This window comes from Streptomyces sp. LN549, from assembly GCF_043203805.1.
GTDB lineage: Bacteria > Actinomycetota > Actinomycetes > Streptomycetales > Streptomycetaceae > Streptomyces.
In genome coordinates, this window is record NZ_JAZHRI010000002.1 from 8,070,206 (window position 1) to 8,127,876 (window position 57,671).

Here is a 57,671-nt window from a genome sequence, read left to right on the forward strand (position 1 = left end):
CCCCGAGCGCGTACTCGATGGTGTTGACGCCCGACCCGGTGTCGGACGCGGTGACGGTGACCGTCGCCATGCCCAGGTACTGCCCTTGGTCGTCCTTCTCCCCGGACACGGTCGCCGAGGTCTCCGGCGCCGTCGTGTCGTCCGTCGGCGGAGCGGCGACCGCGAACTCCGCCGTCTTCTCCGCGGCCGCGTTGCCGGACTTGTCGGTCGCGCGGTAGCGGATGGTGTGCGCGCCGACCTCGTTCACCACGACCGGCACGGTGTACGGCTGCCAGGCGCCGTCGGCCCCGACCGCGTACTCGACGGTGTCGACGCCCGAACCCTCGTCGGTGGCGGAGAGGGTGACGGTGGCCTGACCGATGTACGCGCCGTCGGCGTTCTTGTCGCCGTCGACCTTCGCCGAGGTCTCGGGTGCGGTGGTGTCCTCGCCGCCACCCCCGTCGGTCACGGTCAGGATGCCCTGCATAGCCTCGTGCCCCGGCATCGTGCAGTGGTAGAAGTACCGGCCGGCGGTCAGCGTGACCTCCGCCGTCTGCTTGCCGCCCTGGTCGTCGCCCGGGTTGGCCAGCAGGTTCAGCGGAACGTCGTTGTTGAACTCGGGGTCCGACACGCTGAAGGTCAGCGTGTGCGGCATGCCCGTGGTGTTCCCGGTCGCCTCACTGTTCTCGAAGACGATGGTCGCCTTGCCGGCCACCGCCGTCTTCGGTGCGGAGAGGTAGTGGTCGATGGGGTTGCCGGCCGTCCAGGTGAGTACCTGGTCGGCCGCCGCGTCCACCGGGGCCGCCGAACGGCCGTACGCCGCCGTCGACGTCAGCCCCAGCACCATCAGGAACGATCCCAGCAGCGCGAGCCACAGCCGCGCGGGCCGCGACCGCCTTCGGAAGAAGATCGAACGGTGTCTCACTGCACTGCCGCCTTCCTGGCCAGGTCCTTGACGGCCGGGGTCGCTGCGCCGCCCTTGTACGTCACGCGCCACAGCGCTGACTTGGAGTCGGAGGTGAAGAAGCCGCGCCCGTAGTCCAGGACGTACAGCGAACCGTCCGGCGCGAACTTCCAGTCCATCAGATTGCGGATGCCGTCCGCGCCCACCGGGATGATCTCCTTGAGCGACTCGGCGTGCGTGGGCAGACCGCCCTTGCCGACCGTCTTCGGGTCGGTGAGCACGGCGTGCCGCGGCTGGGTGTCGTCGTAGAAGTCACCGACGAACCACTTGCCGTCCCAGTAGGAGGGCCACTTGTCGGCGCTGGTGCTCGCAGCGTCGTACCGGTAGACCGGGCCGTTCATCGTGGCCTGGCCGCCGCCCTTGAGCCAGGGCAGGAGCTCCTTCTGGTCCTCCACCTTGTAGCTGGGGATGCCGTTGGCGTCACGCGGGTAGTCCACGCCACCGCCCTGCGGCGAGTACCAGATGGTGTTGGAGGTGATCGGCGGCAGGTTCACCAGGCCGTCGTTGTTGGGCGACTCGTTCTTGGGGTGGTCGCAGTCGTACCAGCCGAGCGGCTTGCTCGGATCGGGCAGATTGCGGTCCCGGTAGGGCTGCTTGTTGCCCATGCAGTACGGCCAGCCGTGGTTGCCCGCCTTGGTGATCGCGGCGAACGTGTCGTACTTCGCCGGGCCCCAGGTGGTGCTCGGGGCGCCCGCGTCGGGTCCGACCCAGCCCGCGTACAGCGTGTCGGTCGACTTGTCGACGGAGATCCGGGCCGGGTTGCGCACGCCCATCACATAGATCTCGCCGCGGGTCTTGCCACCGCCCTCGTCCGGCTCCTGGCCGGTGAAGAGGTTGCCCGCGGGCAGCGTGTAGGTGCCGTCGTCCTCGGGATGGATCCGCAGGATCTTCCCGTTGAGGTTGTTCGTGTTGCCCGCGGTGCGGCGGGCGTCGGAGAACGAGACGCCCTTGTAGTTCGGCTGCGGGTTGTTGCCGGAGTAACCGTCGCTGAAACCGGAGGAGTTGTTGTCACCGGTCGCGATGTACAGGTTGCCCTTGGAGTCCCACGCCATGCCGCCGCCGGCGTGGCAGCAGCTGTGGACCTGGACCGGCCAGTGCAGCAGCACCTTCTCGGAGGAGAGATCCAGTTTGTTCGTCGCCAGGTCGAGGGTGAAACGGGATACCTGACGGACCGCCATCTGCTTGTCGCGGTCGAGCTTGTCGTGAGGTGTGTAGTGCAGGTACACCCAGCCGTTCTTCTCGAAGTCCGGGTCGAGCTCGATACCGAGCAGGCCCTCCTCGACCTTGATCAGCTCGTCGCCTCCGCCCTTGTTGCCGAAGATCGTCAGCTCACCGGCGAGGGTGACCTTCTTCGTCTTCGGGTCGTAGACGTGGATCTGGCCCAGGCCCTTGCCGACGTTCGGGTCGCTCCAGTCGGTGACGACCGGCACGCTGCTGTCGGCGCCGCCGCGACCGATGTACAGGACGCGCCCGTCGGGGGCGGTCACCAGGCCGTGCGGCTCGCCGATCTGGTCGTTCTTGCCGGGCTGGTTGGGCTGAGTGACCCGCTCCGCGGTGTAGTTGGAGGTGATCGTCGCCTTGCAGTCGGCCTGCGAGATCCGGGTCGTCCAGTCGATCGCCCCGCGCAGGTGGTCCCGGAAGTCGGCCTCGGCGAAGCTGTCGACCGTGCCGCCCATCGCGGTGTAGAAGGACCGGCCACCGTCGTAGTCACGGCACCAGGAGACCGGGTGGTCCCAGCCGTTGGCGCTCGTTCCCGGCTTGTACGTGATCTCCCGGACCCGCGCCACGGTGTGCACGTCGCCGGACGGATTGTCCTTCCAGTTCAGCCACTTGTCCGGGCGTTTCCACTCCAACGGCAGGTTCTTCGTCGCCGGGTGCTGCCGGTCGCCGATCTCCACCGTCGCACGCTGTACGGACGTGGGACTGCCGGCCGCCGGACGCGCACCGACAAGACCGGTGAACCAGTCCGAGTACGGCTCGGTGCGTGCCGCGTCATGGATGCCGAGGAAGCCGCCGCCGGCCTCCATGTACGCCTCCAGACCGGCCTCCTGCTCCGGGTCGAGGACGTCACCGCCACCCGTCAGGAAGACCACGGCGTTGTAAGTGCCGAGCTTCCTGCCGTTGGTGAAGACGGCCGGGTCGTCGGACGCCACGGTCTTGAACCGGCCTGCCTCCGGCCCGGTGAGCCCGATCCGCTCGATCGCCGCGATCCCGGCGTCGACCGTCGGCGACTCGTCGGTGGCGGAGGCGTGGAAGACGAGCACCTTGACGTTGGCGCCGCCCGGTGGCGACGGCAGGGACAACGTTGTCGCCAGGGATTCCGGAGCCCGGGGATCCGTTCTGGCGCTGGCGGCATTGCCACCGAGCAGGGATGCGGTCAGAGCGCCGGCCGCAACGGCCGCCGCGAGCCCGCGTCGTGATCTGGACCTGTGATGTGGTGTGCGCTGCATGTGGTCACCCACCCCTCTTTGGTCACTGCAACAGCTTTGGCACTGCAACAGCGCATGAAGCTAGACCTCTTTTCGCGACTCGCCAATAGCTATGGCAGCAATCGCACGAACTTTGTCCTTAGTGTGGATAAACGAAGATCCCCGGGCTACGGTATGGCCCGATCTCCGCAACATCCATCCCATAGTGGGGAGTTCGACATGGACCGAAGGAGCTTCAACCGGCGGGTTCTGATGGGCGGCGGGGTGGCGGCGGCGACCGGCGTGACATCGTTGTCCCTCGGCACGATCGAGGCAACCTCCGCGGAGAACCCGCCCCCGACGGCGCCCGCGGGAGGGGTGGTGCGCCATCTCAAGCTGTACGCGGAGAAGTTGGCGGACGGCTCGATGGGGTACGGGTTCGAGAAGGGCAAGGCGTCGATTCCCGGGCCGCTGATCGAGATCAACGAGGGCGACACCCTGCACATCGAGTTCGAGAACACGATGGACGTGGCGGCCAGCCTCCATGCGCACGGCGTCGACTACGACATCGCGAGCGACGGCACCCGGATGAACAAGAGCATCGTCGAACCGGGGGAGACCCGCACGTACACCTGGCGCACCCACGCCCCGGGCCGGCGCAACGACGGCACCTGGCAGCCGGGCAGCGCGGGTTACTGGCACTACCACGACCACGTCGTCGGAACGGACCACGGCACGGGCGGTATCCGCAAGGGGCTGTACGGGCCGGTGGTCGTGCGGCGCAAGGGTGACATCCTGCCCGACAAGACGATCACGATCGTCTTCAATGACATGACGATCAACAACAAACCTGCCGACAAGAGCCCCAACTTCGAGGCGACGGTGGGAGACCGGCTCGAAGTCGTCATGATCACGCACGGCGAGTACTACCACACGTTCCACATCCACGGTCACCGCTGGGCGGACAACCGTACGGGACTGCTGACCGGACCCGACGACCCGAGCCGGGTCATCGACACGAAGATCGTCGGGCCTGCGGACTCCTTCGGATTCCAGGTCATCGCGGGCGAACACGTGGGCGCGGGTGCCTGGATGTACCACTGCCACGTCCAGAGCCACTCCGACATGGGTATGGCCGGAATGCTGCTGGTCGCCAAGGCGGACGGGACGGTGCCGGGGCACGAGGGACACGTCATGGGGTCATCGCCGGAGGCGAACCCCTCCGAGAAGGCGTCGGCGCACGAGGGCCACCAGGTGCATTGATCACGAGCGATGCTGACACTCGCCGCGCTCGATCGTGGCGAGGACATCCGGTGTGGTGCGGTTGTCCAGGGCTGCACCACACCGGAGGTCTTCATGTCCCACCGAAATGCCCGACTGACCGTTTTCGGAACGAGGCTGGTCGAACGGGTCTGCTCGGGCCGCAGGGCTCCCGGCCATCGGCCGTTGCCCGGACGCACGCCCCCGAACATACTGGCCGGACCGATTCCGTACGGGGGACTTTTCATGACAGAGAGCATCAGCGCGCACGCCGGCACCACCTTCGCAGCGGGCAGCGACGGGGAACCCATGGTGCGGGTGGAGAACCTGCATCGTTCCTACGGCTCCGGGGCGGCCGCCGTCCACGCCCTGCGCGGCGTCTCCTTCGATGTGGCGCACGGTGAGCTGGTCGCACTCAAGGGCAGATCGGGCTCCGGCAAGACGACACTCCTCAACCTGGTCGGCGGGTTCGACTCCCCCGACGAGGGCCGCGTCACCGTGGGCGGCACCGATCTGGCGGACCTCGGTGAGGACGGCCTGCTGGAGCTGCGCCGCGACCGGATCGGCTTCATCTTCCAGTCCTTCGGTCTGATCCCGATCCTGACGGCCGCCGAGAACGTCGGTGTGCCGATGCGCCTGCGCAGAACCGATCCGAAGGAGCGCGACGAGAGGGTCGGGCTGCTCCTCGCGCTGGTCGGACTCGCCGAACACGCGGAGCAGCGGCCCGGTGAGCTCTCCGGTGGCCAGCAGCAACGTGTCGCCATCGCCCGCGCACTCGCCAACCGGCCCGCCCTGCTGATCGCCGACGAACCGACGGGCCAGCTGGACGCGGAGACCGGGCTGGCGGTGATGGAGCTGCTGCGTGCCGTGGTGCGGGCCGAGGGCGTGACGGCGCTGGTCGCCACGCACGACGCCCAGCTGCTGGGCCTGGCCGACCGGGTGCTCGAACTCAACGACGGCCACATCGTCGAGCACGTCTGACCCACGGCTGGAGCGCCGCATTCCGGTGTTCATGCACCGAAATCCGGTCACAATTCGATCAAGTCGTGAGTGAGGGCGGTGTTCTCCGGGCGCTGTCTCTGTAAACATTCCCTTCGAAAGAATTTTCGGGGGATGTGTGCAAGGCGTTTCGGGGGAGACCGGTGACGGGATTTGTGTTTCTGCGCGTCCGCGCACACCGGTTGCTGGTCACGGCGGCGCTGCTGGCCGTCCTGCTGACCACCGCCGTTCTGGCCACCCTCGCCGCGTTCTCGGGTTCGGTCGGGGACGCCGGGCTGCGTCACGCCCTGCAGACCAGGGACGCGGCCGCCGCCTCGCTGATCATCAAGGCGGAGAGTCCCGAGGCGGACCGTGCCGAGGCCGTACAGGTCCGGAGCGGGGCCCGGCAGTCCTTCGACGGGCTCCCGGTGACCCTGCGGGAGTTCCACCGCTCGGGGCCGTACGCGCTGCCACGGGGTCTGCAGCCGCCGGCCGCCCGCGAGGGCGAGCCCGACCTCACCACGTTCGCCCTGGCGGACCGCTCGCGGGTCCGCCTGTCGAAGGGCGCCTGGCCGTCGGCGGGGCAGGGCGACGTGATCGGCGTCGCCGTGCCCGAGGTCGCCGCGACGCAGCTGAAACTGTTGCCGGGGCCGCGGGTACTGACCCTCGCCGACCGGCTCGGTGGTCCCGCGGTGCGCATACGCGTCACCGGCGTCTACCGTCCCGTCGACCGGAACGATCCGTACTGGCAGCTGGACGAGCTGGGCGGGCGCGGTGTGCACAGGGACTCGTTCCTGACGTACGGGCCGATGCTGACCGACGCCGCGGCCTTCGGGTCCGGCCGGATCACACACGGTGGCGTGTCCTGGCTGGCCACGGCAGACTTCACCACCTTGGGCGCCGACCGGATCGACTCCCTGCGTACGGCCGCGAAGAACAGCCAGAAGCTCGTCGCCGCCCGGCCGGGGCTGGAGAGCGGCGTCACCACGCGTACCTCGCTGCCCGACGTTCTCGGCTCATTGGAGCGGGCGCTGCTCGTGTCCAGGGCGACCCTGCTGATCATCTCGTTGCAGCTGGTGCTGCTCGCCGCGTACACGCTGCTGCTGGTGGCCCGGCTGCTGAGCACGGAACGCGCGGGCGAAACCCAGGTGCTGCTGGCCCGTGGCGCCTCGCGCGGCCGTCTCGCCGCGCTCTCCGCCCTGGAGGCACTGCTGCTCGCGCTGCCCGCCGCCGCTCTCGCGCCGCTGCTCGCAGGTCCGCTCACCCGGCTGCTCGCAGGCCAGGGGCTGCTGGCCAGGATCGGGCTGCGCGTCGACACCGGTCCGACCGCGGAGGTCTGGCTGGTCGGCGTGGTGGCGGCGCTGGCCTGTGCCGCGGCCGTGGTGGCCCCGGCGCTCACCGCGGCAGTGGCGGCACGCGGGCGCGGCCGCACGCTGCCCGCCCCGCTGCGCACGGGCGCGGACATCGCGCTCGTGGCCGTCGCCGCCGTCGCGTTCTGGCAGCTGGACCGGAGCACCTCGGGTGGCGGCGCCCTCAGCGGTGACCGCGAGGGCGAGTTGGGCATCGACCCGCTGCTCGTCGTGGCGCCGGCACTGGCGCTGCTGGCCGGGACCGTCCTCACCCTGCGGCTGCTGCCGCCGACGGCGAAGCTCGCCGAGCGGCGGGCGACAGCGGGCCGGGGCCTGACCGTCCCGCTGGCGGGCTGGCAGATCAGCCGCAGACCGCTGCGCGGCGCGGGACCGGTGCTGCTGCTGGTGCTCGCTGTCGCGATGGGCATGCTGGCGATCGGCCAGGGCGCATCCTGGGACCGCTCGCAGGACGACCAGGCGGACTTCCGGGCCGGCGCCCCGGTACGCGTACTGGGCAGCGGCACCTCCCGGTTCGGCCAGGGCGGTGTGTACGACGGGATGCCGGGCGTACGGGCAGCCGTGCCGGCCGCCCGTACCGGTCTCAGTCTCTCGGGCGGACGCCAGGCCACCGTACTCGCGCTCGACACCGGGCTCGCGGGCACGGAACTACGGCTGCGGGACGACCTGGCCGACACCGACCCGGGCAAGCTGCTGAGGTCCCTGCGCCCGGGGAAGACCGCACGCACGGGTGTGCTGCTGCCCGATGACACGGTGCGCCTCGTCCTCGACGTCACCCTGAGCGCCGCCGAGGACGGCCCGCACGCGAGAGAGGGCACGACCATCACTCTCACCTTCGAGGACCGCTTCGGAGTGCCCTACCGGCTGCAGTCGGACACACTCGCGCCGGACGGCAAGCCGCACCCGATGACCGTCGACCTCGCCAAGGCGGCAGACGCCCCGGCGGGAAGGCCGGCGGGTCCGCTGGCGCTGACCGGGGTGGAGTTCGACGAGGCGGGTTATCCGGACCGGATCGCCGCCAAGCGGCTCACGATCGGCGGGATGCGCTCGGTCACCGCGGACGGCGCCACCCGCGGGGTCACCGTGCCGAAGGAACTGGCGTGGAGGGCCAAGGCCACGGTGAGCGTCGAGCCCGACTCGTCCAGGAACGAGCGCGGCCCCGTGATCACCGCCGTGGGCTCGTCGCCCCGGACCCCACTCGACGTCTCCTACCACACGGGCAGAGTGGTGTTCGAGGACCAATGGGGCCCGAAGCGCACGGTCACCGTCCGGGTCACGGCCAAGCGCGGAGAACCGGCCCTGCCGGCCGCACTCGCCACCGACCGTTTCCTCGAGTCCAGTGGTGCGAAGGCCGGATCAGTGATCGACATCCCGATGCCCCAAGGCCCCGTGAAGGTGAAGATCGTGGGCGCTCTCCGCGGTGTTCCGACCACCGGACCCGGTGCGGGCGCCCTCGAACCGGCCGCCACACCCGCGACCGACGGCGGCGCGCTGCTGATCGATCTGCGAGCCGTCAACCGGGTGCTCGCCACCCGTCCCGACGCGGCGTTCCCGCCCACCGAGTGGTGGCTGTTCCCCGAGCGCGGGGCGGCGCCGCAGGTCGCGGCGGCCCTGCGCGACAGGGCCGAGATCGACCCGACCCAGATCCAGGTGCGTGACGAGATCGCCGAGGACCTGCACGACGATCCGCTCGGCGCGGGCCCGCAGTCGGCCCTGCTCGCGGTGGCTCTCGTCGCCGCGGCGCTGGCCGCGGTCGGCTTCGCGGTGGGCGCGGTGGGAACGCTGCGGGAACGATCGGCGGAGTTCGCGGTACTGCGGGCGCTCGGCGCACCGCGGCGCCAACTGGCCCGGCTGCTCGCCGTCGAACAGTCACTGCTGATCGGGCTCGGGCTGCTGATCGGGCTGGCCCTCGGCGCGGTGCTCACCCGTGCCGTCGTACCGCTGATCGTGCTCACCGGACAGGCCACACAGCCTGCTCCGGGTGTGCTGGTGGAACTGCCGCTCGGGCGCGTGGCGCTGCTGGTCGCGGGAGTCGCCGCCGCACCCGTGTTCATCGTGGCGGCGCTGGCGATGCGTCGGGGCGATACCGCCGCGGCGATGCGTGTCCAGGGAGGCGAGTGATATGAAGGCCACTGCCCCCTGGGTCCGCACCCGGCTGCGTACGGCACCGGGGTCCGCCGCCGCCCTGCTTCTCCTCGTCCTGGTCACCTCGTTCCTCGCCGCGGCGTTCCCGGGCGCGGTGGCCGCGTACGAGAGCCGGGGCCTGCGCCACGAGGTGAGCGTCACCTCGCCGGATGGAAGCGTCATCCAGCTGAGCAGCGATCCGTGGCAGGACGTGGACGGTGAACCGGAAAAGATCTTCGATGCGCTAGAGGCCCGTCGGCTGACCGAGAACTACCAGCAGATCCTGGCCGCCCTGCCGAAGTCCCTGCGAGTCGACACCGGCCAGTCCGCCTACGGAGCACGCACCCGCAAGCCCGTGGCAGCCACCGACACGTGGCTGCCCGAGCTGAACGGCGGATGGCCGGTATTCACCCTCTCCGCCCAGACCGCGGTCGCCGAGCACTCCAAGCCGGCCTCGGGACGGCTGCCCAGGGCGACCGCGGGGTCCGTCAACCCGGCCACCGAAACCGTCGAGGCGGCGGTCACCTCCGCCACTGCCAGGGCGCTGCGCATCAAGGTCGGCTCGACCATCCATGTGCCGCGGGCCAACGGTGCGCCCCTCGCCGTGCGCGTCACCGGCATCGTCGAACCGCTGCGGCCGCAGCAGAGCTACTGGTCCGTCGAACCCGTGCTGCGCACGCCGACGTACCTCCACACGCCGGATCAGCCCCCTCTGCCGTACTGGCACGGCGCACTGCTGCTGGCCCCCGAAGCGGCACCCGTCCTGCTGTCCATGGGCGGCGAGGCCTACTGGCGTGTCGCTCCCGACCCGGCCGGGATGGACGTCGCTGACCTGTCCCGGATCACACAGACGATCGCCTCCCTCGAACAAGGCCCGCTGCTGAGCGCGCTGCGCACCGAGGTCGCGCCGCAGCTGGAGACCAGCACCGGCCTGGACGACGTCCTCATCGAGTTCGACGGCATCCGCGCCGCCATCAACCCGGTGGTCGCCGTCGCAGCCTTCGGCGTCGGCAGCGTCGCGGGCGTCGTCCTGCTGATGACCGGCGGCCTGGCCGCCTCGCGCAGGCACCACGAGCTGTCGCTGCTCCGCTCGCGGGGCGGTTCGGTCCGCGGGATCGCGGGACGACTGCTCGCCGAGGTCGCCGTTCCCGTGCTGGCCGGCGCGGCACTCGGCTGCGCGCTCGCGCTCGTCGTCGTTCCCGGGGGCCGGACGCCGCCGGCGCTGCTCGCATCGGCCGCGGTCGCGCTGTTCGCCTGCGCCACGCTGCCCCTGAGAGCGGCGTTCCTGCACCGGCGGCCGCGTCTGCACGGTGACCGGAACGATCTCGTACGGGCCAGACCGTCGCGCCGCCGGACCGTGGCGGAACTGACGCTGCTGGTGCTGACCGTGGCAGCTGTCACCGCACTGCGGCGCCGGGGCACCTCGGACGGCGACGCGGACGCACTGATCAGCGCCGCCCCGGTACTGCTCGGTGTGATCGCCGCGCTGCTTCTCGTACGGCTGTATCCGCTGCCCCTGCGGCTCGCGGCGCTGCCGGTGGCGCGACGGCGCGGTGCGGTCGGCTTTCTTTCACTCGCCCGTGCGGGCCGCTCCTCCGCCACCGTGCTTCCGCTGCTGGCGTTGCTCGTGGCCCTGACGACGGTGGCGTTCGGCGGCTCGGTACTCTCCGGTGTCGCCGATGCCCGGGACCGGGCGTCCCTGGCAGCGATCGGCGCCGATGCCCGGATCGATGCGGACCAGGGGCTGCCGGACAAGCTGGCCGGGACGGTACGGAACATGGCCGGGGTGAACGATGTCGCGCCCGTCTACCGGGACTTCGACCTGGACCTGCGGGACGGCCGGCTCGACCGCGTCACGCTGCTCGCCGTCGCCCCCGATTCGTACGCGCGTCTCGCCGGCCGCACCGGCCTCGGTCCGTTCCGGGCCGCCGAACTGCGGAAGTCCTCCGGAGTGCTGCCCGCGCTCGCCTCCCCCGCCGTCGCCGAGCGGCTGCGCGGCCGGGCGACGGAGATCGGCCCGGCGGACGGCCCGTTCTCGGTCCGCGTGGACAAGGTGCTCAGCACCACGCCCGCAGTCTCCGACGGCGATTTCCTGGTGGTCGACGCAGCAGGTCTGCCGGGCAGGCACCTTGCCTCCACACTGCTGATATCCGGCCCCTCCGTAGCCGGCGCCGACCTCGAGCCGGCGGCCCGCGCCGCGGGCTCGGCCATCGTGAAGCTGCGTTCCGCCGAACGGGACAGGTTCACGACGTCGCCCGTGCAGAGCGGTGCCGAACGGATCTACGCGGTGGCCGCGGCGGCGGGAGTCGGGTACGCAGTACTCGCGCTGGTGCTCTCCCTGCTCCAGACCTCCGCCGAGCGGACCGCGCTGCATGGCCGGCTGCGCACCATGGGCATGACCCGCCGGCAGGGGCGCCGTCTGCTGATTCTGGAGAACCTGCCGCAGACTCTGCTGACTGCCGCGGGTGGTGCGCTGGTCGGCTGGGTGGCGATCCTCCTGCTGGCTCCTGGAATCGATCTCGGCCGGCTCGCCCTGGCCGATCAGGCGGCGTCGCTCGGCCAGGTACGGCTGCGCGCCGATCCGGTGAGTCTGCTGCTGCCCGCGCTCGGCGTGGTGGCGATCGCGTCGGCGGTGGCCGCCGCGCAGGCCTGGCTGATCACCCGGCGTACGACAACGACCGAACTCAGGGTAGGAGACACGCGATGACCGAGGCCTCCACAGGCATCACCCTCGGCGAGCTGGAGCGCCGGGCGGCGGCCCGGCGCGACCGGCCCGAGTACGGCCACGACGCGCTGATCACCTGCGACCGGCTGGTCCGCATCTTCTCCACGGACGGAGTCGAGGTGCAGGCGCTGCAAGGGCTCGACCTGCTGGTCCGCGAGGGTGAGCTGATAGCCCTGGTCGGAGCGTCCGGCAGCGGCAAGTCGACGCTGATGAACGTCCTGGCGGGTCTGGACGAGCCCACGGCGGGCGCCGCGAAGGTGGCCGGGTGCGATCTGCTGACCATGAGCGCGAAGGACCGGCTGCGCTACCGGCGCGAGGTGGTGGGCTTCGTCTGGCAGCAGACGGCACGCAACCTCCTGCCGTATCTGAGCGCCGTGCAGAACGTGACGTTGCCGATGCAGCTGGCCGGCCGTACGCGGAAGAAGGCCGAACGGGCCGCACGCGCCGAATCGCTGCTCTCCCTGCTGGAGGTGGCCGACTGCCGCGACCGCCGTCCGCACCAGATGTCCGGTGGCCAGCAGCAACGCGTCTCCATCGCGGTGGCACTGGCGAACGAACCGTCGGTGCTGCTCGCCGACGAGCCGACGGGAGAGCTCGACTCCCGGACGGCCGAGCAGGTCTTCGTCGCGCTGCGCATGGCGAACCAGGAGCTCGGCACGACGATCCTGATCGTCACCCACGACCAGTCGGTGGCCTCCGAGGTCAGCCGCACGGTGGCCATTCGCGACGGCCGCACCTCCACGGAGACCCTGCGGCGCACGGAGGTCGACGCGACGACGGGCCAGGAATCGGTGGTGGCCAGGGAGTACGCGATGCTGGACCGCGCGGGTCGCCTTCAGCTGCCCGCCGATCACACCGAAGCCCTGGGCATGCGTGACCGGGTGATGCTGGAGCTGGAAGCCGATCACATAGGCATCTGGCCCGACGACACGGCCGGGCACTAAGGGCTGTCCCGCCAGGAATTGCGGGACAGCCCTTGGGGACCCTCGTTCGGATCAGACCGGGCTCGCGGGGTCCGGCACCGCACCTCGGGGCGTTGTCGTCGGTCGGCATGTTCCCCGAGCTCTCGGCCGCGCTCGAGCAGGGGGCCCCGTCTCCATGACTCGTTCCTGCCGTGCGACACACCGCATCCGACGCCGCGCCGATCCACCAGGGATCACGGGACGGCCCTCAGCCGGCCGCGTCCGCCACCGCGGCGAGGCGCTGCTGTTCCTCCTCGACGATACGGCGGGCAAGCGACCCGTCCGACACGTCCACGGCGTCCGGCGTCGTCTCGGCGACGTCGCTGCGCCGTGCGTACGTGTCGAAAAGCCGCTCCTTGCGGGCCAGGATGTCCAGCATCCGCTGGTCGACGCTGTCCGGCGCGAGAAGCCGGTGCACCTGCACCGTCCGTATCTGGCCCATCCGGTGTGCGCGGGCGACGGCCTGGTGCTCCATCGTCGGCTTGATCTGCGGCTCGCAGAGGATGACGACCGACGCGGCCTGCATGTTCAGCCCGACCCCGCCCGCCTGGATCTGGCTGAGCAGCACCGCGTGGCCGTCCGCCGCGGAGAAGTCGTCGATCAGCTGCTGACGCCGGGCGGCCGGCACACTTCCGGACAGCGGGCCGAACACGTCATCCCCCAGGGCGTGGTGGACCGTTTCCAGCACTTCGCGGAAGTAGGAGAACACGACGACCTTCAAGCCGTTGCCCGCGGCCTCCGCGGCCAGCTCGCGCAGCCGGTTCAGCTTGGCGGACGAAGCCGGGTGGGCGTAGGCGGCCCGGCGCATCCGCATGAAGTGCCCGGCGGACACCGCCTCGTGGTAGGCACGCTGATCGGCCGCGCTGAACTCCTCCCACTCGTCGACCTGCACGAGCGTGGGGAGTTCGCTGAGCACGTCCTGCTGGTTGCGGCGCAGATAGGCGGGGGCGACTGCCCGGCGGAACGCCTGCGAACCGGCGGCGCCGTGCGTGGTGTTGACCGACGGGCCCAGTTCGGGCTGGAGATGGCGGACGAGGCTGCGGAACTCCTCCACCCGGTTCTCCATCGGGGTGCCGGTCAGGAAGAGCACGTGCTCGGTCGCTTCCGACCAGCCGGAAACCGCGCGGGAGCGACGGGTGGCCGGATTCTTGACGTAGTGGGCCTCGTCGACGACGAGCATGCCGGGCCGCACACCGCTGTCGCCGGCGAGAGGGAGGGTGTGCAGGGCGTCGAAGGTCGTCAGCGCGACCCCGCCGCTCTCGCGCCACTCGGCGAACGCCTCCTGCCGCTCCGGACCGTGCACCGGCAGGGCGCGCAGCGTGGAGCGGGAGCGGACCTCCCGCGTCCAGTTGATCAGCACACTCGCGGGGCACACCACCAGGAAGTGCGTCTCCCCGCGCGCCGCGAGATGGGCCAGCGCGGCAATGGCCTGCACCGTCTTGCCGAGCCCCATCTCGTCACCGAGGATCACCCGCTTCTGCGCGAGCGCGAAGCGGGCGCCGAACGACTGGTAGCCGCGCAGCGAGACCCGCAGCCGGGCGTCGTCCAGCCGCAGGCCGCGCACCCGGTCGGCGATCCCGGACGGCAGGAACCCCTCGGCCGCGTCCCGGTCCGGGCCGGTACCGGACATCTCCGCCAGCAGGCTGTAGTACTCCGCGGAGCGCAGCTCGAAGTCGACCCAGGCCGCGATGTCGGACTCCGGGTCCCGCAGCAGATCGACCGACACCTGGCCGAACAGCAGAGGGAGTTCGCGCTCCACCGCGTCGGCGACGGCCGCCCGCACGGAGGCGACCGCCGCCAGCGCCCGCGCCCGGACCTGCCGCCGGGTGAAGACCATCCGCAGCCGCCCCCGGGCCGGCCCGGCGACGGCCAGCAGCGGCTCCAGGCGGCCGGTCAGGCGGCGGGCCCCGTCCACGGCCCGCCGCACGTCCGGCCCGGCCTCGACCAGCCGGTACAACGCGGTGACCAGGGCGGTCGTGGCGTCGTCGGGGGTGTCCACATCTATCCGCAGGGCGACCGTGTCCCGCACCGCATGCGCGATCTGGCCCGCCGCCGCCAGGGTCTGGTCGGCCGTCTGCGCGCCGACGCCGGGGATCTGGCGGAGCTCGTAGCGGCTGGCCCCGTACACCTGCCCCACCGTCGTGAACCCGGCCTGCTCGACCGCGGCGAGGCGAAGCCGTCCCTCGGTGACGTCCTTCAGCCGGGACACGGGGATGGACGACAGATCCTTGCGTACGAGGGAGTCGAGCAGCGGGTCCAGGGCGGTGCGGACGGCGGTGACGGCGCGGGTGTGGTCCGCCAGGACCCCGCGCGCGGCGTCCAGCAGCCCGTCGGCCCGCGCGAGAAGCTCCCGGGCCGCCCGCCCGGTCGGCGCCCCGCCCTCCGTGGACCCGGCCTCAGTCATGTATGTCCTTCTGTCCCCGCAGCCTTGCCGTCGCTCCGCCCCGCATCCGCCCGGAGCGACTCATATCGTCCCATGCGGGACCGACAGCCGGTTCCGGCGGAGGGCTCAGGGGGCGGGCGGCCGCCGCTCCGCCGGTGACAGCAGGAGCACCTCCAGAGCCCGTGCGCAGGAGCGCGCCTGCGCCAGGAACCCCTCGGTGCGGGCCTCGGTGATGACGGACGGGGTGGCCCGTACCGCCAGGGCGAAACGGGCGTACCCGGCGCCGTCCAGCACCGGCACCGCCAGGGTCCGTACCCCGTGGGCCGACTCGCCGTCGTTGACGGCGTAGGCGGCGGACCGCACCCGTGCCAGCTCCGCCTCCAGGGCCGCCGGTTCGACGATCGTCCGGTCGGTGAAGGCGGGCAGCGGCGGCAGCGAGGAGGGTCCGCCCTCGCCGGGCCTCGCCCAGGCCAGCAGCACCTTGCCCAGCGCGGTGGAGTGCAGCGGCCGGCGCAGACCCACCTTGGGGGTCACCGAACCACCTGCGACGATCACCGCGTGCGGTCCGCTGCGCAGGGCCAGGTCTGCGGTGGCGCCCGTGCGATCGGCGAGATCGGCCAGCTCGGGGGCGGCCAGATGCAGACCGCGCTGATGGTAGGAGAGCCTGCCCAGTTCGGTCACGGCCGGGCCGAGCCGGTAGCGGGACGTCCGGGCGTCCTGTTCGAGGAATCCGGCGCCGAGCAGGGTGCGGGCCAGCCGGTGGGCCGTGGAGACCGACAGGGTCAGGCGGCGGGCGAGATCGGAGGCGCTCAGGTCGGGGCCGTTGTCGTGGAAACAGTGCAGGACGTCCAGGGCGCGCTGTACCGCCTGGGCCCCGGCGGGAGCGCGTACTGCGGCGGCCTGGGTCATGTGGGTTCACTCTCCGCTCGTGGGGATGCGGGGTCCGACGTTGCCACATTGCGGGAGTGCCACCGGGTGGAAACCACCTGGTGAAACACTGCGTTCATACGCAATCCCACATCATGGGAAGCGAGTTGTGGGCGGGCGTCGCCCCGTGGCAGGCTGCAGCCGTCACCAACGACGAGCTGAAGGGAGCAGTGCCATGGCCGGCCGCCGAACCGCGACCCCCGCCCACGCCGCTCCGGTCCAGCTCGCCCTCACGCTGCGCCGTCACATCGACCTGGCCCGCGTGTCCAGCGCCGCCTGTCGCTGACCCTCCCCGCACTTCCCGCTTCCTCTTACACCTGACGCGTCGCACCGACGCGCCACGGGCCCCTGCCGTACGCGCCGCCCTGACCCGGGACGTACGTGCCGCGCCCGCCGGTTCCCCCTGCCTCGCCGATCCTCGGGAAGACTCCATGACGCCTGCCGTCCTGCCCCGGACCCTCTGGTTCACCCGCTGTCCCGTACCCACCGCCACCGGCATCGCCGCCGACCGGCAGTGGCTCACCGACGAGTTCGCCGCCGACGGCATCTCCGTACGTTCCCTCCAGGACGCCTCCCCGGACGCCGACCGCGCCGCGCACTACACCCACGCCCTGCCCGGCCTCTTCCGGGAGGGCGGCAACGTCCCCGCCCTGTGGGCCCGTTCACGGGGCGAGCGCACCCGGCTGATCGGTCTCACCTGGATCGAGGAGCGGCAGACCGTCCTCGTCGCGCCCGGCTCCGGCATCCGAGGTGCCGGCGCGCTGCGCGGGCTGCGGCTCGCCGTGCCGAAGCACGACATCGCCATCGACTTCTGGCGTGCCATGGCCCTGCGCGGCTTCGAGGGGGCGCTCGCCTCCGTCGGACTCGCGCTGGAGGACGCCTCGCTCGTCGACGTACCCGCCGACGGGCACGAGGGCCAGTGGGCGGCCGAACTGGCGGCGCTGCGGCGCGGTGACGTCGACGCGGTGTACGTGAAGGGCGCACTGGCCGTCGAGGCGGCCCGCCGCGCCGGCGCCGAAGTGGCGGTCGAACTCGACGACCTGCCTGACCGCCGCTTCCGCGTCAACAACGGCACACCGCGCCCCATCACCGTCCATCAGCAGCTCCTCGACGAGCACCCCGGGCTCGTCGACCGCTTCCTCGCCGTCCTGCTGAGGGCGGCCGACTGGGCCGCGGGACAGCCCGACGAGGTCGCCCGCATTCTCGGCACCGAGACCGGGGCGGGCGCCGACGGAGTCGCCGGCGCCTACCGGCCCGGCACCCACCTGACCCTGCACCCCGACCTGTCCGCCGAACGCCTCGGCCTGCTCGCCGCGCAGGAGGCCGGGCTGCGCGCCCACGGCTTCCTGCCCGAGCCCGTCGACGTCGCGGCCTGGGCCGACCCCGAGCCGCTGCGCCGCGCAGCCGCACTGGTACGCCGCACCTCCGCACCCCTGAGCCCAGAGGAACCCTCATCATGAATCTCACCCGGCCACTGCGCACCACAGCCGTTCCGGCGCTCCTCACGGCCTCCGCGCTCGTCGCCCTCACCGCCTGCGGCACATCCGAGGCCGACAGCGCGGCGAAGGGCTCCGGCAGCAAGGCAACCGTGACCGTCCGCATCCCCGACCCCGGCAACTCCGGGGTGCTCGCCCTCGGCAAGAAGGACGGCAGCCTCGACAAGGCCCTGTCCAAGGCGGGCGCCAAGGTGGAGTGGACCGGCAGCGCCGGCCCGTTCGCCCCGGCCGCCCAGGCGATGAATGCGGACCAGCTGGACATCGCCACGGGATCCATCACCTCGGGCATCACCTCCCTCGCCCAGCGGCCCGGCTTCAAGTTCTTCACCGCCGTCGACCCGGACGCCGCGGGGGAGGGCATCCTCGTCAGGAACGGCTCGGGCATCGGATCGGTGGCTGATCTGGTCGGGAAGAAGGTGGCCGTCAACCAGGGCGGCACGGGTGAGTACCTGCTGCTCAAGGCCCTCGCCAAGGCCGGTATCCCGGCGGACGAGGTCACCCGGGTCTATCTGCGGCCCGACCAGACCGCAGCGGTCTTCAACGCCGGCAAGGTCGACGCCTGGGCCGTCTGGGCCACCTACGCCGTCGCGGAGATCGGCAGCGGCAAGGCGCACTTCGTCGCCGACGGCGCGGCGATCGGCTCCGACAACTACAGCCTCAACGCCGTACGGACAGAGTTCGCCGAGCAGCACCCGAAGGTGGTGCAGGCCCTCTACCGGTACCTCCACGAGGCCAGCGCCAAGGAGAAGCAGAATCCGGCCGCCTACCTCAACGTCTTCACGGACGTCGGACCGACCGCCGTGACCGGAAAGGCCAAGGAGGTCCAGACGGAGTTCACGGCGGAGGGCGGCACCGTCGACCCCATCGGCCCCGAGGACATCGAGCGCTTCAAGGCCGTTGCCGCGTTCTATGCCGAGCAGAAGGTCACCAGGACCCAGGTCGATGTCGCCGCCCACCTGCTCGACGTCGGGAAGCTGACATGAGCGACACCGCCGCAGCGTCCCCCGGGCTCGTCCGGAGGACGCCCGACGCCGGCGACACCACGGCCCCGCCCACCGGACTCGTCCGGCCGCGCCCCCAGCTCCGCAGGGCCCGCAGCCGGGGCTACGCGCTCGCCGTCCGCACCATCGGCCCTGCCCTGCTCCTCGCCCTGTGGTGGGTGGCATCCGCCACCGGACTCCTCACGCCTGACGTCCTGGCATCGCCCGGCGAAGTGGTCAGGGCCGTAGGGGAGTTGTGGGGCAACGGGCAGCTGCCCGACGCCCTCACCACCTCCCTCACCCGCTCCGGACTCGGCCTCCTGATCGGACTCGCCGCCGGACTGACCCTCGGCATCACCACCGGATTCACCCGCCTCGGCGACGAACTCCTCGACTCCTCGCTCCAGACCCTGCGCACCATCCCCTTCCTCTCGCTGGTACCGCTGTTCATGGTCTGGTTCGGGATCAACGAGACGGCGAAGATCCTCCTCATCGCCGTCGCCACCACCTTCCCGATGTACGTGTCGACATCGAGCGGAGTCCGCAACACCGACCCGAAACTCATCGAGGCCATGCGGAGCTTCGGCATGGGGCGCCTCGCCCTCGTGCGCGAAGTCGTCCTGCCCGGCGCCCTGCCGTCCCTGCTCGCCGGACTGCGGCTGTCGATGACGCTCAGCGTCATCGCGCTGATCGCCGCCGAGGAGATCAACGCCACCGCCGGCATCGGCTACCTGATGTCCCAGGCGCAGAGCTACGCCCGCACCGACATCCTCGCCGTCTGCATCCTCGTCTACGGGCTCCTCGGACTGACCGCCGACATCCTCGTGCGGCTGCTGGAACGCCTGCTGATGCCGTGGCGCACCCCGCAGGGAGTCACCCGATGACCGAGACGACATCCACTCCCGCCGTACGGGTGCGAGGGCTGCGCCGCGTCTTCGGGGACCGTGCCGTCCTCGATGACCTGCAACTGGACATCGCCCGAGGTGAGTTCGTCGCCCTGCTCGGGGCCAGTGGCAGTGGGAAGACGACGCTGCTGCGCATCCTCGGAGCCCTGGACGGCGCCGACCGGGGAGAGGTGCTCGTCCCCGAGGCGCGCACCATCGTCTTCCAGGAACCCCGGCTCGTCCCGTCGAAGAAGGTTCTCGCCAACGTCACGGTCGCGCTGCCGCGCAGCCGCTCCGCGCACGGGCTCCGGGCCCTGGCCGAAGTAGGTCTGGACGGCCACGCCGAGGCCTGGCCCGCCACCCTCTCCGGCGGTGAGGCTCAGCGCGTCGCACTCGCCCGCGCCCTGGTCCGTGAACCCGAACTCCTGCTGTTGGACGAGCCGTTCGCCGCACTCGACGCGCTGACCCGGTTGAAGATGCAGGACCTGGTCGGCGAGCTGTGCCGCAGGCACCGGCCCGCCGTTCTGCTGGTCACCCACGACGTCGACGAGGCCGTGCGGCTGGCCGACCGGGTCGCGGTCCTTCGTGACGGCCGGCTCGTCACCGACGAGACCGTCGAGGTCGGACGGCCGCGCGACCCCGGCGACCCCGCCTTCGCGGCCCTGCGCCGACGCCTGCTCGCCGACCTCGGCGTCGAAGCCCCCGCACCGTCTGTCCCTTCCCCCGCCCGTACCGAAGCCGGAGTGATCTGAATGACCCTCACCATCGGTGTCCACAGCAGCAATCCGTCCCTCTACCACCTGTACCACCTCTCCCGCCTCGGCTTCGCCCAGGAGGAGCTGGCCCCGCTCGGCGAGAGCGTCGTCTTCCACCCGTACACCAACGGCGTACGCACCGGAGAGCTCCTCACCCGGGGCGTCATCGACTTCGGCGGCACCGGCTCCACCCCGCCCGTCACCGCGCAGGCCACCGGGCACGACATCGTCTACACGGCAGTCTCCGCCCCCCGCCCCGAACACGGCGCGCTCCTCGTCCCCGAGGACAGCCCCGTGCGGTCCGTCGCCGACCTCAAGGGCTCGACCGTCCACCTTGCGATCGGCTCCTGGCAGACCCATCTGATCGCCAAGGCCCTCGACGACGCCGGGCTGTCGTACGCCGACGACATCACCGCCGTCCGCAGCAACGCCGACAGCGAGCAGCTGCTGCGCACCGGCGAGATCGCCGCCTGGGTTGCCCAGGGCGCCGAGCTGGCCGCCGCGCGGCGCACCGGCGGACTGCGGACCCTGGTCCGTACCGGCGACGTCATCAGCGACCGTTCCGTCTTCTTCACCCGCCGCGACCTCGCCGAATCCCGGCCCGAGGTGGTCGAGGCACTCACCCGGGCGCTGAAGCGCGCCGACGAGTGGGCGGCGGCCCACCCCCGGCAGGTGGCCGAGATCGCCGCGGCGGACCTCGGCGGATCGGCCGACGACTGGGAGACCGCGCTCGCCTCGTTGCCCTGGACGATCGAGCCCGTCACCGACGCGTTCATCGCCGAGCAGCAGGAAGCGGCCGACATCTTCCACCGCACCGGGTTCATCGACCGCCCGGTCACCGTGGCCCACGCCCGCGCCCGTACCGCTGCCGACAAGGCGGTATGACGACATGGCGACCGAAGTCCTCTGGTACATCATTCCGCGCGAAGGCGCCTACCCCTGGGAGCCCGCGGGCCGGCGCCCGGTCGACCTCGGCTACCTGGCCCAGCTGGCCGGGACGGTCGAACGGCTCGGCTACAGCGGCGCGCTCCTCGCCACCGACCTGTACGACGTCTGGCCGCTCGGCAGTGCGCTGGCGGCCTCGACCAGCACCCGGTTCAAGCCCCTGCTCGCCGTTCACCCGGGGCTCATCGCGCCGACGCTGCTCGCCAAGATGGCGCTGAGTTTCGACACGCTCTTCGGGGGCCGGCTGCGCTTCAACGTGGTCAACGGTTCGACGAAGTCGCTCCAGGAGTACGGACTCCACGTGGAGCACGACGAGCGGTACGAGCTGAGCGCGGAGTACTGGTCGATCGTGAAGCGGCTCACGGCCGGCGAGGTCTTCGACCACAAGGGCCGCTTCTACGACCTGAGGAACGCCGGAGCCTCCTTCCGGGATCTGAAGCCGGTCCAGGACGGGCACATCCCGCTCTGGTTCGGCGGCTCGTCCGACCCCGGCATCGAGATGGCGGCCGAGCACGTCGACGTCTTCCTGACCTGGGGGGAGCCGCCGCATCTGCTGAAGGAGAAGCTGGAGAAGGTCCGGGCGAGGGCCGCCGCGTACGGCCGCACGCTCAGAATCGGACTGCGGCTGCATCTGATCGTCCGGGACACGGAGGAAGAGGCGTGGGCCGCCGCCGACCGGCTGCTCGACGTCACCAGCGACGCGACGTACGCCCGTCAGCTCGGCGACCGGGCGGGCGAGGACGGTGTGGGCTGGCAGCGACAGTTCCGCCAGCACGGCGGAAAGGTCCCCGCGCACGCCCGGGAGCTGGAGGTCCACCCCAACATGTGGCCGGGCATGAGCCTGTTCCGGCCGGGGCCCGGCACCGCGGTGGTGGGCTCGACCGCGCAGGTCGTCGAACGGCTCAAGGAGTTCGAGGACCTGGGCGTCGACACCTTCATCCTCTCCGGCAACCCGCTCCTTGAGGAGGCGTACCGGGTCGCGGAGACGGTCCTGCCGGCGCTGGGCGTCGCACGCTGACGAGCAGGGCGTTCTCCGGCCGGCTTCCGCCCGGAGAACGCACGGACTGCGGTTGTCAGTGCCCGGTGCAAGACTCGGAGAGTCAGGAGTTCCTGCTGTCCGAGAACGGGACCACCGAAGGAGCGCACGATGCTCACCACCCGTTTTGTTGACGGAGCCCCCAACTGGATGGATCTGGGCACCCCGGATCTCGAAGGGGCCAAGGCGTTCTACACCGCTCTTCTCGGCTGGGACTACCAGGCCGGAGGCCCCGAGACCGGTGGCTACGGGATGTTCATGCTGAACGGCAAGACGGTCGGCGGCGCGATGACGATCACCGAGGAGCAGGGGAAGCCGTCCTGGTCGGTGTACTTCCAGTCGGCGAACGTCGACGCCACCGCGCAGGCCGTGGAGAAGGCCGGCGGGACGGTGCCGTTCACGCCGATGGACGTCCTGGAGTACGGCCGGATGGGCGGGTTCACCGACCGGGCCGGGGCGTACTTCGGCGTCTGGCAGCCGAAGCAGAATCCGGGGCTCGGCGTCGTGAACGAACGGGGCAGCCTCTGCTGGGCCGAGCTGTACACCCCGGACGTGCCGGCCGCCGCGGCGTTCTACGACGCCGTCTTCGGCTGGGAGACGATTCAGACGCCCTATCCGGACGGCGGCGGCGCGTACACCGTCATCAGGACGGCGGGCGGCGGTGAGGAGACCTCCTTCGGCGGGCTCGTCCCGCTGGACGCCGTGCCCGTCAGGGCCGCCGCGGGGCCCCACTGGCTGCCGTACATCGAGGTCGACGACTGCGATGCCACGGTGGCGGTGGTCGAGCGACTGGGTGGCAAGCTGACGCTGGAACCGCTGGAGATGGAAGGTGTGGGCACCTTCGCCAATGTCGCCGATCCGTATGGTGCCGCGTTCGCCGTGATCAAGAGTGCGGAGACGACCGCCGCCTGACCGTGCGGCGGTCCGTGGATTCGCCGCGGGCTTCGTCCGGCCGGTTGATGGATCGTTGATCAGTCGTTTATCGCGACAGAGCACTGTGTGGCCCATGCTGATCAACACCGCGACCGACCCAGCTCTCGCCTGGCAGGAGACAGCGCTGTGCGCACAGACGGGGCCCGAGTTCTTCTTCCCCGCCCCCGGCAGCTCCACCCGTGAGGCCAAGCAGCTCTGCAACGCCTGCGAGGGACGCCTGGCCTGCCTGGAGTACGCACTCGACAACGACGAGCGCTTCGGCGTATGGGGCGGACTTTCCGAGAAGGAGCGCGACCGGCTCCGCAGAGTCGACCGCGACCAGGCCTGAACGTTCCCTCACCGTGGGACACTTCGGCTTTCCGTACATCGGCCTGCGGGTCTCCGTGAACGTCGCGGAGCCCGCGTCGACCACGAGGAGAAGCCGAGTTGAGCGAGTACGACTACATCGTCGTCGGAGCGGGTTCGGCCGGCTGCGTGCTGGCCGCACGGCTGTCCGAGGACCCCACGGTCAGAGTGGCCCTCGTCGAGTCGGGCGGGCCTGACCGCAAGCCCGAGATCCGGATTCCGGCGGCGTTCCCGAAGCTCTTCAAGACGCCGTACGACTGGGACTTCAGCACCGTGAAGCAGTCCGCCCTCGGCGGCCGCGAGCTGTTCTGGCCGCGCGGCCACACACTCGGCGGATCGTCCTCGGTCAACGCCATGATGTGGGTGCGCGGCCACCGCGAGGACTACGACGGCTGGGCCGGTTCCGCCGGACCGGAATGGGGCCATGACGCCTTCGTCCCGTACTTCCGGCGGGCCGAGCGGTGGACCGGCCCCACCGGCCACGGCACGGTGTACGGAACCGAGGGCCCGCTCTTCGTGTCGCCGCCCCGCGCCCCCTCCGCCCTGACGGGCGACTTCGTGACCGCGTGCACGGACGACGGACTTCCGCTGCTTGCCGAGTTGAACGCACCTGACCACAGCGGTGTGGCGATGACCCCGGTCAACCAGCGCCGCGGCCGCCGCTGGAGCGCCGCCGACGGTTATCTGAAACCGGCCGCCCGCCGCGCCAACCTGGACGTCCTCACCGGCACCCGCGTCAGCGCCCTCGCCTTCGAGGGGACCCGGGCCGTCGGTGTGGTCACCGGAAAGGGCGCTACGCTCTCCGCGCGCCGCGAAGTCGTCCTCAGCGCGGGCGCCATCGGCTCCCCGCACCTGCTGATGCGCTCAGGAATCGGCGACCCCGGCGAGCTGCGACGGGCGGGGGTCGAGGTACGCACCGCGTCCTCCGACGTCGGCCGCCACCTCCAGGACCATCTGTCCTTCGCCGTGACGGTGCACTGTCCGCGACCGGTGACCCTGACCGGTGCCGACAGCCTGGCCAACGTGGCCCGCTTCCTGCTGGCGAGGCGCGGACCGCTCACCTCCAACATCGCCGAGGCCGTCGCCTTCGTCCGCAGCGCACCAGGACTGGCGGCCCCCGACATCGAGCTGATCTTCGCCCCGGCCCCGTTCGTCGATCACGGCCTCACCCCGCCGACCGAGCACGGACTCACGATCGGTGTGGTCCTGCTCCAGCCCGAGAGCGCCGGACGGATCACGCTCGACCCGGACTCCGCGGGTTCCGGCTCCGGAATCCTGATCGACCCGGGCTATCTGACCGCCGAGGCGGATCTGCCGCGGCTGATCGCCGGGGTCCGCCGCGCCGAATCCCTGTTCGCCTCGGATGCGCTGGCCCCGCACACCTCGGGACCGATGGCCCCCTATCCCGGCCCGGTCGACGACGACCGGCTCACGGAGGCGATCCGGATCGGCGCGCAGACCCTCTACCACCCCGTCGGCACCTGCCGGATGGGCGAGGACCCGGCTTCCGTCACCGATCCACGGCTCCGGGTGCGCGGTGTGGACGGCCTCCGGGTCGTGGACGCGTCCGTGATGCCGCGCATCACCCGCGGGCACACCCACGCCCCGACGGTCGCCATCGCCGAGAAGGCGGCGGAGCTGATCAGACAGGACGCGCGGCGGTAGGCCGTATCCGCCGGGGTCAGGACGGGATGTGGAACGTCTCGCCGTACGTCTTCCAGGTCAGCGGCAGTTCCAGGGCCAGGTTCCCGTCCTCCAGGAACGCCCGCTGAGCGGTGTCGAGTCGTGAGGTGTCCTGCTGGTTCCTCTTCGACTTCATCACGGTCCGCGCCGCGTCCAGGAAGGCGTCCAGATAGGCGCTCTCGTCGCCGCCCTCCGCGACCGTGTCCGCCTCGGCCACGGCTGCCTTCCGGATGCCGTAGAACGAGTCCGACTCGGACCCGGGCCCCTGAAGCACCATGGCGTCGAAGTACATGTACTGGCCCAGGGCGCCGAGCCCGTCCAGTTTCGCCAGATGGACGGCCGGTTCGAAGTACTGCTTCAGCCGGACCAGGTCCTGAGCGGCCCGGAAGGCGGGGTCCTCGGCAGACTTCTTCCAGGCGGCTGTGAAGCCGGGGTCCAGCCCCTCGTGCGAAGCGGAGCCGTCGACCTGGCGCAGTGCCGGGACGAACGGAGTCAGCGGACTGTCCGGATGATCCCCGGTGAACGTCTCGACGAACGCGAGCATGTCGTGCGTACCGGAGCAGAAGCCGACGATTCCGGCGCTGTACCCGGTGCCGTCGCCGGTGTCCTCGATCGTGCCGTACTGGCTGCGCCAGTCCAGGGTCGATCCCTCGGCGCTGGCCAGCAGCTTCCAGGCGACCTCGCGCATCGCCGGTGCGGCCAGTCCCGGAGGCATCGCGGCGACGCGTGCGTTCAGCTTCCGCCGTTCCTCGTCGTCCGCCCCGGCGAACGGGTCCGCCTGCGGGGACGCGGTGACCGACGTCTCGGCGGTGGGGGAGCTCGTGGGCAGCTCCGAGTCGCCGCCGCTGTTGAAGAGCAGGGAAACGGCGATGGCTATCGGCGCACCGAACAGAACAAGACGGGTCACAGGTTTCACCGGCACAGAGTACGGTCCGCACAGCCCGGGGGAGGGCTCGCCCCCGCACGGCACAATCGCCCCATGACCGATGCCCTGCTGAACGCCCTCGACCCGCTCCCGTATCCGCAGCGCATGCGTGAACTCGCCGCACGGGCGCGTGTTTTGTCCGCTTCGGGAGGGCTGCGTGCCGTTCTGGACGAACTGGACAGGGGCGATGCGTACGAGCGGGAGACCGCGGTCGTCGCCGCGGCCGTGGGAGGGGACCGGGACTGGATCGCGGCGCACCTCGCTGACCGGGACCCCTTCGTGCAGGGGCACGCCCTGCGCGTCGCGCACAGCCTCGGCGTACCGGACGAGGCGTACGGGGACATCCTCGACGATGTCCCGCGCACCGCGCGCCGCCGCCTCCTGCGGGCCGTGGTCGCCGACGGGCGGGCCGACCTCGCCGACCGGCTGATCGACGAGGTTCGCGCGAACTGGGGCGACGCGGAAGCCACCGTGCTGCTGCCGGGGTGCACGCCGGGGACCGCGGCCAGGCTGCTGCCCGAACTGCTGCATGCCGTGCGCGGCTGGGGCGGCCTCGGGCGCCGGCATCCGGGCCTCCTCCTCGACACCTGCGAGCGGCACCTGGCGGCGCTGCCCGAGCCGCACCTCGGCGAGTGGTGGCAGCGGTACGCCGCCGGGGTCGCCGCTACCGTCGCGCCCCTCCCGGAGCGGGTCCTCGATCTGCTCGAACGCTTCGCTCCCGCCACCCTGCCGTGGCCGCTGACCAGCCGCCTCGGGGCACTCGCCGCGGCCGGCCCCGACCGGCTCGTCCGCCTCCTGCTGCGTCCGGGGGCCCGACCGGAGCTGCGGGGCGCCGTCCTGGGGCGAAGCGTCCTGTACCGGCTGGCCCGCACCGCGCCCGAAGGGCTCCTGGTGGAGCTCGGCCGGGCCATGGCTCTGGACTCCAGGGCACTCGCCCGCCTGCTTGCCGCCCTCCCGCCGGGGCGCCGCGGTGCCTTCTGCACCTCGGTCATGGCCGGACGAGGCGAGGGGAACCACCTCACCGTGGACACTGTGCTGCTCGACGCGCTGCCGCGCAGCGCTGTCGCCGAAGAGGCCCGGCGCGCCGCCCGGCTGGCGGCCGACCGCGGAGAGGCCCGGCGCACCGTCCTGATCGCGGAGTCGTATCTGCCGGTCGCCGAGGTGCGCGAGCGTCTGACCGCCGCCACTCGCGCGCCCGTCGCCGAGGACCGGGCGCAGGCCTGGTCGCTGCTCATCGGCAACGCGGGGCGCGCGGGGGCCCCGGACAACCTGGCGGACGTGCTCGCCGACATGGAACGGCTGCGCAACGAACAGGACCCGGTCCGTTCGGTCGGCCTCCACGCGCTGGCGGCCGTCCCGGCAGGTCTCTTCACCGACGCAGCGGAACCCGCCCTGGACCGGATCGCCGCCGACGCCGTCGAGGCCCGGGACTCCTCGCACGCCACCCGGCACGCCCTGAGCACCCTCGCGCTGCGCCTGCTGCGCGAGCACGCCGCGACAGGGCAGCGCGCCCTCGTCAACTGGGCACTGCGCACCCTGGTCCGGATCTCCGGGAACACCGGGGGAGCGGACCTCGGACGGCTCGACCGGACCCTGCGCCGCGGCCAGGAGGCCGACGTGTTCGAGGCGCTCAGGCCCTGGCTGGAGGCGGGCGCGGAGAAGGCCGACTACGGGCTCGTGTTCGCGCTGGCCAGGGCGCTCGGCCGTCGCGCGGCCGGACTGCCCGAGTTGCAGGACCTCCTGTGGCAGGCCGTGCGCTTCGGGGAGAACAGCGCCGCGCGGACCGCGGTGGGGCTGTGGCTGGAGCCTGTCGCACACCGCAGTGTGCGCGTGGAGCGGCTCCTGGCCGTCGAATCCTCCGCCGGAGCCCTGCCCGAGGTGCTGCGCGTTCTCACCGGCTGCCGCACCGACCTCCTCGACCCGTATCTCGGCGATCCGCCGCCGTACGGCCGGTTCCTGCCGCACGGCACACCGTGGACCGTGGCGCCCGACGCCGGGGTCCGCCGCTGGGTGCCCCGCCAGCGGCGCGCGGCGCTGCGTGCCCTGGAGCGGGCCGCGCGGGACGAGAAGCTGCCGCTGTACACCCGGGCCGCCGCGATCGGCTCACTGGCCCGCATCCCCTCGACCGGAGCCGAAGCCGCGCTCGGCTGGACCGGCTCCGAGGACGTGGTGCTCGCGGAGGCCGCTCTCACGGCACTGGGCGGGACGGACCGGGCGCCGGACGTGCTGGCGGTGCTGCTCGCCCACAGCGGGGGTGACCGCGCCAGGGTCGCCGTCTTCGCGGCCGGCCGAGCCTCGCAGGACGTCCGCCCCTCCGTGCTCGGGCCCCTGCTGCGCGCGCGGCTCGCACCGGGCACCGGCAAGGTGACCGCCCGCAAGGAGGCCGTACGGCTCGCCGCGACCCGGCTGCCCCGGCCACAGGCCGCCGCGCTGGTCGCCGAGGCGTACGGGCTGCCCGGCCAGCACCCCGACGTGCGGGCTGCCGCCGTGGCCTGCGGCACCGGGCTGCTCGGCGACGAGCGGATGTGGGACCTGCTCACGGGCGCGGCAACCGGCACCGCCGTACTGCGCACCGCCGTAATGCGGGTGCGGCCCATGAGCCTGCCCGCGCCGTACCGTCCCCGCTACGCGGGCCTGATACGGGAGGTGTGCGAGACCGACGACGAGGAACTCGCGGCGTCGGCCCACGCCGTGGTGGCCCGCTGGATGCCGTGGGCGCCGGGTGCCTGCGATGTGCTGGTGGCCGCGACGACGGATCTCGCCCGCCGCCGCTCCTGGCGGTCGGCCGCGGACGCGCTGGTGACCGCCGCACCCGCTGCGGCCGAGGCGGCGCAGGCGCTCATGCGGGCGCTGCGCACGCTCGCCGACGCCGTGGCCATGGACGACGCGGGCAGCGAGCGCGACCGGCCGGGGCGGCAGCGGGTCGTCCACCTCGTGAACCGGCTCGCCGCGTCGGCGGGGGCGCGCACCGACGACGCACTGCGTCCCGTGCTGGGCGCCGCCGGGGAACTGCTCGCCCGCCACCGGGACCACGTACCGCAGGCCGCGGAGCTCCTGGTGAGGGCCGTCGATCCGGATGCGGGGCCCGACGCCCTGTACACCGCCCTGGACCGGCTGGCCCGGCTGCACGACGGCCGTCCGGTGCTCGCCGCCCGGACGGCGGGTGTGCTCGGCACACGGATCGGGGCGTCGCACGGCGAGGACGGCTCGGGAACGCTCCTCGCGCTCGTGGCACGCCTTGCCGAGGACGGTGGCCCTGCCCATGGCCACATGGCCGTGGAGCTCGCGGCGACGGCCGGCCGGTGGACCGGCTGGAGCGGGCCGTGGCGCACCCAGCTGAGGCTGCTGCGACGCCACCCGGACGCGGATGTGCGCGACGCCGCCTACGCGGAGGTGACCGTGCGCGAATGAGTGCAGCCCGGAGGGGACTGCCGGGATGCGAACGGGGGCGGGCGTCGGGGCGGCCCGCCCCGTCGGGCCATGTGGTGCCGGCCGTCAGGCCTGGGCGCGGGCCGCCAGGCGTGCCTTGCGCGCGGCGAGCTTCTCGTCGAACTTCGACGCCTCGCTGTCCAGCCCGTTCATGTACAGACCGAGCTCCTCCTGGGCCTTGAGTCCGTCCGGGCCCAGGCCGTCGATGTCCAGCACCTTCAGGTAGCGCAGCACCGGCTGGATGACGTCGTCGTGGTGGATCCGCATGTTGTAGATCTCGCCGATCGCCATCTGGGCGGCGGCCCGCTCGAACCCGGGCATGCCGTGGCCGGGCATCCGGAAGTTCACGACGACGTCGCGCACGGACTGCATCGTCAGGTCCGGGGCGAGCTCGAAGGCCGCGCCGAGGAGATTGCGGTAGAACACCATGTGCAGGTTCTCGTCGGTCGCGATCCGCGCCAGCATGCGGTCGCAGACGGGGTCGCCCGACTGGTGTCCGGTGTTGCGGTGCGACACCCGGGTCGCCAGCTCCTGGAAGGCCACGTACGCCACGGAGTGCAGCATCGAGTGGCGGTTGTCGGACTCGAAGCCCTCCGCCATGTGCGCCATCCGGAACTGCTCCAGCTTGTCCGGGTCCACCGCGCGCGAAGTGAGCAGGTAGTCGCGCATCACGATGCCGTGGCGGCCCTCCTCGGCCGTCCAGCGGTGCACCCAGGTGCCCCAGGCTCCGTCGCGGCCGAAGAGCGAGGCGATCTCGTGGTGGTAGCTGGGGAGGTTGTCCTCGGTCAGCAGGTTCACGACCAGGGCGATCTTGCCGATGTCCGTGACCTTGGACTGCTCGGCCTGCCAGGCCTGGCCGTCCTCGAAGATGCCGGGGAAGTTCCGGCCGTCGGAGAACGGAACGTACTCGTGGGGCATCCAGTCCTTGGCGACCTTGAGATGGCGGTTGAGTTCCTTCTCCACCACCTCTTCCAGCGCGTACAGCAGCTGGGCGTCGGTCCACGCCTGTGAACTGCCGAGGTGGGGAGAGGTGATCGTCACGGGGGCTCCTGGGGACGGGAGAATTACCTACGGCTTCGTAGGTTACGAGACCGTAGGTTAAAGCGGCGGTAAGGCCTCCGCCAAGCCCGTCCGGGCGACAATCGTTCACGTAGTGTCATAAGTGCAGGTCAGACGTATATACGGAGGGTCAGGCAGGTAGCGACGAGGCGCGCGAAATCGAATAATCGGCCGGGCCGGGCCCCCGGTGGTGATGAGCTCTGAACAGTCGGCGTACTCGGAGCGCAGCGCACGAGGGGCACGGTCGGGATGGGCCGGATCAGAGCAGATGGTCAGCCGCGCCCGCCTTCACCGCGAAGATCAGCGCCTGCAGCGCCTCCATGGAGTCGCTGACATAGGTGGCCGTGTCGGTCGTGGAGCCGATGTAGGCGCGGCCCTGGTCGTCGAGTCCGAAACGGAAGCAGTTCGCGCCCTCGCTGCAGAACGCCTCGTCCCAGCAGATTTCCTTCATGATCTCTCTCCTCAGAGGTCCTGGGCTATGCATCGGATGAAGTCGCGCGATTCCTCGACGGGCAGCGCGAGCGTGCGCAGGCGCTCCAAAAGGCCCCGGTACCGGCGCAGTTGCATATCCGCGTCCAGCAGCATCGAACCGTGCGAGGAATCGAGCTGCACGGTATCGAGTTGCGGGACCGCTGCGCCGACATAGGTGAACGACTGTCCGGCTCCGGGGAAACCGCCTGCCGCGAACGGGATGGCCCGGACCGTGATCCGGTCGCGCTCGGACTGGTCGAGAATGTGTTCCAGCTGCGCCCGCGTGACCTTGGGGCCGCCGAACTGCATGCGCAGCGCGGCCTCGTGGATCACCGCCTCGTACAGCGGCGGCCGGTCGCGTTCGAGCACCTCCTGGCGGCGTAGCCGCAGGGAGAGCCGGGCTATCAGATCGGGGCCCGGGAGCTGGGGGTCAGCGGTGTCGAAGACCGCCCGCGCGTGTTCCTCGGTCTGCAGCAGGCCGGGGATGTGCGTGGTGGTGGCGGTAACCAACTCCACTGCGTGGAACTCGAGTTCGGCGATGTCCAGCAGGCTGGGCAGCAGCAGGCCGCGATGCTCCTCCCACCAGCCCCGGGCCCGCTCCTGTGCCATCTCGGCCAGCAGGTCCACGAGGCCGGTGTCCGGGCAGCCGTAGTTGAAGGCCAGGGTGCGGACCCGCTCGGCGCTGATGCCGAACCTGCCGGACTCGACGTTCGGGATGCGGGTGCGGTCGACCCCGAGCAGCGCCGCGGCCTGCTGTGCCGTCATCCCTGACTGCTCGCGCAGCTTGCGCAGTTCGTGCCCGAGGCGTTGTTGCCGTGCGGTCGGGGTGCTTCTGGGTGGCACGGTGTGTGTCCTCCGCGGGGTGGGGGGTGTCGAAATGACCGGAACCACACAAGTAGTAGCACTGTGCTCCAGTCGTGCGCTACGGTCGGTAGTGCAAGTCTCACACGGGGCAACCGCGGCCCTGTGTGTGATCGTCACCACACGTACGAGAAATGTGAGCAGCACTTGATGAAGGGCGCATTGCGTTGTCTTCCGGCCCTCGCACCCGCCGGACCACAACCGCCGGCGGCGGACAACCTCAGCTACTCGTTCGCCCTTCCGGGCGGCGCCTTCTGCGCGGGCCTCGCCCGCCGCGCCGTGGACGAACTGCTCACCCGGCACGGTCTCGCCGAACTGGCCGAGACGGCGGTCCTCGCCACCTCGGAACTGGTCGCGGCCGCCTATCGCTTCACCCCGGACCGGGAGATGCTCCTGCGGGTCCACTGGCAGTTCGACGCGCTGCGGATCACCCTCTACGACCAGCACCCGGCCCATGAATCGCCCGAGAAGTCCGAGGAATGCCGTGAACACCGCAGCGCCAGCATGTGGCTGCTGGCTGCCGCGGTGGACGCACACGGCGGGGACTGGGGGCTGGCCCCCGCGCTGACTGCCTCCGGCGGCTCCAAGACCTGGGCGTTACTCCACTGCTAGCCCCCGCGGACCCATCGCCCCGTGCCCCTGTGTGTCACAGGCCGGTGCGTACCTCCTCGGCCGTCGTGTCCCGGAGCCCACCGTCGAGCAGCAGCCAGCGCGTGATGCCGATCGATTCGAGGAACGGCACGTCGTGGCTCGCCACGATCAGCGCTCCCTCGTACGAATCGAGTGCCGCCGTCAGCCGGTGCACGCTCGCCATGTCCAGGTTGTTCGTCGGCTCGTCCAGCATCAGCAGCTGAGGCGCAGGCTCGGCCAGCAGCAGCGCGGCCAGAGCCGCACGGAACCGCTCACCGCCCGACAGGGTCCCGGCAGGCCGGTCCGCCCGTGCACCCCTGAACAGGAAATGTGCCAGTCGCGCCCTGATCCGGTTGTCCGTGGCATCCGGTGCGAACCGTGCCACGTTCTCCACCACGCTCAACTCGTCGTCCAGCACATCCAGCCGCTGCGGCAGAAAGCGCATCGGCAACTGCACCGAGGCCTCGCCGGACACCGGTGCCAGCTCGCCGGCCAGTGTCCGCAGCAGCGTGGTCTTCCCCGCACCGTTGCGTCCGACCAGCGCGATGCGCTCCGGCCCGCGCACCTCGAACGAACCCTGCACCCGTGCCCCGTAGGCCAGTTCCAGACCGCTCAGCATCAGCACGCCCTGGCCCGGATGGACCTTGGTGTGCGGCAGTTCGACCCTGATCTCGGCGTCGTCCCGCACCGCTTCGACAGCGTCGTCGAGGCGCTCCTTCGCCTCGGCCAGTCTCTCCGCGTGCATGATGCGGTGCTTGCCCGCTGACTCCTGGGCGGCGCGCTTGCGGGCGCCCATGACGATCTTCGGTTCGCGTTTGCTCTCCTGCATCTTCTGTCCGTAGCGCTTGCGCCGTGCCAGCTTGACCTGTGCCTCGGCGAGTTCGCGCTTCTGGCGGTGCACATCGGCCTCGGCGACCCGCACCAACCGCTCGGCGGCCTCCTGCTCCACGGCGAGCGCCTCCTCGTACGCCGAGAGGTTCCCGCCGTACCAGGTGACCGAGGCGTCCCGCAGATCGGCGATCTGGTCGACCCGCTCCAGGAGTTCCCGGTCGTGGCTGACGACGACGAGCACGCCGTTCCACGCGTCGACCGCCGCGTAGAGGCGGCGGCGTGCGTACAGATCCAGGTTGTTCGTCGGTTCGTCGAGCAGCAGCACGTCCGGCCGGGCCAGCAGCAGCGCCGCCAGGCGCAGCAGCACGCACTCGCCGCCCGACATCTCACCGATCGTGCGGTCGAGCCCGATGTGGCCGAGGCCGAGCTGGTCGAGCGTGGCGAGCGCCCGCTCCTCCACGTCCCAGTCGTCACCGACGGCGGCGAACCGTTCCTCGCCGACATCGCCCGCCTCGATGGCGTGCAGCGCCGCACGGGTCCCGGCGATGCCCAGGGCGGCGTCGACGCGCAACGCGGTGTCCAGGACCAGGTTCTGCGGCAGGTAACCGACCTCGCCCGCCGTCCTGATGTGGCCATCGGCGGGAGTGAGTTCACCTGCGATCAGCCGCAGCAGCGTCGACTTGCCCGAGCCGTTGAGCCCGATGAGCCCGGTGCGGCCGGGCCCCACGGTGAGATGGAAGTCGTCGAGGACCGGGCTGCCGTCGGGCCATGCGAAGGAGAGCGACGAGCAGGTGATGTGGGTAAGGGGGGTAGACACAAGGATCTCCCGGTTGCGAGGAAGGACAGGGGCAACGGGGCGAGACACCGGTCACTGGCATTCCACGGAAGAAATTCCGGAAGTGGAGAGAAGGAAGGCCCTGGTCGCGGAGGACGGCTCGAAGAGCTGAGGTCACACTCGGGCACGCGGACATGTGCAGACATGACACGGCGCGCAACACGGTGTCTCAAGACCTCAGACGAGCAACGTCCTACTCCTATCGGCGACAACAAGGACAACAACGAAGGTACGGCGGGCCGCGGGACGGGGCAAGCGAATTAGCGGGCCCCGGTCCCGCGCGGGCCCCGGCTCAGCAGGAACCGTCGAGCAGATCCGTCAGGCTCCGGTCCAGGTCCAGGAAGCGGTGCTCGTCCCCCGCGGGGACCAGCTCCTGTGCGCGCCGCAGGAAACGGCGAAGCTCTGCCGTGCGCACGTGCACCATGGCGATTCCCTCCGCAGCGTGGAACTCCAGCACCGTACGGTCGTACCCGAAGGGTCTGACGCGTACGTCCCCGACCCCCGCCGCTGCGTCCATCCCCGCTGCCAGCAGCTCCCGGGAGAACTCCCAGGACACCTCGGTACCCTCCAGAGTCGCCGGCGCGGGGAATGCCATGCGTACGGCGAAGGGATCCGTGCGGTCGTAACTCAGGACCGCGGGAAGCGTCTCCATCTGCGGTGCGGATGCGACCATGCGGGCCTTCACGGACTGTTCGATAACGGTGGACAAGACCTGCTCCCTCTCGCGACCGGATGAACGGTTCCCGGCACTCATACAGACGACGCAACTCGCCGATTCGTGCACCGGAGCACGGCGTGAGCTGCGTCACCGCACACCGCTGCCTGATCATCACGTGCCCGTTTCCCCGCGATGCACCCTGGACGGGGAGTGGCCCGTGGGTTAGCTTCCAGCGCCATGAGGGCCTTGGGGAAGACGCGACGACTGATGTCACTGGGACTGTGCGGGGCCGCGCTGGCCGCCGCTCTGGCCGCACCCGCGGCCCACGCGGCACCCGGCGAACGGCACGGACCGGCCTGGACGCCCACCGACACCGGGACCGACGCCCGCTTCCGCGGGCTCGCGGCCGTCAGCAGCCGCACGGCGTGGCTCGCGGGCTCGAAGGGCACCGTGCTGCGCACCACGGACGGCGGCCGGCACTGGCGCGACGTCTCGCCTCCCGGTGCGGCCGACGCGGGGCTGGAGTTCCGCGACATCGAGGCCTTCGACGCCCGGCGGGCGGTCGCCCTGGCCATCGCCGAGGGCGAGGCCTCCCGGGTGCTGCGCACGGACGACGGCGGGGCCACCTGGACCGAGTCCTTCCGCAACACCGACCCACGCGCCTTCTACGACTGCCTCACGTTCTTCGACAGCCGCCACGGCCTCGCCATGAGCGACCCCGTGGACGGGCGGTTCCGGATCCTGTCCACCGCCGACGGCGGCCGCAGCTGGAACGTGCTGCCCAGCGCCGGCATGCCGCAGGCCCAAGCGGGCGAGGCAGGGTTCGCGGCTAGTGGGCAGTGCCTGGTCAGCGTCGGTCCGAAGGACGTCTGGCTGGCGACGGGCGGGGCGGCCACCGCCCGGGTCCTGCACTCGGGCGACCGCGGGCTGACCTGGACCGCGACCGCATCGCCGATCCCGGCCGGGGACCCGGCCCGAGGTGTCTTCGGTCTGGCCTTCCGGGACCGCACCCACGGCATCGCGGTCGGCGGCGACTTCCGCGCCGACCAGCTGTCGCCCCGGGCCTCGGCCGTCACCTCGGACGGGGGCCGCGGCTGGCGGCCGTCCCAGGCGCCGCCCGTCGCCTACCGCTCGGGCGTCGCCTGGCTGCCGCACAGCCGGTCGGCCGCACTGGCGGTCGGCCCGACCGGCACCGACCTCACCACGGACGGCGGCCGCACCTGGCGCACGGTCGGCACCGGGTCGTACGACACGGTCGACTGCACCGCGGACGGGAGCTGCTGGGCGGCCGGTGAAAAGGGGCGGGCCGCCCGCGCAGCCATCCGCTGACGGGCGGCTACAACTGCTGGCGGTACGGAGCGAGCGCGTCCGACGTCTTCGTCGCGATGAACTCCGTGATCCGGTACGCGCAGACGCCGTTCACGACGAAGGGGTCGGATGCAGCGAGCCTCTCGATCTCGGTCCGGTCGTCCCCGACCGCGAGAATCACCCCGCCGTCGCGGGGGTTCTTGCGGCCGGATGCGATGAAGACTCCTGCGGTGTACTGGGCGTCGAGCCAGGCGACGTGATCCTTCATCAGCGCATCGACACGGTCCAGCGGGGCGGTGTAGGACAGCTCAAGTACGAACATGATCGCAAGGCTACGGGAGCCGCGCCCTAAGCTGACCGGCATCATGACAACACTTCCGATGCCCGCCGACGAGGCTGAGGCCCGCGCACTCCAGGACACCCTGCGCGCCCGGGTGGTGCTCGACGAGCCGGGACCGCCGCCGGGCACCGGCCGGGTGACCGGCGTCGACGTCGCCTACGACGACGAGCGCGACGTCGTCGTGGCGGCGGCCGTCGTGCTCGACGCGGCCACGCTGGAGGTGGTGGCCGAGTCCACCGCCGTGGGGCAGGTCACCTTCCCCTACATCCCGGGACTCCTCGCCTTCCGCGAGATCCCCACCGTGCTGGCCGCCCTGGAGTCCCTGTCCGTCGACCCGGGTCTCGTCGTCTGCGACGGCTACGGACGGGCGCACCCGCGCCGCTTCGGCCTCGCCAGCCATCTGGGCGTGCTCACCGGGCTCCCCGTCATCGGCGTCGCGAAGAACCCGTTCACCTTCTCGTACGAACAGCCAGGCCCCCACCGCGGCGACCGGTCGCCGCTGCTCGACGGGGACGAGGTGGTGGGGCAGGCGCTGCGCACCCAGGACGGCACCAAACCGGTCTACGTCTCGGTCGGACACCGCACCGGCCTGGACAACGCCTGCGCGCACACGCTGCTGTTGGCCCGGGACTTCCGTCAGCCGGAGACGACCCGCCGGGCCGACGCGCTGTGCCGGCGGGTGCTCCGGGAGGCCACCGCCTGAGGGCCGGTGCGGACCCGGTGCCGGGGCGTCTGAGTATCCGTACGGATAGCGCCTGTCGATCATGGTCGGCACTCTGGACGCATGAACGCATCTCGCTCAACAGCCCGAACCGCACCCCTTCACCCCGCTCAGCACCGTGTGGCGCTGGGCATGCTGATCGGGGGTGCGGTCGGCTTCGTCTGGGCCGGGGCGATGCTCTACACCCTGGCCTCCTGGATCTTCTAGGCCGCCTGCGCCCGGCCGGGTCCGCCCGCCGGCAGGTCAGCGTACGGCCGCCACCCGGAAGCGCAGACCGGCCACGCGCAGCCGTTCCAGCAGCGCGTCACCCATCGCGACGGCCGTGGTGACCTGCCCCGATGTGAGGGGAAGCTCGTCCAGTGCCAGGCTCAGCGCCGACTCCGCCAGCATCTTCGCCGTCTCGTCGTAGCCCGGATCGCCGCCCGACACCTCGGTGAAGACCCGGCGGCCGCCGCCCTCGCCGACGAACCGGACCGTGAACCAGCTCCGACGGCGGCGCTCCTGGTCCGGGCCGGACCCGGGCTCGTAGCGGTCCATCAGCCAGTTCCGTACGGCCGGCAGTTGCGCCGCGCCGAGCAGGGCGCCCAGCGCCGCCGTGCCGCCCAGGGCCACCGGCAGATGCTTGACCGAGGCGTAGTGCCGATAGCGGAAATCGGGGCCGTAGCGGGGGAGTGCGCGGGCCGAGCGCTCCACGATCTGAGCGTCGAGCGTCGGCAACGGCAGCGCCCAGGTGCCGGTCTCCGTGCTGAAGCGCGGCCCGCCGAGCGGCGCGCGGGCGCGACGGGCGACCAGCCGCGGCTCGTGCAGCCGGCGTTCCTTGGCGGCGCGCAGCATCTGCGGCCCACGGCCCATGGCCGTGAGCGCGGAGGCGAACGTACCGCCCGAGAAGACGGCGTTGGAGCGGACGAATCCGTCGATGCGGAGCGGGACGTCCTCGGGCAGCTGCCGGACGGTGAAGTACACACCGAGATCGTGCGGTACGGAGTCGAAACCGCAGGCGTGCACGATCCGGGCGCCGGTCTCGCGCGCCCGGGCGTCGTGCTCCAGATACATCCGGTCGGCGAACTCCGGCTCGCCCGAGAGGTCCGTGTAGTCCGTGCCCGCCTCGGCGCAGGCGGCGACCAGCTTCTCCCCGTACCAGACGTACGGGCCCACGGTCGTCGCCACCACATGGGTGGACTCGGCGAGTGCGCGCAGCGTGTCCGCGTCGTCGGCGTCGGCGTGCAGCAGCGGGAGGTCCGCGCAGTGCGGATGCAGCGCGGTGAGGCGGTTGCGCAGCTGTTCCAGCTTGGCGCGGTTGCGGCCGGCCAGGGCCCAGCGGCAGCCGTCCGGGGCATGGGCCGCCAGATACTCGGCGGTGAGCACACCCACGAAACCGGTGGCGCCGAAGAGGACAACGTCATAGGGGCGTGATGCCCCGTTCTGCCTGTTCACGAGTGCCTCCGCAGGGGCCGGCGCCGATGTAGCAGGCAGAGGGTAGCGGAGCCGGCCGTGGCGCTGTGCGGCCGGGGAGGCTTCATGAGGGAGGATCCCAAGGGAACAACTAAGCGCTTGCTCGCTCCAAAGGGTTGTGCGGAGCGCGGTGCGTTCTTAGCATCATCGATGTTACATCGGTTGTGTCACACCGCTGGGGGCTCGATGGCAACGACAGGGAACGGCTCGCACGCTCCGCGCGGCCCACTGGCCGGGGTGCGCGTGGTCGAACTGGCGGGCATCGGGCCCGGCCCGTTCGCCGCGATGCTCCTGGCCGATCTGGGCGCCGACGTGGTGCGGGTCGACCGGCCCGGGGGCGCCGGCCTCGGCATCGATCCGGCCCGCGACCTCACCAACCGCAACAAGCGGTCCGTCCTCGTCGACCTCAAGGCCGCATCCGGCCCGGGCACGGTCCTGGACCTGGTCGAACGCGCCGACGTCCTGATCGAGGGCTACCGGCCCGGCGTCGCCGAACGCCTGGGAGTGGGCCCGGACGCCTGCCTGGCCCGCAATCCGCAGCTCGTCTACGGACGCATGACCGGGTGGGGCCAGGACGGTCCCCTCGCCGAGCGGGCCGGACACGACATCGCCTATATCGCCGTCACCGGCGCCCTCTCCATGATCGGCAAACCGGGGGAGCCGCCCACCGTCCCGGCCAACCTGCTCGGCGACTACGCGGGCGGCTCGCTCTACCTCGTCGTCGGCGTCCTCGCCGCCCTCCAGCACGCCCGGACCCCGGGCGGCCGCGGACAGGTCGTCGACGCGGCGATCGTCGACGGCACCGCGCACCTCACCATGATGATCCACGGCATGCTGCAGGCCGGCGGCTGGCAGGACAGGCGCGGCTCCAACCTGCTGGACGGCGGCTGCCCCTTCTACGGCTCGTACGAGACCGCGGACGGCGAGTACATGGCGGTCGGCCCGCTCGAGAAGCGGTTCTACGCGGAGTTCACCGAGCTCCTCGGCATCGGGGAGACGGCCCCCGACCGGGGTGACATCGCGCGTTGGGACGAGTTGCGCAGCGTCGTCGCCGCCCGGTTCCGCACCCGTACCCGCACCGAGTGGACCGAGGTCTTCGACGGCTCGGACGCCTGTGTGGCACCGGTTCTCTCCCTTCGCGAGGCACCGCACCACCCACACCTCGCCGCCCGCTCCACCTTCGTCGAGCACGGCGCACTCACCCAGCCCGCGCCCGCGCCCAGGTTCTCGGCCACGCCCGCCTCGGTGCACAGCGGACCGGCACAGCCGGGCGCGGACACCGATGCCGTCGCCGCCGACTGGGGCGTACCGGCCCTGCGGACCACCCGGAAGGACACGACCGACTGATGCAGCGGCAGATCTTCACCGAAGAGCACGACGCGTTCCGCGAGACCGTCCGCACCTTCCTGACGAAGGAGGTCCTCCCGCACTACGAACAGTGGGAGAAGGACGGCATCGTCTCGCGCCGGGCCTGGCTCGCCGCCGGACGGCAGGGGCTGCTCGGCCTCGCCGTACCCGAGGAGTACGGGGGCGGCGGGAACACCGACTTCCGCTACAGCGCCGTCCTCGCCGAGGAGTTCACCCGGGCAGGCGCCCCCGGTCTCGCGCTCGGGCTGCACAACGACATCATCGGCCCCTATCTGACCGGCCTCGCCACCGAGGAGCAGAAGCGGCGCTGGCTTCCCGGCTTCTGCAGCGGCGAGATCATCACCGCCATCGCGATGACCGAACCGGGCGCCGGCTCCGACCTCCAGGGCATCCGGACCACCGCCGAGGACAAGGGCGACCACTGGCTGCTCAACGGCTCCAAGACGTTCATCTCCAACGGCATCCTCGCCGACCTGGTGGTCGTCGTCGCGAAGACGACCCCCGAGGGCGGCGCCAAGGGACTTTCGCTCATCGTCGTCGAGCGTGGCGCCGAGGGCTTCGAGCGGGGCCGCAACCTCGACAAGATCGGCCAGAAGTCCCAGGACACCGCCGAGCTGTTCTTCAACGACGTGCGAGTCCCCAAGGAGAACCTCCTCGGTGAGCTCGACGGCGCCTTCATCCACCTGATGACCAACCTCGCCCAGGAACGGATGGGGATAGCCGTCGCCGGGATCGCCGCCGCCGAACACCTCCTGGAGATCACCACCACGTACGTCAAGGAGCGCGAGGCCTTCGGGCGGCCGCTGTCCAAGCTCCAGCACATCCGCTTCGAGATCGCGGAGATGGCCACCGAGTGCGCCGTCACCCGGGCCTTCCTCGACCGGTGCATCGTCGACCACTCGGAAGGGACGCTCGACGCCGTGCACGCCTCCATGGCGAAGTGGTGGGCGACCGAACTGCAGAAACGCGTCGCCGACCGGTGCCTCCAACTGCACGGCGGATACGGCTATATGGCGGAGTATCCCGTGGCCAGGGCGTTCACCGACGGCCGCATCCAGACCATCTACGGCGGAACGACCGAGATCATGAAGGAGATCATCGGCCGTTCGCTGCTGGCCTGACCCCGCTCGCCCGCCCCGGCCGGCCGAGTCGTTGTGCCCGGCCCCTGCTCCTGCCCGACCCCTGCTTGCCCGACCCTGTTGCGCCACCACCCTCGAAAGGCAGCTGTCTTGAGTACCGAAGCATTCGTCTACGACGCGATCCGCACCCCGCGCGGCCGCGGCAAGGCCAACGGGGCCCTGCACGGCACCAAGCCGATCGACCTCGTCGTCGGCCTGATCCACGAGCTCCGCGGCCGCTTCCCGGGCCTGGACCCGGCGGCCATCGACGACATCGTCCTCGGCGTGGTCAGCCCGCTCGGCGATCAGGGGTCCGACATCGCGCGCATCGCCGCGATCGCGGCGGGCCTTCCCGACACCGTCGCCGGCGTCCAGGAGAACCGCTTCTGCGCATCGGGCCTGGAGGCCGTCAACCTGGCAGCCGCCAAGGTCCGTTCGGGCTGGGAGGACCTCATCCTCGCGGGCGGCGTCGAGTCGATGTCCCGTGTCCCGATGGGCTCCGACGGCGGCGCCTGGGCGATGGACCCGATGACGAACTACGAGACCGGGTTCGCACCGCAGGGCATCGGCGCCGACCTCATCGCGACCATCGAGGGGTTCTCGCGCCGCGACGTCGACGAGTTCGCCGCCCTGTCGCAGGAGCGGGCCGCCGAGGCGTGGAAGGACAACCGCTTCGCGCGTTCCGTCGTCCCCGTCAAGGACCGCAACGGCCTCGTCGTCCTCGACCACGACGAGCACATGCGGCCCGGTACCACCGCCGATTCCCTCGCCTCGCTCAAGCCGTCGTTCGCGGCGATCGGCGAGATGGGCGGCTTCGACGCGGTGGCGCTCCAGAAGTACCACTGGGTGGAGAGGATCGACCACGTCCACCACGCGGGCAACTCCTCCGGCATCGTCGACGGAGCCGCCCTCGTCGCGATCGGCTCGAAGGAGATCGGCGAGCGCTACGGCCTCACCCCGCGCGCCCGGATCGTCTCCGCCGCCGTCTCCGGCTCCGAGCCCACCATCATGCTCACCGGCCCCGCGCCCGCCACCCGCAAGGCGCTCGCCAAGGCCGGGCTGACCATCGACGACATCGACCTCGTCGAGATCAACGAGGCCTTCGCCGGCGTCGTGCTGCGCTTCGCCCGCGACATGGGGCTCTCCCTCGACAAGATCAACGTCAACGGCGGCGCCATCGCGCTCGGCCACCCGCTCGGCGCCACCGGCGCGATGATCCTCGGCACGCTCATCGACGAACTGGAGCGCCAGGACAAGCGCTACGGCCTCGCCACACTCTGCGTCGGCGGCGGCATGGGCATCGCCACCGTCATCGAGCGTCTCTGACCGTTCCCCTTCCTACGGAGAAGACAAGCAAATGACCGAGAGCACGACCATTCGCTGGGAACAGGACGAGACCGGCGTCGTCACCCTCGTACTCGACGACCCCAACCAGTCCGCCAACACGATGAACCAGGCCTTCAGGGACTCCATCGCGGCCGTCGCCGACCGCGCCGAGGCCGAGAAGGACTCCATCCGCGGCATCATCTACACCTCCGCCAAGAAGACCTTCTTCGCCGGCGGCGACCTCAAGGACATGATCAAGGTCGGCCCCGAGAACGCCCAGGCGGCGTTCGACACCGGCACCGCGATCAAGAGTTCGCTGCGCCGCATCGAGACCCTCGGCAAGCCCGTCGTCGCGGCGATCAACGGAGCTGCCCTGGGCGGCGGTTACGAGATCGCCCTCGCCTCCCACCACCGCGTCGCCCTCGACGCCCCCGGCTCCCGCATCGGCCTGCCCGAGGTCACCCTCGGCCTGCTGCCCGCCGGCGGTGGCGTGACCCGCACCGTACGCCTGATGGGCATCGCCGACGCGCTGCTCAAGGTCCTGCTCCAGGGAACCCAGTACACCCCGCAGCGCGCCCTGGAGAACGGCCTGGTCCACGAGGTCGCCGCCACCCGCGAGGAGATGCTGGAGAAGGCACGCGCCTTCATCGACGCGAACCCCGAATCCCAGCAGCCCTGGGACGTCAAGGGCTACCGGATCCCCGGCGGCACCCCGTCGAACCCGAAGTTCGCCGCCAACCTGCCGGCCTTCCCGTCCAACCTGAAGAAGCAGCTCGCCGGCGCCCCGATGCCCGCACCGCGCAACATCCTGGCCGCGGCCGTCGAGGGCTCGCAGGTCGACTTCGAGACCGCGCTCACCATCGAGGCCCGCTACTTCACCGAGCTGGTCACGGGCCAGGTCTCGAAGAACATGATCCAGGCGTTCTTCTTCGACCTCCAGGCCGTCAACTCCGGCGCCAGCCGCCCCAAGGGCGTGGAGGAGCGTCAGGTCCGCAAGGTCGCAGTCCTCGGCGCCGGGATGATGGGCGCGGGCATCGCCTACTCCTGCGCCCGGGCCGGCATCGACGTCGTCCTCAAGGACGTCTCCACGGAGGCCGCCGCGAAGGGCAAGGCGTACAGCGAGAAGCTGCTCGACAAGGCGCTCTCCCGGGGCCGTACGACCGAGGCCGAGCGCGACGAGCTGCTGGCCCGCATCACCCCGACCGGCGACCCGGCCGACCTCGCCGGCTGCGACGCCGTCATCGAGGCCGTGTTCGAGGACACCGCGCTCAAGCACAAGGTGTTCCAGGAGATCCAGGACATCATCGAGCCGGACGCCCTGCTCTGCTCCAACACCTCCACGCTGCCCATCACGGTGCTGGCCGAAGGGGTTTCGCGCCCCGTCGACTTCATCGGGCTGCACTTCTTCTCGCCCGTCGACAAGATGCCGCTGGTCGAGATCATCAAGGGTGAGAAGACCGGCGACGAGGCCCTGGCCCGCGCCTTCGACCTGGTCCGGCGGATCAGGAAGACGCCGATCGTCGTCAACGACTCGCGCGGCTTCTTCACCTCGCGCGTCATCGGACAGTTCATCAACGAGGGCGTCGCCATGGTCGGCGAGGGCGTCGAGCCGGCGTCCGTCGAGCAGGCCGCCGCCCAGGCGGGCTACCCGGCCAAGGTGCTCTCCCTGATGGACGAGCTGACGCTCACCCTGCCCCGCAAGATCCGCAACGAGACCCGGCGCGCCGTCGAGGAGACGGGCGGCAACTGGGCAGGCCACCCCGCGGACGAGGTCATCGACCGGATGGTCGACGAGTTCGGCCGCCCCGGACGCAGCGGCGGCGCGGGCTTCTACGAGTACGACGAGAACGGGAAGCGCACCCGCCTGTGGCCAGGCCTTCGCGAGCACTTCACGAAGCCCGACACCGACATCTCGTTCACCGACATGCAGGAGCGGATGCTCTTCTCGGAGGCCCTGGACAGTGTCCGCTGCCTGGAGGAGAACGTCCTGATCACCGTCGCCGACGCCAATATCGGCTCCATCATGGGGATCGGCTTCCCGGCATGGACCGGCGGCGTGCTCCAGTACATCAACGGCTACGAGGGCGGCCTGCCCGGATTCGTGGCCCGCGCCCGGGAACTCGCCGAGCGGTACGGCAACCGGTTCCTGCCGCCCGATCTGCTCGTGGAGAAGGCGCAGAAGGGCGAGACCTTCCACGACTGACGCCGCCGCGACGGGCCGCATCCACCGGTGCGGCCCGTCAGGCTGCTACTCGGCCGCGAAGGCGGCCCGCAGCTCCTCCTTGAGCGAGCGCTGGAACGCGGTCACCAGCGCCTGCAGCACGAGCGGCTGCATGTGCGCGGACAGGGACTTCATGGCCTTGAGGTGTTCCGGATCGGACTCCCGCTCCCGGTACGGACCCCACACCTCGTCCCGGAACAGCCGGCTCAGCTCGTGCGCGACAGAGCGGGTGTGCTCCAGCAGGACCGTGCGGGCGGCGAGAATCGTCTCGTGTGCGATGGGCACTTCGAGCAGCTCCACGCCGAGCCGCAGCAGCCCAGGATCCAGCCGGAACACGCCGTCCCCCGGGCCGGACCGCTCCAGCACACCCATCGCGGCCAGCCTGTCGATGTCCTGCTGGGACAACGGCCGCCCTGCGCGTCGCTCCAGTTCCGTGCGGGTCGCGTCCTCCGCCGAATCGGGCGACCACGAAGCCACCAGCGCCCGGTGGATGGCGAGGTCGTGGGCGCTCAGACCGGGCGGCAGTTGTTCCAGATAGCGTTCGATCGCGGCGAGCGTCATGCCCTGGTGCTGAAGCTCCTCGATGAGCGCCAGCCGGGAGAGGTGCTCGTGCCCGTAGTGCCCGACCCGGCGCGGCCCGATGACCGGGGGCGGCAGCAGTCCACGCGTGCTGTAGAAACGCACCGTGCGCACGGTCACCCCGGCGCGCGCCGCCAGTTCGTCGACGGTGAGCGTCGGCTCCTCGGCCTCGGTCGCCATGTCTGCTCCTCGTGTCCGCCGACGGGTGGGCCGTTGTGTGCGTGCACCTCACTCGGTGCAACAGTATTGCTGTCTCACCAGTGATGTGAAAGAGCCCGGCTGTCGGTGGGAGCACTTAGCCTGACGTCATGTCCGAGATCACTTACATACGGGGCGACGCGACCGCTCCCCATGGCAAGGGCGTCAAGATGATCGTCCATGTCTGCAACGACCTCGGCGGCTGGGGGAAGGGATTCGTCCTGGCCCTCTCGCGTCGCTGGCCCGAACCCGAAGCGGCCTACCGCCGATGGCACCGGGAGCGCGCGGGCAACGACTTCGCCCTCGGCGCCGTGCAGTTCGTGCAGGTGACCCCGTACATCTGGGTGGCGAACACCGTGGGCCAGCGGGGGATGCGCACAGGGAGCAACGGGGTCCCGGTGCGTTACGAGGCGATCGACACGGCTTTGGGGGCGGTGGCCGACAGGAGCCTTGAGCTGGGGGCCTCGGTCCACATGCCGCGGATCGGCTGCGGGCTGGCGGGCGGGAAGTGGTCCCGGATCGAGCCGCTGATCGAGAAGCGACTGACCGGGCGGGACATACCGGTGACGGTGTACGACTTCGACTAGGGCCTCTCGTTTGGATCATGCCGGATAACCTGACGCCGTCGATGCGGCGGGCGGGAAGGGGCGGGGCATGGCGGGTGCCGAGAAGCGCGGTGGGGAGCGGGGCCGGTCCGATGTCGTCGGACCGCGCGCCCCGGTGGACGCGTCACTGCTGACGCTGCTCGGCCTCGGGCCGGACGAGGACGCGGTCTACCGGCTGCTCGTGGACCGCCCGGACTGCGAACCGGACGCGCTCGTGGGTCCGTTGAGTGACGCGGTGGTTGCCGACGCCCTCGACTCGCTCGTCGAGCGCGGGCTCGCCAGTGCCGACCGGCAGGATTCCGACGGCACGCTCCGCTACCGGGCAGCCCCGCCCGTCCTCGCGCTCGGACCGCTCCTGGAGTCCCGGCGCTCCGCACTGCACCGGGTCGAGTCGCTCGTCGGGGACCTCTCCGAGCGCCACCGCTCCGCGCAGATGTACGGTGCCGGCGCTCCGGTGGAGGTGCTGTCCGGTCCGGCGGCGGTCCGGCGACGTCTGGTGACCATACAGCGTCAGGCCAGGAGCGAGGTGTGCACCTTTGTGCCGGCCAGGCACATGCCCGCCCTGCTCAGCTTCGAGGACAACCACGAAGAGGCGGACTCCGAGATGATGCGCCGGGGGGTCACCGTGCGCAGCGTCGTCGAACGCGCGTGGCTGGAGCATCCGGCAACCGCGGCGGTGGTGGGTTCGTGCGTCGCCCAGGGGCAGCACATCTCCGTCACGGACCGGCTGCCGACCAAACTCGTCATCGTGGACCGCCGCATCGCCCTGCTGCCCCTGGACCCGGAGCGGGAGAGCGAGCCGGTCGCGCTCGTCGTCCATCGGACCGGTCTTCTGACGGCCCTGATCGCGCTCTTCGAGGCGTACTTCGAGAAGGGGCGGCTGCTGACCCCGCTCAGCGCGAACGAGGACGCCGAGTCCCCGGTCGCGGCGATCGACCGGCAGATAGTGGCCCTTCTCCACGTCGGCCTGACCGACGCCGCCATCGCCCGTCAGCTCGGGATGGGCCATCGCACCGTGCAGCGCCGGCTGCACGCGCTGATGGACGAGGTGGGCGCGGCGACGCGATTCCAGCTCGGCTGGTACGCCGCCCGGGCCGGATGGCTGCCCGAAACATCGGACAACTCGGTCGCACAGGCGCATTCCTGAGGCGTAATTACGCCGCGGCGCTTTCGCGCCAGCACTATCGCTTGTTCACGCCAGCCCCCCATGGCGAAGATCAGCACGTCAACGCCCGAGACGCTCCGACGGCTCAGGTGCAGGTGTGCGATGGGGAGGTCCTGTGAGACGAACGAGCGTGTTGCGGATACTGGCGACCGGGGTGGTCGCCGCCGCCACGGGTGCGGCGCTGCTGGCCGCGCCGGCCTGGGCGGACGACACCGCCACGGCGCCCGCTGCGGCGCCCGCCACGGACCCGGTGGGTGTCGCCCCCGCGATGACCCAGGGCCTGGACACCGCCGCCCGGCAGGGCACCCCGGCCGAGGCGGCCCGGGCCCACCTGAAGGCTCACCAGGACACGTACAAGGTCCCGGTCTCCGACTTGAGCACGGTGCAGACCACCAAGGACGGCAAGCAGTCCTCGGTGCGCTTCCAGCAGAAGCACGACGGTGTCCCGGTCTTCGGCGCCGAGTACGCGGTACAGACGCAGGCGGCCGACGGCGGCCAGCAGGTCACCTCCGCCACCGGCACGCTCTACACCGACCTCACGGTCTCCACCACGCCCGCGGTGAGCGAAGCCACCGCGAAGCAGCGGATGTTCACTCTCGACGGCCGCCTGTCCGGTGTGCAGGGCGCGAAGACCGAGGCGCACGGCCTGTCCGTGCTTCCCGACGCCCGGGGCGGCAGGCTCGCCTGGCACTTCACCGTCACCGGCGGCAAGGCGAACGGCAGCCCGGTGCGCCAGGAGGTGTACGTCGACGCCCGCGTGGGCGGCATCGCACTCTCGTACAACAACATCGACGCCGCCGACGCGTCGCCCGCGGAGGGGACGGGCGTACGCGTCGACGGCGGCGAGGCGAAGCTGGACGTCAACAAGGAGTCGGACGGCTCGTACACGCTCGTCGACTCGACGCGCGCCATGTACCCGCAGACCGGCGGCCAGATCCGTACGTACGACGCGCAGCGCAAGGACTACTCCCTCGTCGCCGGCGGCCCGGTCACCGAGGACATTCCGCTGGGCACGTCGGCGAGCGACCGGTTCGACGGCGCCAACACGACGTCGGGCGCGGTGGACGCGCACCTGAACGCCGCCAAGGTCTACGAGTACTACAAGGACCAGATCGGCCGTGACGGAGTCGACGGCAAGGGCGGCACGATCTACTCCGTCGTCAACGTCGCCGCGAGCGGCAAGGACTACGCCAACGCCTTCTGGGACGGCTCCAAGATGGTCTACGGCCACATGGACGGCGTACCGCTGTCCGTCGGCCTGGACGTCGTCGGTCACGAGATGACGCACGGTGTCACCGAGCACTCCGCCGGTCTTGTCTACCTCAACCAGTCGGGCGCGCTCAACGAGGCGATATCCGACTACTTCGGCAACGCCATGGAGACCGCCGACAAGGGCATCGCGATGAGCGACCCGACGTCCGGCCTCATCGGTGAGTACCTCTGCAACGGCACCAAGCCGCTGGAGGAGTGCGCCCTGCGCGACCTGAACGACGGCCGCAACGCGCAGACGGACTACGACCCGATCACGCTCGACTTCGACAACGGCGGAGTGCACTACAACTCCACCATCGTCGGCGGCGCACTGTGGGACATGCGCAAGAACCTCGACGGCAAGCTCGCCGACCGGATCGTCTACCGGTCGGCGCAGAACTACCTCACCCCGCTGTCCGGCTTCACCGACATGCGCAACGCGGTCATCCTCTCCGCGAAGTCCCTGCACGTCTCCGCGCAGGACCTCGCCGTGATCACCAAGGCCTTCGACGACCACGGCATCGAGAACGGCTGGGAGCAGAAGGGCGGCACGCACGACGGCACCACCATCGGCGCCGGCATCCTGCCCGCCTACGAGCTCATGAGCGGCGTCGACGAGCAGGCCGCCCAGATCAGCGGGGACACCTACGCGATCAGCCACGGCGACGCCATCGCCTGGGACCAGGGCAGCGCCGCCTTCGGGATCACCGTGGGCCGCTTCGACAAGAAGCCGAAGCACGAGCTGGCGCAGAAGGACGCCTACCTGCTCGACCCGTCCCTGGACGACGACCGCATCGCCTTCACCCGCATCGCCGCCGACGGCATCGGCATCTACGGGTCCGGTGACAAGGGCCAGGGCGCGATCAAGAGGCTGGTCGACAGCCCGGACGCGGACGAGACCGAGCCGGTGACCGACAACGGCGCGCTCGCCTACATCAGCACCAACGCCGACGGCGAGCAGGACGTCATGCTCCGTACGCCAGACGGCAGCACGGTCAACGTGACCCCCGAGGCCGGAACCAAGGCGGCCCGCCTCGCGATGAAGCACGGTCAGATCGCCTGGGCCGGGGGCGACGGTTCGTATGTGTATGTCTACGACATCGCGAAGGGCACCACGCAGAGCAAGCGGATCACCGGCTTCCTCTTCGACCGGGTCTCGGACATCCAGATCACCTCGGAGCGTGTGTTCTGGCGTGAGACCGGTGGCTTCCTGATCCCGAGCACGAAGTTCGTGTCGGCGCCGCTGGAGGATCTGTCCACGGCGGCGAAGCTGACCTACCCGAAGAGCACGTACGTCGCCCAGTTCTCGGTCAACGACGAGTACTTCGCGTACTCCACGTACGACGTCTGGGGCGCACTCGGCTCCTGGAACGGCCCCGGCAAGGTGCAGGTCGCCAAGACCGCCGACGTGGTCGCCGGGCTCAACCAGTTCAGCCGCGTCTCCTGCTCCTCCGGCGCACAGCTGGCCCCGTCCCTCGGTGACGGCCAGCGCGTCGCCTGGCTGGACACGAGCGCCGCGGACACCGACGTGGTGACCCGCGAGACCTTCGCCGGGACCTGCGAGTAGTCTCCGGCCGGCCGCCCCGCCGGCGGGGCGCCCACCGACTCCGGTGGGCGCCCCGCTCGCGTTGTTACAGAGCTACGGGGTGTGTCACTCCGTATCGACTTCTATGGTGGGGTGGCAGCGGCGGAACGGGGGAGGGCTCATGACGGCACGGAGCACCGACGGGACACGGCTGGCGGAGAGGCTCAGCGCGACGCCGCCCTCCGACGCGCTGAGTGAACAGATCCTGGACGCCGCACGCGAGCAGTTCATGACCTTCGGGCTACGCCGCTCCACCGTCGACGACGTCGCCAAGCGCGCCAGGGTCTCGCGGGTGACCGTGTACCGGCGGATCGGCAACAAGGACAGCCTCGTCTCCGCCTGTCTGCTGCGCGAGTACCACCGCTTCCTGGTGGAGGTGGACGATGCGGTGGCCGCGCTGCCGACGACGGAGGACCGGCTCGTCGAGGGCTTCGTCGCGGTTCTCCGGCACATCCGCGAGCATCCGCTCATCGGTGGTCTGCTGAGGCTGGAGCCCGAGACGATGCTGCCGTTCCTGACGCTGGAGAGCGCGCCGGCCTTCCTCGCCATCCGCGCGTACCTGGCCGACCGGCTGCGCGAGGCCCGGCGCGCGGAAGGGCGGCCGTCGACGGACCCGACCCCGGTCGCCGAACTGATGGTGCGGATCACCGTCTCCTTCCTCCTCAATCCCGTCAGCTGTTTCGAGCTCGACGACGACGATCAGGTGAGGAAGTTCGCCCACTGCTATCTGGTGCCGCTGCTGTCGGCCGGCTAGGGCCGTCGGCGGCTCCCTCCGTCTCGTCGGGCAAGGGTTCCAGAGGGCGGTTGCGGGCCCAGTGCGGCCCGAGGTCGTCGAGCCGCCAGCCGAAGGGGTACGAACGGGGCTGCGGGCGCGAGGGGAACCGGCGCGGCCGGGCCGGCAGCCGGCGTACGCACCGCGCGCGCAGGCGCAGGGCGGCCGAAGCGGAGGCCTGCGCCCACCTCGGCTGCGGCCGGAAGCCCAGCGCCGTCAGCAGCGGCTCGTCGAGCAGTGCGAGCGAGAATCTCGCCACCAGGGGCCGTAACGGACGCGGATACCAGCTGGCCATGACGCGGAAGGAGGCATTCGCGACCCGCCGGTTGGCCGGGTCGTACGCGAACATCCGCTCCTCGTAGGAGTCGAGCAGCCGCTCGAACCCCTCGTACGTGTCGGGTGCGTCCTCGATTCCCATGACCGCCGCCGTCTTGCGGCCCGCCTCCACCAGCGCCTGGACCTCCTGGGCGCACAGGGGGCGCCAGCCGAACCGGTCGATCCAGCGCTTCGGCCCCACGACCGTGGTCGCCAGCACGTAGCGGAAGTCGTCGTTCGGGATGCTGTACTTCCCGTGGATCCGGTTCAGATGACGCGCGGCCGCCCGTCCGCGCTCCGAGTCGAAGCCCTCGGCGGCCATCTCGTATCCGATCAGCACCGTGTCGTCGTACCGCTTCTGCCCGGCCCGTTCGAACTCCTGGGTCCGGTCGAGGAGCACGGAGATCCGGGGGACGCCGTAGTCCCGGAGGAAGGCGACGCTCACTCCCTGGCGGTAGTCCCAGGGGAACTCGTACTGGGAGATCAGCAGAAGGATCTCGGCGTAGTCGCGCGCCGGATCCATCCGGCGTATCTCGTGCAGGCGGCTGTATCGGCCCATGATGCGCTCTCCTGTCCGCGTGCCGACTCCCTGTGGGACCGCTGTTGCGGGTTGTCGCTGCCTGACGGATCAACTCACCTGTGCTGCAAGGAATATGAGGGACCATCCGGTCAGGGAGTCAAAGTTACAAATACTATCGACTTGTTTCACGAGTCCCGTCAACACTGCCGCCGACATCGCCGCCGGGACCGTCGACGACCGTGCCTGTGACCAGCCTGCGACAGGTCCGCGGCAGGCTGGTCGGGAGCCGGGTGCGCACGACTCGCGACGCGCTCGCATACTGGATCACGCAGGGGGCCGGGCGCCGATCCGTGTGCCCGTCGACCGTCGGGAGCACCGCATGAGCAGCGAGACAGCCAGGGGCGCCGATCCGGTACCGCCACCGCCCGGCGGAGTGCTGTGGAGCCTGTCCGGCGACGTCCGGGCGCTACTGATGCTGCCGGCGGCCCTCACGCTTCAGGTCGCCCATCCCGCGGTCGGTGCGGGCGTCGACGAACACTCCGTCTTCCGTACGGACCCGTGGGGGCGCGGGGAACGTTCCCTGAGCTCGCTCCAACTCTGGGTGTACGGGGGTGAGGAGGCCGCCGAGGAGGGGCGCAGGCTCCGCCGGCTGCACCGCACCATCCAGGGCACCGACACCCGCGGCCGCCCGTACCACGCACTGTCACCGGAGAACTACGCATGGGTGCACGCGACCGGCTTCCCGGTGTACCGGCACGGGGCTCAGTACCTCATCCGCCCGCTCAGCCGGGAGCAGGAGCGGGCGCTGTACCGGGAGTGGCTCCAGGTGGGCCGGGTGCTCGGGATCCACGACCGGGACATGCCGCAGACGATCGAGGAGTTCTGGCCCTACTACCGCGGCATGCTCGCCGACGAGATCGAACGGACCGTCGTCGTCGAGGAGCTCGTCGCCACAGGCGTCCCGGTGCCGCCCCCGGACCGGGGTCCCCTGGTGCTCCGGTTGCTGCTGAGGGCCCTGTGGCCGGCGCTACTGCCGCCGCTGGCGCGGTTCCGCAGCTTCCTCACCGTCGGGCTCATGCCGCCGGACGCGCGCGAGGCGATCGGACTGGAGTGGACGGATGCGCAGGAGCGCAGGCTGCGGCTGTTCTGCGCCGTGGTGCGCGTGGTGGTACCGGTGCTGCCGGAACGGCTGCGGTATCTGCCGCGGGCTCGCCGCGCACGGGCGGCCCACCGGGAAGCGCGGCGGCGCGGGGTCCGCTGACCGCGCTCACCGGCCGCCGCGCGGCGGAATCACGCCGAGGCGCGCCGGATCAGCTCGGTCGGCGTGATCACCGAATCGGCGCCGGTGGTCCCGTCGTTGAGCCGTTCCATCAGGAGCCGGACCATCAGCCTGCCCATTCCCACCACATCCTGACGGACCGTCGTCAGAGGAGGATCGGTGGCTTCGGCGACCGACTCCATGTCGTCGAACCCGACCAGGGCCACGTCCTGCGGTACCCGGCGGCCGTGTTCGCGCAGCACCCGCAGGGCGCCGGAGGCCATCAGGTCGTTGGCGGCGAAGACCGCGTCCAGATCCGGTCGCCGCTCCAGCAGCTGCGCCATCGCCCTGGCGCCGCCCTCGGTGGTGAAGTCGCCGTCCGCGACCAGGGCGGGATCGCCGTCGGGCAGCACGTCGGCGTAGCCGTCGATCCGGTCGAGCGCCGATGTCTGGTCGCGTGGACCCGCGATGTGCGCGATGTTCCGCCGGCCGAGCGAGACCAGGTGACGCACCGCCTCGCGGGCGCCGCCACGGTTGTCGCAGTCCACATAAGGGACCGCGAGCTCGGAGGCTGCGCCCGCCCGTCCCGGGCGGCCGCCGTAGACGGTCGGCACCCGGAACCTCCGGATGACCGCGGCCAGCTCGTCGTCGGTGTGCAGCGAGAAGGCGAGCACCCCGTCGACATGGCCGCCGGCCAGATAGCGGGTGACCCGCTCGAAGTCCCCGCTGCCCTCCACCAGGAGCAGTACCAACTGGGCGTCGTACACGCTGAGTTCACGACTGATGCCGCGGATGTGCTGAGAGAAGAAGGGGTCGGAGAAGATCCGGGCCTCGGGTTCGTCGATGACCACGGCCACCGCCCCGTTGCGCCGGGTCACCAGAGTCCGGGCGGCGTGGTTCGGTATGTAGCCGAGTTCCTCGACCGCCTTGCGGACCTGATCCACGAGCGGCTGCCGCACCCCCGCACCGCCGTTCACCACCCGGGAGGCGGTCGCCCGGGAGACTCCGGCACGGGCCGCCACCGCCTCCAGCGTGGGACGCGCGTCGTGAGGGGTGTCGGGGGTCGGACCGGGCAAGAGACGCTCCTCGGAGGCACGGAATGAGGCAGAGAGCGGCCGGGCCCGGCCACTCAGCGCGAACCTCGTCAGCCTAAGGGCTGTCACCGCCGGCCCGCGGCCGGGCACCATCGCGACCTCGGCCGCGTGGCGGGATGCCCCGGCGGACCTCGGCGGACCTCGGCGGAGCGCCGGACACCGAACCCCGTACGGGAGTCCGTCGAGGTCTGTTCGCACGGGCGCCGTCCGGGGTGCCTTCCGCCGATGCCGATACGTGTGCGGGGCGCCCACCGGGGCGCCCACCCGGGCGCCCACCCGGCGAACGGTACGTCTGCGGTTCCGTCCGCAGGTGTCCCGAGGGGTGCGGGGGACTTCGGCCGGTGGCGCCCCGTCCGGCGAACGGTTCCGGCCGGTGACGCGACCCTTCGGTGAGCGGCCACGGCCGTCGACCGGATCGGCACGACGCGGCAGGGGCGCCCCCTGTGCCTCGTCCGGATCGGCGGCGGCCGTACCCCGGCGCTCACCGTGCTGCTGGTGTGCAGCCGGCGCGGCGACGAACCCGCGGGCCGCGAGGCACGACAAGGACCTCTACGTCCTCCGGCCCCGGACCCTCAATATCGGCTCACAAACGGTCAACCCGATACCGCTTGTTGATCCCGGGAGATGCACACCGCGTGTGGTACTGCCTACGGAGAGCGAATTTCCAGCTTCCGTGAAAGGTGCCATTCGTGTCGCAGGACGATCAGAGAACGGGCGGCAGGGGGGATCTGTCGGTGACGGCGGATCTGCCCGGCGATCCGACCCAGGGCCGGCGCCCCACGACCGACCGGGTGGTGTTCGGCGTAACCGCGGCCCTCACCCTCGCCTTCGTGGTCTGGGGAGCCACCGCCACCGACTCCCTGGAGGACGTGTCCGACACACTGCTCAACGGTCTCCTCCACAACGCTGGTTGGGCCTTCATGCTGGCCGCCACCGGGTTCGTGGTATTCGCCCTCTGGCTCGCCATCAGCCGGTACGGAAATATCACCCTCGGCCAGGAGGGTGAGGAGCCGGAATTCAGGACCGTGTCCTGGGTCGCGATGATGTTCAGCGCCGGCATGGGCATCGGCCTGATGTTCTACGGGGTCAGCGAGCCGCTGGCGCACTTCACCGACCCGCCGCCCGGCACCCACCCCGCCGACGCCGCCGAGGCGCTGCAGACGGCGATGGCCACCACCCTCTTCCACTGGACGCTGCACCCCTGGGCGATCTACGCGGTGGTCGGGCTCGCCATTTCGTACAGCACCTTCCGGCGTCGCAGGCGGCAGACGATCAGCGCGGTCTTCGAACCGCTCATCGGCGCCCGCCTCGCCCACGGCGGTTTCGGCCGCCTGATCGACATCCTCGCCATCTTCGCCACGCTCTTCGGCTCGGCCGCTTCGCTGGGCCTGGGCGCTCTCCAGATCGGCAGCGGATTCCAGGAGCTGAACTGGCAGGAGAAGACGGGCACCGGGCTGCTGGTCCTGATCATCGCCGTGCTGACCGTCGCCTTCGTCGCCTCGGCGATCTCCGGCGTGGAGAAGGGCATTCAATGGCTGTCCAACATCAACATGGTGCTCGCCCTGATCCTCGCCGTCTTCGTGTTCATCGCAGGCCCCACGATCATCGTGCTTGATCTGCTGCCCACCTCGCTCGGCGCCTACCTCGGTGATCTGCCACAACTCATCGGACGTACCGAGGCGACCGGAGAGGGCAAGGTGGCCACGTGGCTGGGCAGCTGGACCGTCTTCTACTGGGCCTGGTGGATCTCCTGGACGCCCTTCGTCGGTATGTTCATCGCCCGGATCAGCCGGGGCCGGACGATCCGCCAGTTCATCGGAGGCGTCATCCTGGTGCCCAGCACCGTGAGCCTGGTCTGGTTCGCGATCTTCGGCGGAACCGCTATCAAGCTTCAGGAGGCCGGCAGGCTGAGCGGGGCGGACACCCCGGAGGCCCAGCTCTTCGGTGTACTGGACCAGTTCCCGATCGCCACCGTGATGAGCGTGCTGGTGATGGTTCTGGTCGGCATCTTCTTCGTCTCGGGCGCGGACGCCGCCTCCATCGTGATGGGCACCCTCTCCCAGAAGGGCATCCTCGAACCGGCCAAGTGGGTCGTCATCTTCTGGGGCGTCGTCACCGGAGCCGTGGCGGCGATCATGCTGCTCATCGGAAATGGCAAGGGCAATGCGCTGGAAGGTCTGCAGAACCTGACCATTCTGGTGGCCGCGCCCTTCACCATCGTGATGATCGGCATGTGCGTGGCCCTGATGCGGGACCTGCGCGAGGACCCGCTCATCGTGCGCCGCGAGTTCGGCGTGGAAGCCGTCGAGTCCGCGGTCATCGAGGGGCACGCCAAGTACGACGGCGACTTCGAGATCCGGATCGGCCCCGGCGGCAGCCAGATCACCACCGAGCGCCACGACAAGCCCGGTGGTCCGACGCCCGCCGGCGAATGATTCGTGTTCCGCACGGCATGCGGCGGCTCAGCCCACCAGCCGGGCCGCCGCCTCCGCGCACCCCAGAGCCACCGTCACGCCCGCGCCCCCGTGCCCGTAGTTGTGCACCAGGCGCCCGCCGCCGGGCAGTGACTCGGACTCGATCCGCACCCCGGCGTCCCGGGCCGGCCGCAGGCCCACCCGGTGCCCGATGACCCGCGCCCGGGCGATCTCCGGGCGGAACCGGGCGCACCGGGCCACGATCTCCTGCGCCGTACGGGGATCGGGCGCCGTGCGCCAGTCGTCGGCCCCTGCCGTACCGCCGAGCACCAGCCGGCCCGGCTGGGGGAAGAAATACGTCGTCTCGCTCGATGCCGGGTCCGCCTCGGTGAACCACTCCTCGATCCCCGGGTTCTCCACCAGGACCAACTGACCGCGCACCGGCCGCATCCCGGGATCCGGCACCAGCTCCCGGGCGCCGAGCCCCGTGCAGTTGACCACCGTCGCCGCCTCCGCGGCCGCCTCGTCGAACGAAGTGACGGTCCGCCGCTCCACCGTGCCCCCGGCCGCCCTGACCCGGCCCTCCAGCCACTCCAGGTGGACGGGCATGTCGATCAGCGGCAGCCGGCACCGCAGCCCCTCGGCGGTCTCCACGACATCGTTCACCTGCCCGGCCCACGGCCCGAGCGCGGCGAGCCGCTCGCCCCGGTGCACCCCCTCGACCAGCCGCACCCCGGTCTCCCGCGGATGGGCGGCCAGCTCCTCGTACCACCGCAGCGTGGCCAGCGACCAGTCACCCACCCGGTCCAGCGGCTCGATGCGGTACGGCCACCACAGAGCGCCCGCGACCGCCGACGTCGTATCCGCCGCCGGTGCCGCCGACCAGACCCGCACCCGGTGGCCACGGTCAGCGAGCACCATCGCTGTGGTGAGGCCACTGACCCCACCGCCCACCACGATCACATCCGGCACTGCTGCCCCGCTGCCCTTGTCCGCGCTGTCTCCGTTCATGGCCGGACGCTAACGGAAATCCGCCACGACTTGCTCACAACGGGTTCCGGACCGGGGCACCTCCTGCGCACGCCCGGTCCGCCTGACCGCCCGGACCGCCCTGACTGCCCGGGGCGGTCCGGCGGCCGATTAGGATCGGCACCCTGATGACTGCCACTCTCGTCGCCAAGGACCTCGCCGCCGGACACGGCGACCGCACTCTCTTCGCCGAGCTCGA

The 57,671-nt window shown here is 71.1% G+C and carries 47 protein-coding genes and 1 pseudogene (2 of these 48 running past the window's edge); 32 read left to right on the forward strand and 16 right to left on the reverse strand.

Going from position 1 to position 57,671, the window contains the following annotated elements; genetic code table 11:
• Together SH922_RS35880 and SH922_RS35885 are read right to left on the reverse strand one after the other, a co-directional pair.
• A protein-coding gene (locus tag SH922_RS35880; protein ID WP_393062717.1) for an OmpL47-type beta-barrel domain-containing protein crosses the window boundary here: on the reverse strand, positions 1-904 show its 5' portion. It extends 1,334 nt beyond the left edge of the window; 904 of the gene's 2,238 nt are visible here — the first part of the coding sequence; the start codon lies at positions 902-904; its stop codon lies off the left edge, out of view.
• The gene (locus SH922_RS35885; RefSeq protein ID WP_393062718.1) at positions 901-3,393 is read right to left on the reverse strand and encodes a ThuA domain-containing protein; all 2,493 of its coding nucleotides are present in this window, start codon (positions 3,391-3,393) and stop codon (positions 901-903) included. Before SH922_RS35885 ends, SH922_RS35880 begins: the two co-directional genes overlap by 4 nt.
• Before the next feature lie 198 nt (positions 3,394-3,591).
• Here SH922_RS35885 and SH922_RS35890 point away from each other — a divergent pair, with 198 nt between their 5' ends.
• The 5 genes from SH922_RS35890 (at position 3,592) to SH922_RS35910 (ending at position 12,749) form a co-directional block, all read left to right on the forward strand.
• Entirely contained in the window at positions 3,592-4,614 is a 1,023-nt protein-coding gene (locus tag SH922_RS35890) for a multicopper oxidase domain-containing protein (RefSeq protein WP_393062719.1), read from the forward strand.
• 243 nt (positions 4,615-4,857) lie between these two features.
• The gene (locus SH922_RS35895; RefSeq protein ID WP_393062720.1) at positions 4,858-5,592 is read left to right on the forward strand and encodes an ABC transporter ATP-binding protein; all 735 of its coding nucleotides are present in this window, start codon (positions 4,858-4,860) and stop codon (positions 5,590-5,592) included.
• 161 nt (positions 5,593-5,753) lie between these two features.
• A complete protein-coding gene (locus SH922_RS35900; protein ID WP_393062721.1) occupies positions 5,754-9,077 on the forward strand; it encodes an FtsX-like permease family protein in 3,324 nt (1,107 codons plus the stop codon).
• Position 9,078: 1 nt separating this feature from the next.
• Positions 9,079-11,787, forward strand: a complete 2,709-nt coding sequence (locus SH922_RS35905) for an FtsX-like permease family protein (RefSeq protein ID WP_393062722.1) — start codon at positions 9,079-9,081, stop codon at positions 11,785-11,787.
• Positions 11,784-12,749, forward strand: coding sequence for an ABC transporter ATP-binding protein (locus tag SH922_RS35910; RefSeq protein ID WP_393062723.1), 966 nt, complete (start codon positions 11,784-11,786; stop codon positions 12,747-12,749). Before SH922_RS35905 ends, SH922_RS35910 begins: the two co-directional genes overlap by 4 nt.
• Positions 12,750-12,975: 226 nt before the next feature.
• Here SH922_RS35910 and SH922_RS35915 read toward each other — a convergent pair whose 3' ends face one another.
• Positions 12,976-15,171, reverse strand: a complete 2,196-nt coding sequence (locus tag SH922_RS35915) for a DEAD/DEAH box helicase (RefSeq protein ID WP_393062724.1) — start codon at positions 15,169-15,171, stop codon at positions 12,976-12,978.
• A gap of 105 nt (positions 15,172-15,276) precedes the next feature.
• Positions 15,277-16,059, reverse strand: coding sequence for an IclR family transcriptional regulator (locus tag SH922_RS35920; RefSeq protein WP_393062725.1), 783 nt, complete (start codon positions 16,057-16,059; stop codon positions 15,277-15,279).
• A 193-nt stretch (positions 16,060-16,252) separates the two neighbouring features.
• Between SH922_RS35920 and SH922_RS35925 the strand changes: the two genes are divergently transcribed.
• The 10 genes from SH922_RS35925 to SH922_RS35970 all read left to right on the forward strand — a co-directional run bounded on the left by SH922_RS35925 (position 16,253) and on the right by SH922_RS35970 (position 25,116).
• Positions 16,253-16,363 carry a putative leader peptide gene (locus SH922_RS35925; protein ID WP_393062726.1) on the forward strand — a complete coding sequence of 37 codons (111 nt, stop codon included), beginning with the start codon at positions 16,253-16,255 and terminating at the stop codon, positions 16,361-16,363.
• Positions 16,364-16,508: 145 nt separating this feature from the next.
• On the forward strand, positions 16,509-17,537 hold the full coding sequence (locus SH922_RS35930; protein WP_393062727.1) for an ABC transporter substrate-binding protein: 1,029 nt from the start codon (positions 16,509-16,511) through the stop codon (positions 17,535-17,537).
• The gene (locus SH922_RS35935; RefSeq protein ID WP_393062728.1) at positions 17,534-18,556 is read left to right on the forward strand and encodes an NrtA/SsuA/CpmA family ABC transporter substrate-binding protein; all 1,023 of its coding nucleotides are present in this window, start codon (positions 17,534-17,536) and stop codon (positions 18,554-18,556) included. Before SH922_RS35930 ends, SH922_RS35935 begins: the two co-directional genes overlap by 4 nt.
• Positions 18,553-19,437 carry an ABC transporter permease gene (locus SH922_RS35940; protein WP_393062729.1) on the forward strand — a complete coding sequence of 295 codons (885 nt, stop codon included), beginning with the start codon at positions 18,553-18,555 and terminating at the stop codon, positions 19,435-19,437. Before SH922_RS35935 ends, SH922_RS35940 begins: the two co-directional genes overlap by 4 nt.
• Positions 19,434-20,189, forward strand: coding sequence for an ABC transporter ATP-binding protein (locus tag SH922_RS35945; protein ID WP_393062730.1), 756 nt, complete (start codon positions 19,434-19,436; stop codon positions 20,187-20,189). Before SH922_RS35940 ends, SH922_RS35945 begins: the two co-directional genes overlap by 4 nt.
• The gene (locus tag SH922_RS35950; protein WP_393062731.1) at positions 20,190-21,077 is read left to right on the forward strand and encodes an ABC transporter substrate-binding protein; all 888 of its coding nucleotides are present in this window, start codon (positions 20,190-20,192) and stop codon (positions 21,075-21,077) included. It abuts the gene before it with no gap.
• Positions 21,078-21,081: 4 nt separating this feature from the next.
• A complete protein-coding gene (locus SH922_RS35955) occupies positions 21,082-22,155 on the forward strand; it encodes an LLM class flavin-dependent oxidoreductase (protein ID WP_393062732.1) in 1,074 nt (357 codons plus the stop codon).
• Positions 22,156-22,284: 129 nt separating this feature from the next.
• The gene (locus tag SH922_RS35960) at positions 22,285-23,085 is read left to right on the forward strand and encodes a VOC family protein (RefSeq protein WP_393062733.1); all 801 of its coding nucleotides are present in this window, start codon (positions 22,285-22,287) and stop codon (positions 23,083-23,085) included.
• A 94-nt stretch (positions 23,086-23,179) separates the two neighbouring features.
• Complete coding sequence (locus SH922_RS35965) at positions 23,180-23,434, forward strand: WhiB family transcriptional regulator (RefSeq protein WP_362541825.1); 255 nt, start codon at positions 23,180-23,182, stop codon at positions 23,432-23,434.
• A 98-nt stretch (positions 23,435-23,532) separates the two neighbouring features.
• Positions 23,533-25,116, forward strand: a complete 1,584-nt coding sequence (locus SH922_RS35970) for a GMC family oxidoreductase (RefSeq protein WP_393062734.1) — start codon at positions 23,533-23,535, stop codon at positions 25,114-25,116.
• A gap of 16 nt (positions 25,117-25,132) precedes the next feature.
• On the opposite strand, the gene SH922_RS35975 is transcribed toward SH922_RS35970, so the two are convergent.
• Positions 25,133-26,041, reverse strand: coding sequence for a chitosanase (locus SH922_RS35975; protein ID WP_393063787.1), 909 nt, complete (start codon positions 26,039-26,041; stop codon positions 25,133-25,135).
• Positions 26,042-26,113: 72 nt separating this feature from the next.
• On the opposite strand from SH922_RS35975, the gene SH922_RS35980 reads away from it, so the two are divergent.
• Positions 26,114-29,470, forward strand: a complete 3,357-nt coding sequence (locus SH922_RS35980) for a hypothetical protein (protein ID WP_393062735.1) — start codon at positions 26,114-26,116, stop codon at positions 29,468-29,470.
• Between the two features lie 84 nt (positions 29,471-29,554).
• Here the strand turns inward: SH922_RS35980 and SH922_RS35985 are convergent, their stop codons facing one another.
• From SH922_RS35985 to SH922_RS35995, 3 genes are all read right to left on the reverse strand, one after another.
• Positions 29,555-30,529, reverse strand: coding sequence for an acyl-ACP desaturase (locus SH922_RS35985; protein ID WP_393062736.1), 975 nt, complete (start codon positions 30,527-30,529; stop codon positions 29,555-29,557).
• A gap of 277 nt (positions 30,530-30,806) precedes the next feature.
• On the reverse strand, positions 30,807-30,998 hold the full coding sequence (locus SH922_RS35990; RefSeq protein WP_393062737.1) for a hypothetical protein: 192 nt from the start codon (positions 30,996-30,998) through the stop codon (positions 30,807-30,809).
• 11 nt (positions 30,999-31,009) lie between these two features.
• Positions 31,010-31,861 (reverse strand): helix-turn-helix domain-containing protein, encoded by an 852-nt coding sequence (locus tag SH922_RS35995; RefSeq protein ID WP_393062738.1) that lies wholly within the window; start codon positions 31,859-31,861, stop codon positions 31,010-31,012.
• Positions 31,862-32,041: 180 nt separating this feature from the next.
• Here SH922_RS35995 and SH922_RS36000 point away from each other — a divergent pair, with 180 nt between their 5' ends.
• Positions 32,042-32,491, forward strand: coding sequence for an ATP-binding protein (locus tag SH922_RS36000; RefSeq protein WP_393062739.1), 450 nt, complete (start codon positions 32,042-32,044; stop codon positions 32,489-32,491).
• A 34-nt stretch (positions 32,492-32,525) separates the two neighbouring features.
• Here the strand turns inward: SH922_RS36000 and SH922_RS36005 are convergent, their stop codons facing one another.
• Both SH922_RS36005 and SH922_RS36010 read right to left on the reverse strand, forming a co-directional pair.
• Positions 32,526-34,157 carry an ABC-F family ATP-binding cassette domain-containing protein gene (locus SH922_RS36005; protein WP_393062740.1) on the reverse strand — a complete coding sequence of 544 codons (1,632 nt, stop codon included), beginning with the start codon at positions 34,155-34,157 and terminating at the stop codon, positions 32,526-32,528.
• A 310-nt stretch (positions 34,158-34,467) separates the two neighbouring features.
• Positions 34,468-34,884, reverse strand: coding sequence for an SsgA family sporulation/cell division regulator (locus SH922_RS36010; RefSeq protein ID WP_393062741.1), 417 nt, complete (start codon positions 34,882-34,884; stop codon positions 34,468-34,470).
• 186 nt (positions 34,885-35,070) lie between these two features.
• Here SH922_RS36010 and SH922_RS36015 point away from each other — a divergent pair, with 186 nt between their 5' ends.
• Positions 35,071-36,162 (forward strand): oxidoreductase, encoded by a 1,092-nt coding sequence (locus tag SH922_RS36015; RefSeq protein ID WP_393062742.1) that lies wholly within the window; start codon positions 35,071-35,073, stop codon positions 36,160-36,162.
• A 7-nt stretch (positions 36,163-36,169) separates the two neighbouring features.
• On the opposite strand, the gene SH922_RS36020 is transcribed toward SH922_RS36015, so the two are convergent.
• Positions 36,170-36,463, reverse strand: a complete 294-nt coding sequence (locus tag SH922_RS36020) for a YciI family protein (protein WP_393062743.1) — start codon at positions 36,461-36,463, stop codon at positions 36,170-36,172.
• Positions 36,464-36,506: 43 nt separating this feature from the next.
• Here SH922_RS36020 and SH922_RS36025 point away from each other — a divergent pair, with 43 nt between their 5' ends.
• Complete coding sequence (locus tag SH922_RS36025; protein ID WP_393062744.1) at positions 36,507-37,184, forward strand: endonuclease V; 678 nt, start codon at positions 36,507-36,509, stop codon at positions 37,182-37,184.
• Between the two features lie 81 nt (positions 37,185-37,265).
• Entirely contained in the window at positions 37,266-37,409 is a 144-nt protein-coding gene (gene mmpA, locus SH922_RS36030) for a morphogenic membrane protein MmpA (protein ID WP_393062745.1), read from the forward strand.
• 36 nt (positions 37,410-37,445) lie between these two features.
• On the opposite strand, the gene SH922_RS36035 is transcribed toward mmpA, so the two are convergent.
• Entirely contained in the window at positions 37,446-38,636 is a 1,191-nt protein-coding gene (locus SH922_RS36035; protein WP_393062746.1) for a saccharopine dehydrogenase family protein, read from the reverse strand.
• A gap of 204 nt (positions 38,637-38,840) precedes the next feature.
• Between SH922_RS36035 and SH922_RS36040 the strand changes: the two genes are divergently transcribed.
• The 4 genes from SH922_RS36040 to SH922_RS36055 all read left to right on the forward strand — a co-directional run bounded on the left by SH922_RS36040 (position 38,841) and on the right by SH922_RS36055 (position 44,669).
• A complete protein-coding gene (locus tag SH922_RS36040) occupies positions 38,841-40,001 on the forward strand; it encodes a CaiB/BaiF CoA transferase family protein (RefSeq protein ID WP_393062747.1) in 1,161 nt (386 codons plus the stop codon).
• Positions 40,001-41,143, forward strand: coding sequence for an acyl-CoA dehydrogenase family protein (locus SH922_RS36045; protein ID WP_393062748.1), 1,143 nt, complete (start codon positions 40,001-40,003; stop codon positions 41,141-41,143). The genes SH922_RS36040 and SH922_RS36045 overlap by 1 nt, the downstream gene beginning before the upstream one ends.
• A 108-nt stretch (positions 41,144-41,251) precedes the next feature.
• Positions 41,252-42,466: an acetyl-CoA C-acetyltransferase gene (locus tag SH922_RS36050; protein ID WP_393062749.1), complete on the forward strand. Its 1,215-nt coding sequence runs from the start codon at positions 41,252-41,254 to the stop codon at positions 42,464-42,466.
• A gap of 31 nt (positions 42,467-42,497) precedes the next feature.
• Entirely contained in the window at positions 42,498-44,669 is a 2,172-nt protein-coding gene (locus SH922_RS36055; protein WP_393062750.1) for a 3-hydroxyacyl-CoA dehydrogenase NAD-binding domain-containing protein, read from the forward strand.
• Positions 44,670-44,714: 45 nt separating this feature from the next.
• Here SH922_RS36055 and SH922_RS36060 read toward each other — a convergent pair whose 3' ends face one another.
• The gene (locus tag SH922_RS36060) at positions 44,715-45,446 is read right to left on the reverse strand and encodes a MerR family transcriptional regulator (protein ID WP_393062751.1); all 732 of its coding nucleotides are present in this window, start codon (positions 45,444-45,446) and stop codon (positions 44,715-44,717) included.
• A gap of 128 nt (positions 45,447-45,574) precedes the next feature.
• Between SH922_RS36060 and SH922_RS36065 the strand changes: the two genes are divergently transcribed.
• From SH922_RS36065 to SH922_RS36080, 4 genes are all read left to right on the forward strand, one after another.
• A complete protein-coding gene (locus tag SH922_RS36065) occupies positions 45,575-46,051 on the forward strand; it encodes a macro domain-containing protein (protein ID WP_393062752.1) in 477 nt (158 codons plus the stop codon).
• A 67-nt stretch (positions 46,052-46,118) separates the two neighbouring features.
• On the forward strand, positions 46,119-47,216 hold the full coding sequence (locus tag SH922_RS36070) for a hypothetical protein (protein ID WP_393062753.1): 1,098 nt from the start codon (positions 46,119-46,121) through the stop codon (positions 47,214-47,216).
• Positions 47,217-47,349: 133 nt separating this feature from the next.
• Positions 47,350-50,052, forward strand: coding sequence for a M4 family metallopeptidase (locus SH922_RS36075; protein WP_393062754.1), 2,703 nt, complete (start codon positions 47,350-47,352; stop codon positions 50,050-50,052).
• A gap of 139 nt (positions 50,053-50,191) precedes the next feature.
• Positions 50,192-50,824 (forward strand): TetR/AcrR family transcriptional regulator, encoded by a 633-nt coding sequence (locus SH922_RS36080; RefSeq protein ID WP_393062755.1) that lies wholly within the window; start codon positions 50,192-50,194, stop codon positions 50,822-50,824.
• Here SH922_RS36080 and SH922_RS36085 read toward each other — a convergent pair.
• A complete protein-coding gene (locus tag SH922_RS36085) occupies positions 50,742-51,716 on the reverse strand; it encodes an oxygenase MpaB family protein (RefSeq protein WP_393062756.1) in 975 nt (324 codons plus the stop codon). The two genes, SH922_RS36080 and SH922_RS36085, sit on opposite strands and share 83 nt — an antisense overlap.
• Positions 51,717-52,056: 340 nt before the next feature.
• On the opposite strand from SH922_RS36085, the gene SH922_RS36090 reads away from it, so the two are divergent.
• Positions 52,057-52,938, forward strand: a complete 882-nt coding sequence (locus tag SH922_RS36090) for an oxygenase MpaB family protein (protein WP_393062757.1) — start codon at positions 52,057-52,059, stop codon at positions 52,936-52,938.
• A gap of 29 nt (positions 52,939-52,967) precedes the next feature.
• Here SH922_RS36090 and SH922_RS36095 read toward each other — a convergent pair whose 3' ends face one another.
• Positions 52,968-54,011 carry a LacI family DNA-binding transcriptional regulator gene (locus SH922_RS36095; protein WP_393062758.1) on the reverse strand — a complete coding sequence of 348 codons (1,044 nt, stop codon included), beginning with the start codon at positions 54,009-54,011 and terminating at the stop codon, positions 52,968-52,970.
• 420 nt (positions 54,012-54,431) lie between these two features.
• On the opposite strand from SH922_RS36095, the pseudogene SH922_RS36100 reads away from it, so the two are divergent.
• A pseudogene (locus SH922_RS36100) lies at positions 54,432-54,566 on the forward strand (carboxypeptidase); the annotation flags it as partial.
• Between the two features lie 152 nt (positions 54,567-54,718).
• A complete protein-coding gene (locus SH922_RS36105; RefSeq protein ID WP_393062759.1) occupies positions 54,719-56,464 on the forward strand; it encodes a BCCT family transporter in 1,746 nt (581 codons plus the stop codon).
• A 27-nt stretch (positions 56,465-56,491) separates the two neighbouring features.
• Here SH922_RS36105 and SH922_RS36110 read toward each other — a convergent pair whose 3' ends face one another.
• Positions 56,492-57,454 carry an FAD-dependent oxidoreductase gene (locus SH922_RS36110; protein ID WP_393062760.1) on the reverse strand — a complete coding sequence of 321 codons (963 nt, stop codon included), beginning with the start codon at positions 57,452-57,454 and terminating at the stop codon, positions 56,492-56,494.
• Between the two features lie 146 nt (positions 57,455-57,600).
• On the opposite strand from SH922_RS36110, the gene SH922_RS36115 reads away from it, so the two are divergent.
• On the forward strand, positions 57,601-57,671 hold the start of the coding sequence (locus SH922_RS36115) for an ABC-F family ATP-binding cassette domain-containing protein (RefSeq protein WP_393062761.1). Its footprint extends 1,567 nt past the window's final position; the window shows 71 of its 1,638 coding nt (coding positions 1-71); it begins with the start codon at positions 57,601-57,603; the stop codon falls past the right edge of the window.

Bases quoted from the DNA above. Each gene is read 5' to 3' on its own strand.
- SH922_RS35990 (WP_393062737.1), bottom strand. From the start codon at position 30,998: ATGAAGGAAATCTGCTGGGACGAGGCGTTCTGCAGCGAGGGCGCGAAC.
- SH922_RS36060 (WP_393062751.1), bottom strand. From the start codon at position 45,446: ATGGCGACCGAGGCCGAGGAGCCGACGCTCACCGTCGACGAACTGGCG.
- SH922_RS36110 (WP_393062760.1), bottom strand. From the start codon at position 57,454: ATGAACGGAGACAGCGCGGACAAGGGCAGCGGGGCAGCAGTGCCGGAT.
- SH922_RS35935 (WP_393062728.1), top strand. From the start codon at position 17,534: ATGAATCTCACCCGGCCACTGCGCACCACAGCCGTTCCGGCGCTCCTC.
- SH922_RS35915 (WP_393062724.1), bottom strand. From the start codon at position 15,171: ATGACTGAGGCCGGGTCCACGGAGGGCGGGGCGCCGACCGGGCGGGCG.
- mmpA (WP_393062745.1), top strand. From the start codon at position 37,266: ATGAACGCATCTCGCTCAACAGCCCGAACCGCACCCCTTCACCCCGCT.
- SH922_RS35945 (WP_393062730.1), top strand. From the start codon at position 19,434: ATGACCGAGACGACATCCACTCCCGCCGTACGGGTGCGAGGGCTGCGC.
- SH922_RS35890 (WP_393062719.1), top strand. From the start codon at position 3,592: ATGGACCGAAGGAGCTTCAACCGGCGGGTTCTGATGGGCGGCGGGGTG.
- SH922_RS36085 (WP_393062756.1), bottom strand. From the start codon at position 51,716: ATGGGCCGATACAGCCGCCTGCACGAGATACGCCGGATGGATCCGGCG.
- SH922_RS36020 (WP_393062743.1), bottom strand. From the start codon at position 36,463: ATGTTCGTACTTGAGCTGTCCTACACCGCCCCGCTGGACCGTGTCGAT.
- SH922_RS36040 (WP_393062747.1), top strand. From the start codon at position 38,841: ATGGCAACGACAGGGAACGGCTCGCACGCTCCGCGCGGCCCACTGGCC.
- SH922_RS36070 (WP_393062753.1), top strand. From the start codon at position 46,119: ATGGCGGGTGCCGAGAAGCGCGGTGGGGAGCGGGGCCGGTCCGATGTC.
- SH922_RS35920 (WP_393062725.1), bottom strand. From the start codon at position 16,059: ATGACCCAGGCCGCCGCAGTACGCGCTCCCGCCGGGGCCCAGGCGGTA.
- SH922_RS35960 (WP_393062733.1), top strand. From the start codon at position 22,285: ATGCTCACCACCCGTTTTGTTGACGGAGCCCCCAACTGGATGGATCTG.
- SH922_RS35965 (WP_362541825.1), top strand. From the start codon at position 23,180: ATGCTGATCAACACCGCGACCGACCCAGCTCTCGCCTGGCAGGAGACA.
- SH922_RS35905 (WP_393062722.1), top strand. From the start codon at position 9,079: ATGAAGGCCACTGCCCCCTGGGTCCGCACCCGGCTGCGTACGGCACCG.
- SH922_RS36080 (WP_393062755.1), top strand. From the start codon at position 50,192: ATGACGGCACGGAGCACCGACGGGACACGGCTGGCGGAGAGGCTCAGC.
- SH922_RS35925 (WP_393062726.1), top strand. From the start codon at position 16,253: ATGGCCGGCCGCCGAACCGCGACCCCCGCCCACGCCGCTCCGGTCCAG.
- SH922_RS36065 (WP_393062752.1), top strand. From the start codon at position 45,575: ATGTCCGAGATCACTTACATACGGGGCGACGCGACCGCTCCCCATGGC.
- SH922_RS35930 (WP_393062727.1), top strand. From the start codon at position 16,509: ATGACGCCTGCCGTCCTGCCCCGGACCCTCTGGTTCACCCGCTGTCCC.
- SH922_RS35895 (WP_393062720.1), top strand. From the start codon at position 4,858: ATGACAGAGAGCATCAGCGCGCACGCCGGCACCACCTTCGCAGCGGGC.
- SH922_RS35940 (WP_393062729.1), top strand. From the start codon at position 18,553: ATGAGCGACACCGCCGCAGCGTCCCCCGGGCTCGTCCGGAGGACGCCC.
- SH922_RS35885 (WP_393062718.1), bottom strand. From the start codon at position 3,393: ATGCAGCGCACACCACATCACAGGTCCAGATCACGACGCGGGCTCGCG.
- SH922_RS36025 (WP_393062744.1), top strand. From the start codon at position 36,507: ATGACAACACTTCCGATGCCCGCCGACGAGGCTGAGGCCCGCGCACTC.
- SH922_RS35955 (WP_393062732.1), top strand. From the start codon at position 21,082: ATGGCGACCGAAGTCCTCTGGTACATCATTCCGCGCGAAGGCGCCTAC.
- SH922_RS36090 (WP_393062757.1), top strand. From the start codon at position 52,057: ATGAGCAGCGAGACAGCCAGGGGCGCCGATCCGGTACCGCCACCGCCC.
- SH922_RS36045 (WP_393062748.1), top strand. From the start codon at position 40,001: ATGCAGCGGCAGATCTTCACCGAAGAGCACGACGCGTTCCGCGAGACC.
- SH922_RS35950 (WP_393062731.1), top strand. From the start codon at position 20,190: ATGACCCTCACCATCGGTGTCCACAGCAGCAATCCGTCCCTCTACCAC.
- SH922_RS35910 (WP_393062723.1), top strand. From the start codon at position 11,784: ATGACCGAGGCCTCCACAGGCATCACCCTCGGCGAGCTGGAGCGCCGG.
- SH922_RS35980 (WP_393062735.1), top strand. From the start codon at position 26,114: ATGACCGATGCCCTGCTGAACGCCCTCGACCCGCTCCCGTATCCGCAG.
- SH922_RS36015 (WP_393062742.1), top strand. From the start codon at position 35,071: ATGAGGGCCTTGGGGAAGACGCGACGACTGATGTCACTGGGACTGTGC.
- SH922_RS36055 (WP_393062750.1), top strand. From the start codon at position 42,498: ATGACCGAGAGCACGACCATTCGCTGGGAACAGGACGAGACCGGCGTC.